The following is a 57,671-nucleotide window of genomic DNA, read 5'->3' on the forward strand; positions in this document are numbered from 1 at the left end:
CTACGAGTTACCGTTGCTAGCAAGGTTAAGTGATTAAGTCACGGATCCGTAGCGAAAGCGAGTCTGAATAGGGCGTTTTAGTTAGTAGTGGTAGACGCGAAACCGTGTGATCTACCCATGGGCAGGTTGAAGCTATAGTAACATATAGTGGAGGACCGAACCGGTTGACGTTGAAAAGTCTTCGGATGACCTGTGGGTAGGGGTGAAAGGCCAATCAAACTCGGAAATAGCTCGTACTCCCCGAAATGCATTTAGGTGCAGCGTTGATTTATAGTTTTATAGAGGTAGAGCTACTGATTGGATGCGGGGGCTTCACCGCCTACCAATTCCTGACAAACTCCGAATGCTATAAAATGTTAATCAGCAGTGAGGGCATGGGTGCTAAGGTCCATGTCCGAAAGGGAAAGAACCCAGACCATCAGCTAAGGTCCCAAAATATATGTTAAGTTGAAAAAACGAGGTTGAACTGCTTAGACAGCTAGGATGTTGGCTTGGAAGCAGCCATTCATTTAAAGAGTGCGTAACAGCTCACTAGTCGAGCGGTTCGGCATGGATAATAATCGGGCATAAACATATTACCGAAGCTATGGACTTGTAAAAGTGGTAGGGGAGCATTGTAGTGGCGTTGAAGGTGTTCTGTGAGGAATGCTGGAGTAGCTACAAAAGAAAATGTAGGCATAAGTAACGATAATGCGGGCGAGAAACCCGCACTCCGAAAGACTAAGGTTTCCTCAGCTATGCTAATCAGCTGAGGGTTAGTCGGGACCTAACGCGAACCCGAAAGGGGTAGTGGATGGACAACAGGTTAATATTCCTGTACCTGCTCTCATTAAAAGTGACGGAGGCGAAAAGTTAGTGCGCACAGACGGAATTGTGCGTTGAAGGGAGGGGTAACCCCCCGATAGTACACTAAGACTACGGTCGCGGTGATAATCTAGCAAATCGACTTCCAAGAAAAGCGAGAGAAGCAGCCCGTACCCTAAACCGACACAGGTAGTTGGGATGAGAATTCTAAGGAGCTCGAGAGATTCATGGCTAAGGAACTAGGCAAAATAGACCTGTAACTTCGGGAGAAAGGTCGCCACCCTTCGGGGTGGCCGCAGTGAAAAGGTCCAGGCGACTGTTTATCAAAAACACAGGGCTATGCTAAATTGAAAGATGACGTATATGGCCTGACACCTGCCCGGTGCTGGAAGGTTAAGTGGAGGGTTTAGCTTCGGCGAAGATCTCAAATGAAGCCCCAGTAAACGGCGGCCGTAACTATAACGGTCCTAAGGTAGCGAAATTCCTTGTCGGGTAAGTTCCGACCTGCACGAATGGTGCAACGATCTGGACACTGTCTCAGCCATGAGCTCGGTGAAATTGTAGTATCGGTGAAGATGCCGATTACCCGCTGTGGGACGAAAAGACCCCGTGCACCTTTACTATAGCTTAGTATTGGTTTTGGATAAGTAATGTGTAGGATAGGTGGGAGACTTTGAAGTGGCGTCGCTAGGCGTTGTGGAGTCATTGTTGAAATACCACCCTTTGCTTGTCTAGAGTCTAACCTTCAATGAAGGGACAGTGCTTGGTGGGTAGTTTGACTGGGGTGGTCGCCTCCAAAAGAGTAACGGAGGCTTCTAAAGGTACCCTCAGCACGCTTGGTAACCGTGCGTAGAGTGCAATGGCATAAGGGTGCTTGACTGAGAGACCTACAAGTCGATCAGGTTGGAAACAAGAGCATAGTGATCCGGTGGTTCCGTATGGAAGGGCCATCGCTCAAAGGATAAAAGGTACGCCGGGGATAACAGGCTGATCTCCCCCAAGAGCTCATATCGACGGGGGGGTTTGGCACCTCGATGTCGGCTCGTCACATCCTGGGGCTGGAGAAGGTCCCAAGGGTTGGGCTGTTCGCCCATTAAAGTGGCACGCGAGCTGGGTTCAGAACGTCGTGAGACAGTTCGGTCTCTATCTACAGTGGGCGTTAGAAATTTGAGTGGATCTGACTCTAGTACGAGAGGACCGAGTTGGACTAACCTCTGGTGTATCTGTTGTTCCGCCAGGAGCATTGCAGAGTAGCTACGTTGGGAAGGGATAAGCGCTGAAAGCATATAAGCGCGAAACCCACCACAAGATGAGATTTCTTTAAAGGGTCGTAGGAGATGACTACGTTGATAGGTCATAGGTGTAAAGGCAGTAATGTCATAGCCGAGTGATACTAATAACCCATAGGCTTATTGTACGCCTGTTTTTTATAAAGTTCAATACAGATTTTCATGAATCATTTTTTTAATATGTTATTTTATACGGTTAAGTAGTTAATACTACATACACCGAAAGATTTAAGGTGATTATAGCGATGGGGCTCACCTCTTACCATTCCGAACAGAGAAGTTAAGCCCATTTGCGCCGATGGTACTGCATTTGTGGGAGAGTAGGTCGTTGCCTTTTTAGAGAACCCTTCATATTTATTTATGAAGGGTTTTTTTGTGCCCCAAAATGAAATAAATTATTAGGTAAAAAGGATGAAGTAAATAGGCATAAGACATAAGGCAAAAGGAACTAGATGATGTAGACCATAAGTTAAAAGACAATAAAGGAAAATGAAATAGTTGGAAGGGATAAGTCAGAAGAGAAAAAGGATTAAGTCAATACGTTAGAATGTTATATTCAAATTTTAAAAACTATAAATATGATCTTTTACTCTTAAAGGATTTGCCATTGGGTATAGACTTCTTAATAAGTGTTGTTGAATCAGTTTATACTCAATACTGTTTATTTGTAGACGCTACTGTTTTCATTAATTATTAAGACCATTATAAAATGGTTACAATCTTATATTCAAATTAGAATTCCTTCAATCTGGATCTTAATATTTAAAGTAGGTACTAAACACTAAGTAAAGGCCAGAATGTAGAAGTGAAAAAGGATTAAGTCAAAACGTTAAAACGTTCTATTCAAAATTATAAAAACTAGAAATATGATCTTTTATTCTTAAAGGATGTGCCATTTAGTAGAGACTTCTTAATAATTGTTGTTGAATCAGACTACACTCAATATTGTTTATTTGTAGACGATACTGTTTTCATTCATTACTAAGACTATTATAAAATGGTTAGAATCTTATATTCAAATAACATAGCCTTCAAACTTAATTTTAATATTAAAAGTAGGTACTGAGCACTAAGTAAAGATCAAAATGTAGAAATGAAAGGGGGCAGAAGGATGAAGTAAATAGGCAAAAGACAATAAGGCCGATAGCAACTAGATGATGTAGACCATAAGTTAAAAGCTATTAATAAAGAGTAAATAACTAGAAAGCAAAAGTCAGTAGAGAAAAAGGGTAATTTAAAAAGGGATATTGGAAAGTATTCATACATCATCTTTTCCCTTAAAGAGAAAAATTCTACTTTGCTGACGCCTATAAACTGAGCTTTAAAGGCTTTTATATTTGCTTTAATATATTCAAACATTTATACTTCGATAGATAAAATAGTTAAGTAAAGATCTATAGTTAATTGTTATCGTATTTTCTATTGTGTTAAATGCCTTAAATCCAAATTGTTTAACATCTTTATACCAATGGGCTAGCTTTGTGTATGCTGCCTTTATTGATTTTGATGGATTTAAATTATTTCTAAGTCCTTGAACTAAGTTAAAAGTTAGTTTGATATCAGGATATTTGTTGAAGAGTATTGTGCTTCTCTGATATTAATTTTTGGCCCAATTAGAAGTAGCTTTGTAAAGTATATACCTGCGTCTAGATAGGAGTTGTTTTTGGTGTCTCCATTATCAAAGCGTTGTGGTTTATAAGCTTTGTTATTAAATCTAGCCAGTTTTATATTTTCGTTTTCTAGATTTACAGCATCCCACCTATGTTTGATTCTTATATTTTGTAGTGCGTCCAATGCTAATTTCTTTACATGAAATCGTTCTGTAACCTGTATGGTTTTTTTGGGAAATATTGTTTAACTATAGTATTCATTGCCTTAATCATGTCCAGAGTTATCTCTTTAACATTAGCTCTTTTCTTTGCTTATAATTTGACAAGTTGTTATATTATAGGTTCCTCTTTAGTTCCAGAAAAAATGGCGACGTTACTTCCTTTTTTATCTTTGGCTTTTTTGTTGGTAATGATGGTATAGAGTTCTCCTTTTGATAAAGCTGTCTCATCAAGAGATAAATGGCTTCCTATATTCTCAAGAGATATTAGATATTGTTTAGCATTTTTCTTATGATTCCATTCTTTAAGGTCACTTAGATAATCTTTATACAGACGTTGTAGTTTTTTGCCATCAACGCCATAAAAATGTTCTGTGCTTAGACAATTTTCATCTATATTATTGACTAATTCTTTAAAAAAAGCTGCGAACTCTGTTGTCATTCAAGTTCCCTGGGTTATTAAGTTCATCTCTCTGGACAACTTGTTTGGAGGTCTTATTTAACCATCTGCGACGCTTAACATTCAGGTAAAAGTGTTGCCGCGTACAGGGAAATATTGAATGGTTATTTTTTTTTATAAAAACAATGCACAATTGATGTGCGTTTACATTCTTCTTTAGGTGTTACATTCTGTTTTTCAAAGTAAAGATGCATAATTTCACCTTTTTTAGTGTGCTTTATAAGATCAAAATGGTTGTTTATAAATTTTGGAAGAATAAGTTTAAGTAGTTCTAGGTAATAGTAAAATGATTTTTTAGCAATAATCCGAAAACTATAGATAATTCACACACAATTTTTGTGATTGATTCTTATAAATTTAAAAGCAATTAAATTATTAGTCGATATTTAACAATCCACTATTCAAATTAGATTCCCTTCAAACGGGATTTTACCCTTAAAGTATGAGTTATTTTGTTGGGATCTTTTAATATTGTTGTTGAATATGGCTATGCTCAATACTGTTTATTTGAAGACGAGAATGTTTTATTCATTATTAATACGATTATGCAATGATTAGAATGTTATATTTAAATTATAAACCCTTCAAACCAGATCTTTAAATTAGACCATAAGTAATATGTGTTTTTCATAATTTCTAGTTACTTGTATTAGACTGCATTATATAGTAAAGAGTATTATGATTGGTAATAATTTTAGTTTTTATTTTGGAATTATTCTGTGATTAGACCTTTATATATTGAAATTATTTTAAGTAGGATATATGTTAGACCCAAATAAATAACAATCTTAGGAGTATTTCGAAATAAGGTTAATGGGATAAGTAAGATGGGACTATTATGTGGACATAAGTTAAAAGCTTTGAAAGAGAAGTGAATTAAAAGAAAGGAAAATTTGTGAGGAAACACTTGAAATTAAATCATAATAGCTCGAAAGATGATTATTTCCTTTTAAGTGTACTTTTTTTAGAATATTTTCAACTTCTTTTGGTACTGCTAATATATTATTTTGCAGGTATGGATTAAGGAGTCTTAATTTATATAATTAATTAAAAGGCCATGTTTTTCTGTCTAGATGATAAGTTTTATTTTCTAAGATCATTAATTTATAGGCTATAAAAATAAGAGTATAAACGCATTATTAGTATTTCTATACTTTTTTATGAGAACACTTTATAATGTCATTTAGACTAAAAAGGCAAATTCATAGGAATACAAATGTTGAACTTTAGTTTACAATAACATTACAGTGCTCGTTTTAATTTACGTGAATAAGTAGAGGATTGTCTTATGTATGTTATCTCGTCTTCTTACTTTTAAAAAGACTATCTAAAATTGTATTGATGCCTTTGAATATGAAAAATATTGCTAATAGACATAATATGATTCCTATTATTAATAACGGGATATAAAATTGTTTTTCTCTATTACTTAATACTAAGTGCAGTAATGTGGGGCCTGCAAACATTAAGAATAAAGAGATTCCAAGTTGTTTTAGGCCTTTTACTAATATGTCTTTGTCTGTCGATTTAGTTTTCATTATTATAATTAGTTATTACATTACGTACATTTTTATGTGTTTTAAGCAAGTCTTCTGCTTCTGAATAAGACACGTTTATTTCTGACATAATCATTTTTATACCGCGATCCACTAATTTGTCATTGCTTAATTGCATGTCCACCATCTTGTTTCCTTTTATTTTACCTAGTTGTATCATTGCAGTTGTAGATATCATGTTAAGTACAAGTTTTTGAGCTGTACCTGCTTTCATACGAGAACTACCGGTTACAAATTCTGGACCAACAATAACTTCGATTGGATATTTTGATACTTGACTTAATGGACTATTTTGGTTGGCTGTTATACATCCTGTTATTATGTTATTATCATTACATTTAGTTAGGGCTGATATGACATAAGGTGTGGTGCCTGATGCTGCAATACCTATCACTACATCTTTATCTGATATATTGTTTTGTTGTAAATCTTCCCAACCTTGTGCGGTAGAATCCTCAGCAAACTCAACAGCCTCTCTAATTGCTTTGTCTCCTCCGGCAATTAAACCTATTACTAAGTCATAAGATACGCCGAATGTTGGAGGACACTCCGATGCATCAACAACACCTAATCTTCCGCTTGTACCAGCCCCTATATAAAATAATCGTCCGCCTTCTTTTAGTTTTAATACAATTTGAGATACCAATACTTCTATTTGTGGTATTGCTTTTTGTACTGCATTTGGTACTGTTTGATCTTCTTTGTTTATATTTTCAAGCAAGTCTTTTATAGTCATTTTTTCTAAATGATTATATTTTGAATCTTGCTCTGTTGTTTTTATAAAATCCATATTTTGATTTAAGTTGTGTGTTGCGTTAGAGATTGAGGCATTTGTTGAAGCTCCTCGCAGAGAGCGACTGCCGAAAGCGCGACCCTTTGGGTAACGCCATAATTATTATTCGACAATATAAATAGTTTGATAAGCTTGTGATAGTCTAAAATATCCTAATGGGAAATTATCGGGATTTGTGATGTTAATACAGTTACCTCTTACGGTTGCTGGTTGAGTTTGAAATGGTCCACCGCCACCATCTGATGTTTGTTGTAATAATAAATCCATGAACTGATAAAACTGTTCTGATACACCGTAATTATTTATGACGACTTGATTACTTGATTCTAGATCTTCTTCTGAGTAGAATGCGAATATTTGATTTCCGTCTGTAAATTGGTCATCATAGACTTCTAGAACAGGTATTTCTGGTATGTCAGAGATAAATTCGTAAAAGTAATAGTTGTCTATATTAGCGGGATCTGTATAATAGGCTTTAAGTTCTATGTCTTCTCCAGAGAAACCACCCTCGTCATTCTGCTCGATATAATCTATGGGAGTAACGGAGGTTAATATTTCTGTTCCTATATACGTTTGGTTGTCATAAGTGATGGTTAGCGTATATTCTTGGTCGATTTGAGGAATAAAGGTGGTTGTTTTATAGACGCCTGTCGTATTATCTTCAATAAAATTGAACTGATTACCATTAGTATCTTCTACTATTACTATGGCATTGTTTGCTGGCGGTACTTCTGCATCAAAAAATGGGGCAGAAAGCGTTAATTTTATGTCTTGTTCTGATCCATTTGTCCCATCAAACCAGTTTAAAGAAGCTTCTATTACTAGTTTTGGTTGTGAAGTTGGTACTTTTAAATCTATTACGTCTTCACAATTATATAATGCGAAAGCGATTAGTATGTATAGTGCTTTTTTCATTTTAATTAAAATTTAAAATTGTAAGAGACTGATGGTATCAAACCAAAAATGGCTAGTCTTGTTGCTTCGTTAGTACCTGTCATTCTATTTTCTCCAAACGTTATGGAAGCTGCATTACGTCTATTATAGGCATTATAAACACTAAATACCCAATAGCTTTGCCATCCTTTTGTTTTATCAGGTTTTGGTGTATAGTTAGCAGAAAAGTCTAAACGGTGATAGGCTGGCAATCTATCCGCATTTCTATTACTGTAACTAGGTATGTTAACACCATTATATACATATTGTCCGTTGGGATAGGTTGTTGGTTGCCCTGTTTGGAATAAGAAATTTGCGCTAAAGTTCCATTTTTTATTCCAGTCATAACTACCAGTTAGAGATATGTCATGTGTTTTATCATAAGCAGTGTTGTACCAATTACCATTGTTTATACCTAACTCTGACGACGTGAAACCTGGTGTTCTCTGCTCTGATTTGGATAATGTGTAAGCCAACCAACCTTTGAAGCGTCCTTGATTTTTTCGGAATAAAATTTCTAAACCATAGGCTCTGGCTTCTCCGTTGAGTATAACTTGCTCTATAGCATCGTTTGCAATTAAGTCTGCACCATCTATATAGTCAATCCTATTTTGAATTTTTTTATAATAAGTTTCGACTTCTAAGCTATATTTATCCTCATTGATACTTTTAAAGTAACCTAAAGCGACTTGATCTAGTAATTGGGGTTTTACGTATTTGCCACTTGGTGTCCAAACATCAAGGGGTGTAGGCGAAGATGTATTGGATAGTAAATGTAAATATTGTGTCATACGATTATAACTAGCTTTTATTGAGGCATCATCGTTAAGTTGATAAGCTAAGGATGCTCTTGGTTCTAGATTTGCAAAACTTTCTATTATATGACTTCTGTTGTAAGTCTCCGAACCTGTTGGTGTTGCTTTTTGGTATATCTGAAAACTGTCATTAAACACCACTGCTTGATCATTTTGGTAGGTGTTTAGTTGGTCTTGTCCTAATCGTAAAAACGAACTTAATCGTAAGCCATAGCTTAAATTTAATTTATCGCTTATCTTATGTTCAGCATCAATGTACACGGAATTTTCAAAAGCATATTTATCTGTTAGTTTAAAAGAATTTATTCCAGAAGTTGGTGTTGAAGGTTCAATTTCGCCTGGATTGAATTTGTAGTACATGCTATTGATACCATATTGTAGTTTAAATCCATCGGCGACGTAATGCTTAAAATCGTATTTAAAGTTAAAATTTTGAATACCTGAATTCCAATCAAACTCTACAAAATTTAATTTTAGGCCATAATAGTAGTCGGAATATATTAAAGACATATTAGAGAACAGTTTGTCAGAAAATAAATGATTCCATCTAAAATTAACGACCGTATTACCATAAGTGTTTTCAAAACTATCGGCAATACTAAAAACATCACGACCAAAATAACCAGAGAGGTAGATACTGTTATTATCGTCTAGATCGTAACTTAATTTTGTGTTTAAGTCATAAAAGTAGGCTTTATTGTCAATATCAAATAAGGGTAAAAATAAGTGCGCATAGCTACTGCGCCCACCTAACAGAAAAGAACCTTTATCTTTTTTTATCGGACCTTCTGCTAAGAGTCGGCTTGCTATGATACCTATTCCTCCATTCATATGAAATTCCTTACTGTTTCCTTCTTTTTGATAAATATCTAAAACCGAAGATACGCGACCACCATAGCGCGCAGGAATACCTCCTTTGTATAACTTAATATCTTTTATCGCATCTGGATTAAAGACAGAAAAGAAACCAAAAAGGTGAGATGAGTTAAATACAGTTGCTTCATCTAGTAAAATTAAATTTTGATCCACAGCACCACCACGAACATTAAAGCCTGAAGACCCTTCTCCAGCATTAGTAACCCCTGGTAATAATGTAATGGCTTTTATAACATCTGCTTCTCCAAAGACTACTGGTATATCTTTTATGGTGGCAGAACTAAGTGCATTAACACTCATTTGAGGTTTTTTAATGTTTAGTTTTTCTATATTTTCAGTTATAATAATTTCATCTAAATTCTCAAAAGACTCTTCCAAACTAAAATTTTTGGAGGTATTCTTATCTAAAGTTATGGTTTCTATAACATCTGTAAATCCTAAATAAGAGACCGCTACTTTATAGGTGCCTTCAGGTAATGTGATAGAGTAGAAGCCATATTCGTTAGTGACTGCTCCCGTATTTAATTCGGGAATAATTACATTAACACTTATTAAAGTTTCGTTACTACTAGCTTCTGTTATTTTACCACTTAAAGTATATTTTTCTTGAGCAAAAGCTATAGAACAACTAAATAAAAGGAGTAATACTAAAGAGTTGGTGATTTGTTTCATTTCTTGATTTTGAATAGTAAAAATAAAGAAAAAGCTATTTAAATAGTAACTTTTTACAATAGGATTAAGTTATTATTTGTTTTCGGTATATTTAAAAAGAGACAAGGGATTAGATATTGAATGGGAATGGTTTAACAATCTGTAAAACTAATTAATTTGTCGGTCAGCGTTTAATATATTTTGAATTGTTTAAATAAAAAAAAGCTCCCTTTTGGGAGCTTTTTTTAGTATGAATTCGATAGTTTAGATACTTTTAAGCAAGTCATTAAACGATTGAATTGGTCTCATTGCTTTTACTGTTAATGTCTCATTTGGTTCGTAATAGCCTTCAATATCAACAGGTTCTCCTTGTATATCATTTAAAGCAGCAATAATAGTTTCTTCTTCTGCTTTAAAGGCTACAGCAACAGGCGTAAATTGTGCTTTTAATTCAGCATCTTTATCTTGTTTAGCTAAGGCTTCTGCCCAATACATTGCTAAATAAAAGTGGCTACCTCTATTATCAATTTCTCCTGCTTTTCTAGAAGGCCCTTTTTTATTTTCTAATAACTTTTCAGTAGCATCATCTAATGCATCACCTAAAATTTTAGCTTTTGGATTGTTATTTACTTGACTATAGTGATCTAGAGATACAGCAAGTGCTAAAAATTCTCCTAAACTATCCCAACGTAAATGGTTCTCTTGTAAAAATTGTTGCACATGTTTTGGAGCAGATCCACCAGCGCCAGTTTCGAATAAACCACCACCATTCATTAAAGGAACAATAGATAACATTTTTGCAGACGTTCCTAATTCTAAGATTGGGAATAAATCTGTTAAGTAATCACGTAATACATTTCCTGAAACAGAAATTGTATCCTCTCCAGCTTTAACACGTTTTAAAGTGAATTCGGTTGCTTTGATAGGAGACAAAATATGAATGTCTAAATCAGTTGTATCATAGTCTTTTAAATATAAGTTCACCTTTTTGATTAACTCGGCATCATGTGCTCTGTTTTTATCTAACCAAAATACAGCAGGAGTTTGAGATGCTCTTGCACGTGACACTGCTAATTTAACCCAGTCTTGGATTGGCGCATCTTTTGCTTGACACATTCTCCAGATATCTCCAGCTTCCACATTATGCTTAATTAATACTTTTCCGTTAGCATCAATCACTTCGACTTTTCCATCTGCAGCAATTTCAAATGTTTTATCATGTGATCCATACTCTTCCGCTTTTTGTGCCATCAAACCTACGTTAGGTACAGTTCCCATAGTTGTTGGGTCAAATGCGCCGTTTGCTTTACAAAAGTCAATTGTTGCACTGTATATTCCAGCATAACTACTATCTGGTATTACAGCTTTAGTATCTTGTAGTTTACCATCTGCATTCCACATTTTACCAGAAGTACGGATCATTGCTGGCATTGACGCATCAATAATCACATCACTAGGGACGTGTAAATTTGTAATCCCTTTTTCGCTATCAACCATAGCTAATTCTGGTCCATGATCTAGAGCAAATCTGATATCTTCTCTAATTTCGTCCCGTTTGTCTTCAGGTAATTCATTTAATTTACCTAATAAGTTTCCAAAACCATTGTTTACATCTACACCAATTTTTTTAAACGTTTTTCCATGTTTTTCAAATAAATCTTTGAAAAAGACACGAACGGCATGACCAAAAATTACTGGGTCACTAACTTTCATCATTGTAGCTTTCATATGTAAAGAAAACAAAACGTTTTTATCTAAAGCGTCTTCTACTTGTTCTTCTAGAAACTCAATTAATGCTTTTTTACTTAATACAGTACCATCAATAATTTCTCCTTTAAGTAAGTCTAAATTATCTTTTAAGATGGTTTTTTTCCCGTCTTTGGCAGTTAACTGTATTTTTATAGCTGTTGCTTCAGGTAAAGTTACCGATTTTTCGTTGTGTGCAAAATCACCATGTGTCATTGTTGATACATGAGTTTTAGAATCTTTAGACCAAGCTCCCATAGAATGTGGGTTTTTCTTAGCATAATTCTTAACTGCTTTAGGTGCACGTCTATCAGAATTTCCTTCACGCAGCACTGGATTTACAGCACTTCCTTTAATTTTATTGTAACGTTCCTTTGCATCCTTTTCTTTATCGTCAGTTGCTTCTTCTGGATAATTAGGAATTGCAAATCCTTTAGATTGTAATTCTTTTATTGCTGTTTTTAATTGTGGTACAGAAGCGCTAATATTTGGTAGTTTAATAATATTTGCTTCAGGTGTTTTCGCTAAGTCTCCTAAAAAGGCTAAATCGTCAGACACACGTTGGTCTTCCGTTAAGTAATCAGGGAAAGTTGCTAAAATTCTAGAGGCTAAAGAAATATCTTTAGTTTCTAATCCAATTCCTGATGAGGCTGTAAATGCTTGTACTATTGGTAAAAATGAACGCGTAGCTAATGCTGGCGCCTCATCTGTGATGGTATATATAATTTTTGGTGAATTTGACATAAATATAAATGTATTTTAGTTTAATTTTAAGCTCGGCTAAGATACAAAAAACAGTAGGGTTTTTAAAACGAAAACGTTTACTTAACAACTATGTTAACATAAAAAAAACAAAAGCACTATTTTTTAAGGAATTGATAAAAAATGAATCGTATTTTAAGAAATCACTATTTTATACTGATCTAGCAGGCCTTCAATTTGATCTTTTGAAAATTTAGCACCTTTAATTTTATTATTTTCTGGATGAATAGAGTAGTTGTAGGAAGTATTAAAATTGGTGTTTTCTAAATTTGTATGAAAGAAAACAGCATTTTTAAAGTCACAAGCTTCAAAAGTTGATTTAGAAAGGTTTGCCTCTGTAAATTCAGTTTTATCAAATTGACATTTAATAAAAATAGTACTGACTAGTTTTACTTTATAAAAGGAGGCATAATTTAATTGACAAGTATCAAAGGTTATAGAAAGTAATAATTGGTTACAGTCATTATATAACACACCTAGTAACTTACAGTTTTTAAAAGTGACGTCTTTAAATGTAGTGTTTTTAGTTTTGCTATTACTTAAATCAGAATCTATAAATTGGCATTCTAAAAAGGTAATAGCAGACAGGTAAACTGCATTAAAATTACAATTAATAAAAGAGCAGTTATCATATTCTCCTTTGGGAAGTTCTTTTTTAGAGAAGTCCTCATTTTTAAAAATCTTATCAGCAATAAAGGGGGGATGCATTCTCTTTTTTTTGTAAATCTAAAAAATATAATTTTGTTTTGTGACAATGAATAGTTATTTAAATAATATCAATTGTATGGCATTTATGTTTAGAGCTAAGGATTACGCACAAATAATAAAAGCCATAACATAATAGATTTAACTAGTGTTGTTATGGCTTTCTTGAATTAACACTTGTTGTCTTATTTAACTTTCATTAAATCAATCCAAAACTTACGTTTTACATTTTTTCAGAACAAACTACCGTTAAATCAATAGTACATTTGGGTGTAACTTTCAAAATGTGTTGACCTGTTACTAAATGTACTAAATAATTGTTTTATTTATCTTTTATTCTTTTAGCGTTTGTTTTTACAATAGCTACTCTCTTAAAAGATTGTTTTACTAAAATACATTTGCTTTCGCGCCTTTATTTTACTCAAAACGTTCTACTTTGTTAGTTCAATCCTGCAAGCATGATTTACTTTTTAAAGTATCATGGTCCTTAAGTACACACGACTACACGTGTACTTTTTAAAACCTCTAAAAACAATTTAACTAAATCAAATTCAACATTTAATTGAAACCAATATAACTGTTGTTATTAATTATTGTACTAAATTAAATATTAAATAGGAGTTGAGCAATAAAACAAACTGTTAGATATCAACTAGTTACGAACTGTGTTTATTAACAAAAGTTAATAACGTAAAAAAGCCTAACTTATATAAGTTAGGCTTTTTAATATGATTAAGGTTGAAGCGATTATTTTCTTCTAACTTCTTTAATTCTAGCTTTCTTACCAGTAAGACCTCTAAAGTAAAAGATTCTAGCACGACGTACTTTTCCTTTTTTGTTAACTTCAACTTTTTGTAATGCAGGTAAATTAACTGGGAAGATACGCTCTACACCAACTGTTCCTGACATTTTTCTAATTGTAAATGTTTCAGTAGATCCACTTCCTCTTCTTTGGATTACTACTCCTCTAAAAAACTGAGTACGTACTTTTTCTCCTTCTCTAATTTCATAGTACACAGTAATTGTGTCTCCTGCTGAAAATGCAGGGAAGTCCTTTGTTGTTACAAACTCGTCTTGAACAAATTTTATTAAAGATTCCATCTTTATTTTAATTTTAAATGATTGCTTCAGAACAACATTCGCGTATCTCGCCAGAGGTTAATCCGAAATTGGGTGCAAATATAGGTAAAAAGTAAAAATTATAAAGTAAAAATATTAAAAATTATAAAGCTTTTTTTGAAACGCTTAGGATCCATCTATTTCACATCTATTTAATAATACAAAAGAACTATTTAATCCTCTAGTAAATCAGGGCGTCTGTCTTTAGTACGTTGGTACGCTTGTTCTTCTCTCCATTTATCAATATTAGCAGCATGACCACTTAATAATATTTCCGGTACTTCTAGGCCTTTATAATTTCTTGGTTTAGTATAAATTGGTGGTGCCAATAAATTATCCTGAAAACTATCCGTTAAAGCTGAAGTTTCATTACCTAAAACGCCAGGTATTAATCGTATTACGGCATCGCAAAGAACAGCAGCTCCAAGTTCACCCCCAGATAATACATAGTCACCAATGGAGATTTCTTTTGTAATAAAAAGATCACGGACACGTTGGTCAACCCCTTTGTAATGTCCACATAGGATAATAATATTTTCTTTTAGTGAAATATGATTAGCAATACCCTGGTTAAGTGTCTTTCCATCGGGAGTCATGTAAATCACTTCATCGTAAGTTCTTTCTTCTTTTAATTTAGAGATGCATTTATCTATAGGTTCGATACTCATAACCATTCCTGCACCACCACCAAACTGTGTGTCATCAATAGATTTATAGTTGTCTGTAGTATAGTCTCTTAAATTATGAAAATGGACCTCTACCAAATTGGCTTCGATCGCACGTTTTAAAATAGACGCTTCAAAAGGACTTTTTAATAATTCTGGTAAAACAGTTATAATATCTATTCTCATGGTTTTGCTTTATAGTTTACAAAGATATAAGAAATGTTTGAGTTGAAGATTGCTTTTTTTTAGAAGCTTACTTACATGTTTTGTTTTTATTAAAACTGTAGTGCTTTGTTTTTAAATCCGTTAGTCAATTCATAATTAAATTAAATTAAATTAAAATATGATAGAAGTAAATGAAAGTCAGTTTATAGGATATTACCTTTTATAAAGGGATGAGGCTATGGTTTATAATTTTTGAATAATGGCTTGTGGTTAGTACTGATGATGTAAAAATTGGAATTGACTCCTTATAGTAAAGAACTGTTTTTTGTTTAATAACATAAAAATAAAGTTGATTAACTATTATTTGAGTATTTAGTCTGTTCATTTACTGAGTATTAATTTTTTTTTATACATTTAGGGCCGAACTAATATATAATTAACCCCATTAAATATGAAAAAAACTACTCAAAACCTATTTACAGTATTACTTCTTGTTGCTTTATTTTTTACATCGTGTAAATCAGAACAGGAAAGCATTAGCGAGAATTCTTACAAAACAAGAGATATGATTGTTAAAGCTAAATTAAGTAAAAACATTAAAGCTAAATTGCAATATCCTGATAGTTATGAATTTGTAGAACTTAAGGTGAAAGATTCTGTCTTGTACAGTGAAAATATTAGCTCTCGTTTAAATTATTACAAACAAATTATTGAGGCAGATAAAAAGAACTTAGAAAAACAAGAATTATATAAAAAAGAAGGTTCTTCTTTATATAAGGAAGATAAATTAAACGAATTACAGGCGTCAGTCTCTAAAAACGAAAAAATATTAGTAGAGATCGATAGAATAGCAACAGAACTAGGAGATACAGTAAATGAGACAGCTTACTGTACTTATAATTACCGATTCAAAAGTAAAAATACTTCTGGAAAATCTGGAGATTACAATTATATAGTACAAACAGGCCACAGTCCAGACTATAAAGTATTAATGATAGCTGAAAAAGAAAGTATGATTACTCCAAATCCAATCGATTTTCCTGGGTATAATGAAATGATAAAGTCATTTGAGTAAGCTTAGGTCTAAAAAAATAATTAATATTTATCTTTTTGTCGTTTAATTAATACTACAATAAACCGAATAGAAGATTTTAGAAATCAATTTTAATGATATCTAAAAATTCGAAAAAGAAATAATATTATTAAGGTCATATATAATGAAGAAGTTAAGTTCTTTATTATATATGACCTTTTTTTTTGACAAAGTGAAAACAAGATTGGTTTAGATACTAGTCTTTTTATTACTTTCGCAGCAATAAAAAACAGACTATGATTTCTATAGATAATTTAGCAGTAGAGTTTAGCGGTACCACTTTATTTAGTGATGTATCTTTTGTTATTAATGCAACAGATAAGATTGCTTTAATGGGGAAAAATGGAGCAGGTAAATCTACGATGATGAAAATTGTTGCTGCTAAACAGAGTCCCACCAGAGGTCATGTTAGAGCACCTAAGGATGCTGTAATTGCTTATTTACCACAACATTTATTAACTGAAGATGATTGTACTGTTTTTGAAGAAGCTGCTAAAGCTTTTAAGCATGTCTATGATATGCGTGACGAGATGGAGTCACTTAATAAAGCATTAGAAACTAGAACTGATTACGAAAGTGATGAGTATATGTCTATCATAGAAAAAGTGTCTGATTTAGGTGAAAAGTATTATGCTTTAGAGGATGTTAATTATGATGCAGAAGTAGAAAAGGCATTAAAAGGATTAGGGTTTAAACAAGAAGATTTTGCTAGATTAACTAACGAATTTTCGGGAGGATGGCGTATGCGAATTGAGTTAGCCAAAATACTATTACAAAAACCAGATTTAATATTATTGGATGAGCCTACTAACCACATAGATATTGAATCTGTGATCTGGTTGGAAGACTTTTTGGTGAATAAAGCAGATGCTGTAATGGTAATATCTCATGATAGAGCTTTTATTGATAATATTACTAATCGTACTATTGAAGTCACCATGGGACGTATTTACGATTATAAGGCTAATTATAGCCACTATTTGCAGTTAAGAGAAGATAGACGCGTTCATCAAGTGAAAGCCTATCAAGAACAGCAAAAATTTATTGCGGATAATCAGACCTTTATCGATCGTTTTAAAGGGACATATTCTAAAACTAATCAAGTAACCTCAAGAGAGCGTATGCTTGAAAAGTTACAGATTATTGAAATTGATGAAGTCGATAATTCGGCATTAAAACTTAGTTTTCCTCCAGCACCAAGATCGGGAGATTACCCAGTTGCTGTACAAGGTTTGACAAAAAAATATGATGACTTAGTCGTGTTTAGTGATGCAAATATGTCAATTAAAAGAGGGGAGAAGGTGAGTTTTGTTGGTCGAAATGGGGAAGGTAAGTCTACCATGATTAAAGCTATTTTAGGAGAGATAGAGTATGATGGACAATGTAGTTTGGGACATAATGTGCAAGTGGGCTACTTTGCACAAAATCAAGCAGCTTTATTAGATAACGATCTTACCGTTTTTCAAACAGTGGATGAAGTGGCTAAAGGAGATGTTAGGACAGGTGTTAAAAATATTTTAGGTCGTTTTATGTTTAAAGGCGATGATATTGATAAAAAAGTAGGTGTTTTATCTGGAGGAGAAAAAACAAGATTAGCCATGGTTAAATTATTATTAGAACCTGTTAATTTGTTAATATTGGATGAGCCTACAAATCACTTAGATTTAAAGTCTAAAGATGTCTTAAAAGAAGCGTTAAAAACCTTTGATGGTACGTTAATACTAGTGTCTCACGATCGAGATTTTTTACAAGGGTTGTCTGAAAAAGTATTCGAATTTAAAGACCAACGTGTTATTGAACATTTTGAAACTATTGATGCTTTTTTAGAACGTAATAGAATAAAAAGTATCGCAGATATTAATCTAATGAAATAAAATCCTAAAGGTTTAATCGGTCTTCAATAGATTCAACGGTTCGTTTTAAAAAACTAGGAGCTGTGAATCTGTAGCCAAAGTATAGACTGGCATAACTTTTATCAGTAACCACACTTTGTGTAAGTTTTTTGTTTACAGCGTTAGAGTCAAAGTTGAAACTAGCCCCTGCGCTAATGGTTTCGGAAGTATATCCAAATTGTAATGTCAAATCTAATGCACGTGTAACAAAGGTGTTTTTAGTGTAGGTTACATCATCTCGTTTTTCGGTTGTAAATCGAACGCCTATAGCCGGAGCAATGGAGGATGAGATAAACCAATGTTCTTTAAAAGCCCAGGTATAGTAATAAGCGGGTGCAATAGATATATCAAAGCTGTTTTCTGCAACTTTTTGATTGTCTATAATATTACTGAGTCTATTAAAACCATATTTTAGAGTAGGCACAAAACTACCAGCAGTTTCTCTCTGCCATTCATTGAGGTGGGTTAAATGTTTTAATGAAAAATTATCATTTAACACATATGACGTTGTACCCATCCAACTTGTTGTTTTTAATTTAGGAAATTGTGCCAATAATAGTGCATTGTTCTCTTGATAAAACCCTTGGACTTTTCTGTATTCAATACTTTGTATCCATTGTTTTATAAAGATATTTAGTTGGTAGTTTACAAATTTAGATTTAAAATTTGAATTTTGACTACTTGGAGAAAAACCAACTTTTAGTCCCAAGAATTTGTAATTAGCAGCAACTTCTAATCTATAGGTGTTATTGGCGTTTACTAAAACAGATTGTTCATCATTTTGAATAGAAAAAGATTCACTTTGTGTATTAATATTAGATTTTAGTAGTAATTTTTCTCTGAAGGAAAGTACAGAATTTTGACTATTAGCTAAGGTTATAAAAAATATTGAGAATAATAAAAGGGTGTATTTCATACTTAAAAAATCGAAATAAAGGTGTTGATACCTTCTGTAGCTGTTTCGGCGATGACAGTTAAATCTTTGGTGCTAGATATTGAGGGATTAGGGTCTATAAAATATTTAGGGACATTGTCAGGGACATAATGCATTAAACTGGCAGCAGGGTAGACTTGCAAGGATGTTCCAATAATTAATAATTTATCGGCAGTAGCACATATCTCTACAGCTTTATCTATTAAAGGAACAGCTTCCCCAAACCATACAATATGTGGTCTTAGTTGGTTTCCATTTTGATCAAGATCCCCAATAACAAGGTCTTTTTTCCAATCTAAAACATTATTTTCATTAGTGGTACTTCTAACTTTAAGTAGTTCGCCATGCAGATGCAACACATTTGTACTTCCTGCGCGTTCATGCAAATCATCAATGTTTTGAGTAATAATAGTGATTTTAAAATGTTTTTCTAAGTTCGCTAATTCTAAATGTGCTTTGTTTGGCTTAACTTTTAATAATTGTTGTCTACGTTGGTTATAAAAATCTAATACTAGTTCAGGATTAGCGGCAAAACCCTCTGGGGATGCTACTTCCATAACATTATGTCCTTCCCATAATCCATCTGCACCTCTAAAGGTTTTTATACCACTTTCGGCACTCATACCGGCGCCTGTAAGTACTACTAAATGTTTCATATTAATTTGCTGTCTTAAGTTTCCATGATTTGTATGCTTCTGATTTGACTAAGATATCTAGAATATTTTCGCCATAGGCATCATCTTCTTCAATATAATTTATTAGTGAGTCTCTTTCATAGCCTTCAGAAATTAAAGTATCTATAAACGCGGTCGCTTCAGTGTATTTTTTCATCATTACTAAAGTATTTAAATAACCAGCTTGTCCTTCAAAGAAATCAGGATAGTTTTGAACGATATAGTCATAGTTATTTAACGCAAAATCAAAGTTTTCATCCTGAAAAGCAACATTAGCTTTTAAATAATTTAAAAAATCGTCTTCTGTGTTTTCTTGTAGCTGATTAAGAAGTTGTATGGCTTCAAAATAGTTGCCTTTATATATAGCATAATCAATTCTATTTAAAACAATTGTAGGGTCTTCGGAATAAGTGTTTATTAATTCTTCTAAAGAGTTTAAATAGGTGTCGTCATCAAGATTACTAGCAATAATAGATTTGAAAATAAGGAAAAATTTTTCTTTGGAAATTTTTGACGTAATAGTATTTATCGTATTGTAAGATTTTTCAAAATCGCCTTCCCGTTTGTATCTTAACGCTTTAAATAAATCATTAACGCCTTCATTTTTAGAATTCTTTATAAGTCCTAATATTTTTTTTTGAGGTATTGCATACCCCATTAATCTTGCCATCGTTTCAGATAGATTTTCGCCAGAATAGTATATGTAAGCATCAGAAATTTGCATGTCCTGACCCTTTTTATGAATTCTATAATCATGATAATTCAGACCGCTTTCCGAAGAGTATAATCTAAATAGGATATAATAGGTTTCAAGATACTCATCATATCTATAATTTACAAAATCATAGTAAGCACCATTTTCTAGTTCTGTTATAATTTCTGCAGGAAATTTATTTAATCCTTGTTGTATGCCTTTAGCAAAAAGTTTTATATCGTCAAGATTTTGAGTAATAGAAGGATTTATGTCTAGAATACGTTTTACAAAAACATTAGTATAAAATTTTGAAATATAAACTTCAGGATCGCTTCTGTGTAATGAACTTTCAATTAAGCTTCCTAGCGCTACTACTTTTTCTGAGTTCGCATCATTATAAGCTATGGTATCCTTTGGATTAAACTTTATTCCATCTTGTGCTATCGCGGCTAAAGAGTATAATAAGTATAATGCTAAAGAGGGAAATAGTTTTTTTAGTGCCATCAGTTTTTTTAGTACTTTTGATATCAGATTATAAACTTAAGATTATTTCCCTTTAATAGCTTAATGCTTAGAAAAAAATAAGACATTTATTTGAAAAAAGTATAGACACAATCTTTTTAGTATATTTTTATTATTTACCAATTATTTTTAAGCATACTGATCGGAAGTAATTGGGTCAAGAGACTCTAGATTATTCAGCATAGAAAGTTTTGCTAATTTTAAATTTTTGAAATAGCAAATTTTATAAAACATTCAAACAAGACGATAATTATAACTTGATCTAGAATTTCAGGTTTTTTTATTTTTATAGCATGATAGACTTACAATTATTACAACATTTAGAAACATTTTTGACGGAACATAGATTGGAGCGTTTTAAAACGGTAATTAGTCAGCGTACTAAACATTTTACCGTTGCAACAGAGGATGTTTATCAATTACATAACACAAGTGCTGTCATGCGAACGTGCGATGTTTTTGGGTTGCAAGAACTAAATATCGTTGAAGAAGCCAACAGTAAAAGTATTGATCGCGAAATCGCAATGGGAGCGCAAAAGTGGGTAGATTTAAATAGGTACCAATCAGTAAAGGATTGTATCAAAGATTTGAAAGCTAAAGGCTATCAAATTGTGGCAACAACACCTCATACTGACGATTGTGATTTATACGATTTTGATGTGACTAAAAAGTCTTGTTTTTTCTTTGGTAGAGAAACAGAAGGATTATCTGACGAGGTTTTAAAACAAGCTGATAGTTTTTTAAAAATACCAATGGTTGGTTTTACCGAAAGTTTAAACATCTCTGTTAGTGCAGCTATAATATTACAACATGCCACTTCTAAGTTGAAGAAAACAGCTATTGATTGGCAATTGACTGAAACAGAAATACTAGAAAAAAGATTGGACTGGTGCAAAAAGACGATTAAAAGTTATGATGAAATTGCAGAGCGATTTTATAATAAACAAACATAATTTTGTTACTCGCTTTAAGCTAATCATGTAATTGAAAACTTAGAAAAAGGGAGATGAAACTTAAAATTAAGCATAAAAAAATCTCCAATTATATAATTGGAGATTTTTTGTTTTAAGTTATGTGTAATTATTATAATCTTTTTTTTCGACCTCTGTTTAGTACTTTATATTCTTCATAACATTCGCTAATAGCATCCAAAACTTGTAGGTCGTTTGCAGTACTAACAAATTCTAAAGAATAGTTGCATTGACTAACTATTTCATCTAAATCAACTTTATTTACGCCAAGTAAAGCAGTCAGTACTTCTCGGTCAAATCGGCCAGCTAAAGTATTTCGGATGTTGTCATCCTCTTTCATTTGCTTTAGTTTGCGTAACTCTTTTCCTTTTTTACTAAAGGTGTTATATAAGAAGTCTAAAGGGTTAAATGTAGATCCTAAAACCTTAGTGACAGCACTTGCTTGTCCTTTTCCAGCTTCATAACCATTAGATAATCCAGAGATACTATATCTGTAATTAGTATTAATTTTGACCTGTTTGATGTCTACTTCTAAATATCCCGTTAATTGAAGTCCAGTAACGACAACTTCTTCTAAAGCTAAAGCTAGTTCTGTAAGTGTAATTGTAGATTTTTCTATCCTGTCAACCCAGTCGTTAGTCACCTTTACTTTTATAGATTTAAAACCTAAATAGGAGAGGTGCAATGTGTCATTAGCTCTAGCACGTAATTCAAATTCACCTTTAGCATTAGTTGCAGTACCAATAACTTGATTCAAGTTAACAATATTTACATTTTCTAAAGGTTGATTGGAAGTGGCATCGATAATAATACCTTTAACTGTAGATTCTGATTTTGCTGTTATAGAGTCAGTGCTTTTTTTAGCAGTGGTGTTTTCTGTATTGTTCTGAGACATACCAACAGTGGTGCTCAAAGCAAGTAGAAAAATAAATAAATAATACTTCATGTAGAATAGTTCTGATATAAAAATAACAAAGAAAACGCTAAAAATGGCGTCTTCTTTGTTATTTGACTAAATATTAACAAAAAGGTTTAAGTTTTTGTTACTCTATTTTATGAAATTAATCTCTACGTCTAGATCTTGTCGGTCTTGAGTGAGAGGTTTTAAATTCAGATTTATCTCTGTCTCCACGTCCTCCATTGCTGTCAGAACTACCTTCATTACTTCTACGTCTGTCACTTCTGCTTCCAGAACTGTCATCACTTCTTCTAGAAGAACGTCTTTCTCCTCTTGGTTTATCATCACGACGTCTTCCGCCACCATTTCCACCTTCACGACGTCTTCCGCCACCACCGCCACCACGGTTTCTATCACGACCACCACCACGACTTCCGCCTCTGTCTTCTGTAACTTCTACATTAACAAAACGTCCGTTGTCTTTGTAATCTGTGAAAAATGCTAGGACTTTTTCTTGGTGTTCTTTTTCTGTATTAAAGAAAGAGAATGTTTCTTTAACATCTACTTTAAAGACATCATCACGACCTAAATCTAAAACTTCTTTTAAGAAATCTTTTAATTTCATCCAGTCATATCCGTCTTTTTCTCCAACATTAATAAAGAAACGCGCTGCGCTTCCAGAAGATTGAGGTCTTCCTTCACGACCACTATCACGACCAGAGTCTCCACCTGCAACATTTAAGTTTTTAGATTTTTGATAATAGTTAAAGAAACGAGTAAACTCTACAGAGAAGAATTTTTTAATAAGTTCTTCTTTTGAAGTGTCTTCAAATAAAGTATTGATATCTCCTAAATACTTATCAATCTCATGATTGATTTCTGTGTTATGTATCTTATTTGCTAAAGACATTAATTGTACTTCGCAAATAGCCATTCCGTTAGGAATTTCTTTTAATTCAAATTTCTTGTTGATAATACGCTCGATACTTTTTAATCGACGTACTTCACTTTTAGAAACAATTACCATAGATACACCTGTTTTACCAGCACGACCTGTTCTACCAGAACGGTGTGTATAAGTTTCTATCTCGTCACTTAATTGGTAATTAATAACGTGTGTAATATCATCTACATCAATACCACGTGCAGCAACATCTGTTGCTACAAGCATTTGGATTTGACGAGATCTAAATTGCTTCATTACAATATCACGTTGATTTTGAGATAAATCACCATGTAATGCACCAGCACTATAACCATCTTCAATTAAGTTTTCGGCTACTTTTTGTGTATCACGTTTTGTTCTACAAAATATAACTGAAAAGATATCAGGATTTGCATCTGCTAAACGTTTTAAAGCTTGGTAACGGTCACGAGCGTTAACCATGTAATATTCGTGAGACACGTTGCTTGTACTTTCATTTTTATGACCCACAGTAATTTCTTGTGGATTAGCCATAAATTTCTTAGCAATAGTTGCTACTTCTCTTGGCATTGTTGCAGAGAATAACCATGTGTTTTTATCTTCAGGTGTTCCAGATAAAATATCTGTAATATCCTCTTTAAAACCCATGTTTAACATCTCATCAGCTTCATCTAAAACAGCATACTGTATTTTAGTGATATCTACTAGACGTCTGTTAATCATATCTTTCATACGACCAGGAGTCGCCACAATAACTTGTGCGCCACGTTTTACCTCACGTGCTTGATCTGTAATGCTTGAACCACCATAAATAGCGACAACATTTAAACCTTTACAGTGCTTTCCGTAAGCTTTCATCTCATTTGCTATCTGTAAACAAAGTTCACGCGTTGGAGATAAAATTAAACCTTGAGTTGTACGACTATCGATGTCAATTTTCTGTAACATTGGAAAACCAAATGCTGCAGTTTTACCAGTTCCAGTTTGCGCTAACGCTACTAAATCTGTTTCTTCGTTTAATAATATTGGAATTGCTTTTGCTTGTACTTCTGATGGTTTTTCAAAACCTAAATCATTAATACCTTTTAATAGATCTTCGTTTAGACCTAAATCTTGGAATGTGCTCATTCTTTTTTGTTATGTATTTCAATGTCAATCTGTTTGGTGTTACAAATAGAAGCGCATTGAATATACTTAACCTTAACTTCTAATAACACATCCTCTCTCTGAGGAATAGAGAAACCCTCATGGGTTTTTCAAGTTGCAAAGGTACACTTTTATTTTGATATTCAATTTTTTAATTAATAAACTGGTAAAGGGTTGTAAAATAGACTGGTTAGACGCGTTTTTAAATAATATAAAGTATTTCGGTTTAATAACAAACAGTAATGAGAAGCGTAAGTATTTAGTAAAAAGTGCTGTGATTTTTATTTAAAGGCTGTTTAAAAAAGCAACTAATTGTTGTACCGCTTTTCCGCGATGACCAATACTATTTTTTTGTTCTAAATCCATTTGAGCAAATGTGTTATCAAAGCCTTTTGCTCTAAAAATAGGGTCGTAACCAAAGCCTTTATCACCTTGTTTTGTAGTTGTTATTTCACCTTTACAAATTCCCGTAAAAGTTGTAATTGTATTATTTAAATTTAAAGCGATTACGGTTTTGAACTGTGCCTCTCGGTTAGCTTTAGTTTTTAATTTCTCTAATAATAAATTCATATTATCACTATCATTACGTTGTGGTCCAGCATATCTAGCGCTAAAAACACCAGGCTCTCCATTTAGCGACTCTACCTCTAGACCTGTGTCATCAGCAAAGCAGTCGTAACCATAGTGTAGTTTTATGTATTCTGCTTTTTGTATCGCATTACCAGCTATGTTTGGTTGCGTTTCTGGTACATCTTCAAAACAACCAATATCTTTTAAGCTTAGTAGTTTTATATGAGTTGGTATTAAACTTTGGACTTCTTTGACTTTATTTGAATTGTTTGTAGCGAAAACGAGTTGCATGAGATTGTTTTTAGTGCAAATTAATAATAACTTATAATGTTTGTAACGAAACAGAAGTATTTATGTCTAATAAGTATGAAAAAACTAATCTTAATAAACGCAATCATTTGGGCTACTATTGTTTTGGTAGGTGCATACCTTTTTAAAGAGAACGAGAATTGGAAATACTTGTTTGGTACTATACTAGTCGCTTTTTCTATTGTAAATGGTCTAATGATCAATCAAATGAGAAAAGACAAAAAGGAATGTGCGGTATTTAAATAGTATAAAGTACCTTAGTAATTCTAAGTTTATTTTTAACAATTTAAGTACATTTGGAATAAATATTTAAATTAATAATTAATGGTTCGTTTTTTTATTATCACTTTCATTTTAGGCGCAATAACAATTGCAAATGCTCAAAAAACATATGATTACCCAGTTACGCCAAAAGATTCCATAATTGATGTTTATTTTAATGATAAAATTTCAGACCCTTATCAATGGATGGAAAATTCAGAGGATCTTAGATTACCTGATTGGTTAGCTGAGCAGACTAAAATATCAGATAGACATAAAAAACGATATACTAAATGGTGGATTCTTAGAAATCAAATATCAACAATGTATAATAGTGTTCGTGCTAAAGAGCTTTCATCTTACAGAGAAAAAGAGGATAGTTTAAAAAGTAAATATGAATTTGATTTTAAAAATGACAATTCCAGTAGAGCATCTGATTTAGTATATAAAGTAAGAGGTCAAAAAAACTACAGAAGATTAGTTAAGATTAAAGACTTTATGATAGATAAAGAGGATAATGTTGCTATAACAAATCGCTATTTAAATGAAGACGATAATTTAATAGCTGTCGAAATATCTCATAATGGAGGGGATTGGAGAGAAGTATTTTTTTTTAATTTATTGACGGGAGAGCAATTAATAGATAAATTATCTAATTTAAGAGCGAGTAGTAATATAATTTGGCAAGGGAGGGATGTTATATATGATTCTTATAATAAAGCGGAATCAGGAAGAGAACTTTTAGATAAGGCTAAAGGGCAAAAATTATATTACCATAAATTAGGACAAAATCAGTCGGAGGATAAATTATTATATCAAAATGGAGATACTTCAGGAACCAATAGTTTTTCTTATTTTAAGTTGAATGATAGGTTATTCTTTAAGCATTATTATACGGTAAAAGGTACTATTTATAGAGCATTATCTGTCGCTAATGTAAATTCTGAATCGTTTTATTTGACAAATTTTTTATTATATCCAAATTCGCCAGGACTTTATGTTAGCATAGAAGAACTTTTTGGTAATACAGTTATTTTAAATACAAACTGGGACGCTAGTAATGGCCGAGTTTTAGCGGCAGATATCACAGCGTTAAATAAAGTGTCAGAATTAGTAGGAGAGTATGATATTTTATTATCTAAGGTTAATAAATTGGGTAAAGATAAAATAGCTTGTATCTATACTGACAAAGGAAAAAATATTGCTTTAATTTTCAATACGACTGGAGAATTATTGCGTAAAATCAATTTTCCAGAAGGAAAACAATTAAATTATTTTTATGAAAGCGAAGACAGTGCAACACATACCGATTTTTGTGTGTCATCATTTTTTCATCCTAAGATATGGTATCAATTAACATTGTCAGATTTAACTTTTAAACCAATTCAAGTATTGTCAGTTCCTTACAAAGTCGAAACATTAGAAACTAGATATATTAACTACAAATCAAAAGATGGAACAGAAATACCTATGTATATTTCTTGTCTAAAAGACACTAAATTAGATGGTAGTAACCCAACGTTATTACGCGGTTATGGAGGTTATGGAACAACTATTGTTCCTAGTTTTGACGAGTCTTTAACCTTGTGGTTATTACATGGAGGTATTATTGCGGTGCCTAACGTTAGAGGCGGTGGAGCAAAAGGAAGTGATTGGGGATTAGCAGGACGTAGATTGAACAAACAAGTTGCGATTGATGATTTTATTGCTGCTGCAGAGTATCTTATATCTGAAAAATATACTAATACCAATAAGTTAGCTATTAATGGTGGGTCTCATGGTGGTTTGTTAGTTGGAGCGGCCTATACACAAAGACCAGAATTGTTTAAAGCAGCCATTGCTCAAGCGGGGGCTTTTGATATGTTGCGTTTTTCTGAATTTACAGTAGGTTCTGTAAGTACTAATATAAATGAGTTTGGTACTCCAAGCATTGAAGAAGATTATTTAAATCTTAAATCATATTCACCTTTGCATAATATTAAAGAAAACGTAAGTTATCCTAATCTAATGTTGATCACAGGTAAGAATGATGATAGAGTACCTCCGTTACATTCTTATAAGTTTTTAGCGACACTTCAAGAAAAAGGTAGTGATGAGTCGCTTTATAGTCTATTACTTATTGATGGGGCAGGGCATGGAGGTGCCTTAAATAATAAAGATTTTGAAAAACTAACGTTATATAAATACGCTTTTCTTTTTGATCAATTAGAGGTTAAGATTGACTAATTAATTATGTCGTTTAAGCTTACCTATGATGATACGGTTCGTTTCTTAAAATTGTAAAACCACGATATAATTGCTCAATAACAAATAAGCGTACCATTTGATGGGAAAAGGTCATTTTTGATAATGATATTTTTCCTTGTGCTTTGGCGTATACCTCAGGACTAAATCCGTAAGGTCCACCAATAACAAAAACAATTTGCTTGGCACCAGAGTTCATGTGTTTTTGTAAGTAACTAGAAAACCCCACACTGTCAAGCTGTTTACCATTTTCGTCAAGTAATATTAAAACATCTGTAGGTTTTAGCTTATTTAAAATAAGTTCGCCTTCTTTTTGTTTCTGCTGGTCTTCACTTAGGTTTTTTACTTTTTTTAAATCAGGAATGATATCTAAATCAAAACCAATATAGAAACCTAAACGTTTAATGTAATCGTCAATTAGCTGTTGTAATTGCTTATTGTCAGTTTTGCCTATGGCTAGAAGTTTTATAGTCATAGGCAAATTTACAATTTATGATATAAGATTCCTTAATATTTTCGTTTGAAAAATCAGAAATCAAAATCGTTATTCAAAAATGTATTCTTATTTTTACATCAAATAATATACAAATGATAAGTCAAGCGCAATTTGATACAGAGATAGAATTAATTATAACCAACGCTATTAGAGAAGATGTTGGAGATGGTGATCATAGTTCATTATCTTGTATTCCCGCATTAGCACAAGGTAAAGCTAAGTTGTTGGTTAAGGACGAAGGTATTATTGCAGGGGTAGAATTTGCTAAGCAGGTCTTTAGCTATGTAGATGCAGACCTAAAGGTAGAAACACTTATTGAAGATGGAAGCAGGGTTAAGTATGGCGATATCGTGTTTTACGTAACTGGAGCCTCTCAATCTATTTTAAAGGCGGAACGTCTAGTATTAAATGCTATGCAACGCATGAGTGCTATTGCAACAAAAACGAGACAGTTTGTAGATTTATTAGAAGGTACAGGAACAAAAGTTTTAGACACACGTAAAACAACACCAGGTATTAGAGCTATCGAAAAATGGGCAGTTAAAATTGGTGGTGGAGAAAACCATAGGTTTGCATTATATGATATGATAATGCTTAAGGATAATCATATTGATTTTGCGGGTGGCATTACAAAAGCTATCGAAAAAACAAAACGCTATTTAAAAGAGACTAATCGTGATCTAAAAATTATTGTTGAAGCTAGAGATTTAGATGAAATTAAAGAAATTTTGAAAACAGAGGGTGTTTACAGAATCTTAATAGATAATTTTAATTACGAAGACACTAAAACAGCTGTAAAACTTATTGGAGACCAGTGTTTAACAGAAAGTTCTGGAGGGATTAATGAAGAAACAATCAGGGCATATGCTTTGTGTGGTGTCGATTTTATTTCGTCTGGAGCATTAACACACTCCGTTTATAACATGGATTTAAGTTTAAAAGCAGTAGATTAACCCTTTTAATAATTTAGTAATCTAATTTAGCAAGCAATCCAATTTAATTAATGTCTCAAGTAATAGAAGAAAAGCTTAGTAAAATACCTGTAGTTAATCTTTTGGTTAAATTATTAGGTAGAGTAAAACTACCTGGTTTAGAAGGGTTGTCTTTATATGATTTATTGGAGTTATACGTTATAGGTATAGCAAAAGGCGCCTTAACAGCTCGTGCAAGTGCAATTGCATATAGCTTTTTTATGGCATTGTTTCCGTTTTTGTTATTTGTCATTATTTTTATACCACATATACCAATTGATGATTTTCAAACTGATTTTTTAGTTTTTTTAGAATCGATTTTACCACCAACAACATCAGATTTTTTCTCTGATAATATATTTAGTAATATTGGAGGCAATCAAAACGGTAGTTTATTGTCCTCTGTATTTTTACTGTCTATTTTTTTAATGGCCAATGGTATTAATGCTTTGTTTTCTGGTTTTGAAAACTCGTATCACCAACAGTTAACTCGTAGTGGGTTTAAGCAGTACTTATATGCTTTGGGGATTGCTTTAATATTGTCCTTTTTATTAATAGTTACAGTAGCTGTTTTAGGGTATTTTAACATCTATGTTATTGATAATCTATCAGATCATGGTTATATTGCACGACGTCAAGTTAATATTTGGAGTACTTTAGCGCAGTACGGTTTTTTTGTTATTATGGTGTATTTAGCTACTGCCGTATTGTATTATTTTGGGACAGCCGAAGGGCGGTCGTCTAAATTTTTCTCGGTAGGCGCATTATTTACAACCATCTTAATTTTATTAACCTCCTTTTTGTTCGGTATTTATATCGAGAATTTCGCACAATACAATGAGCTGTATGGTTCTATTGGTGCATTATTAATTTTATTATTTTATTTATGGCTTAACGCGAATATCCTATTGTTAGGATTCGAGTTAAACATGTCTTTAAAACAACTTAGAAAAACTTTTTAAAAATGAAAAAAATTAGCCTTATTGTAATTATTATGTTATTCAGTTTTTCTGCTGGAGCACAAGCTATTCTTGGACAATGGAAAACTGTAGATGATGAGACCGGTGCAAAAAAATCTATTGTAGAGATTTATAAAAAAGACGGAAAAGTCTTTGGTAAAATCATAGAGATTTTTGATGAGAAAAAACGTGCTAATCTTTGTGTAAAATGTGAAGGTGCCGATTATAATAAACCTGTATTAGGTTTAGACATCATAAAAGATATGGTTAAAGATGACGAGTACTTTAAAGAAGGTACTGTTGTTGACCCTCAAAATGGAAAGGTTTACGATTTACGATTAGGAGTAATGGAAGACGGAACACTTCAAGTTAGAGGTTATATCGGATTTTTCTATTCTACACAATACTGGGAAAGAGTAAAATAATCCAGTAAGTCAATAATCTACACAACAAATACAATTTGCATTATATAGATGTCATTCTCCCAATTCCTTTAGAAAACCGTTTTACGTATAGTATTACGGAAGCAGAAAGTGGTTTTCTAAAGATAGGGATGCGTGTGTCTATTCCTTTTGGTAAGACAAAAATTTATACAGGTATTGTTGCTGCTATCCATCAAACCAAACCTCTAATTTATGAGGCTAAAGAGATACATCAGATTTTAGATGATACGCCAATAGTAACACCCACACAGTTAAAATTATGGCAATGGATAGCAAAATATTATATGTGTACAGAAGGCGAGGTGATGCGCGCTGGATTACCAAATGCCTTTTTACTTGAAAGTGAAACCATTATTAGTAAAAATAATGCTTTAGAATTAGATATAAACGATTTAAAAGACGACGAGTATTTAATTTATGAAGCTTTACAGCATCAATCCTCACTTAAAATTCAAGATATTTCTAAAATTTTGGATAAGAAAAGTGTACTTCCCGTTGTAAAACGTTTAGTAGAAAAGGAAGCTATTATCTTAAATGAAGAAATCTACGATAAATATAAGCCAAAATATGTTAGATATGTTAAACTAACAGAAGCGTATAGTAGTCCAGAATCTTTAAATCAATTATTGGAAACGTTAAGTAGTAGAGCAAAAAAACAGCGGGATGTTGTTATGACTTTGTTTTCTATTGCTGCAAAGACTAAAAAACCAGTTAAAGTTTCGGATTTAGTGGCGGAAAGTAAAACGACCTCTTCAACAGTAAAAACATTAGTTGATAAAGGAATTCTAGAAGATTATCATATTCAAACGGATCGCGTAGTTTATGATGGAGAAGAAAATGAAGACTCTAAAGCTTTAAACGAATTTCAAACGGAAGCCTTACAACAGATACATTCCAATTTTGAAACCCAGAACGTAGTATTATTACATGGTATAACCTCTTCAGGTAAAACGGAAGTATATGTCAAGTTAATAGAAGACATAATAGCAAAGGGACAACAAGTACTGTATTTGCTTCCTGAAATTGCACTGACAACACAGTTAGTAACACGTTTACAAAATTATTTTGGAGAACAGGTCGCGGTGTTTCATAGTAAATACTCTGCGCATGAGCGTGTTGAGGTGTATAATCAAGTTTTAAATAATTCAGCGAAAGCAAAAATAGTGTTGGGAGCACGCTCATCTATCTTTTTACCTTTTACAGATTTAGGATTAATTATCGTGGATGAAGAGCATGAATCTTCTTTCAAACAATTTGATCCAGCACCGCGATATCATGCACGGGATGTTGCGGTTGTTTTAGCATCACTTTTTAAAGCCAAAACGTTATTAGGTAGTGCTACACCTAGTATTGAAAGTTATTTTAATGCGCAGGAAAATAAGTATGGCTTAGTCGAAATTAATAGACGTTATAATAATGTACAGCTTCCAGATATCGAGTTGGTAGATATCAAAGATAAGCAGAAGCGTAAAAAAATGAAAGGGCATTTTTCCGATCGATTAATCGAAGAAATGACAGAAGCTATTGCGGAGGGACACCAAGTCATTTTGTTTCAGAATAGAAGAGGGTATTCTCCGATTGTCGAGTGTAATACTTGTGGCCATTCGCCGCAATGTCCAAATTGTGATGTTAGTTTAACATACCATCAATATCGTAAACAATTACGCTGTCATTATTGTGGTTACAATAGTGCGATGCTAATCAAATGTCTAGCCTGTGGGACACCTGGTTTGGACTCAAAAGGTTTTGGTACAGAGCAGATAGAAAGTGAAGTTAAGCTTTTGTTTCCTGATCTTAAAGTGGGGCGTATGGATTTGGATACGACAAGAGGTAAGTTTGGTTACGAAAAAATAATTACCGCTTTTGAGCAACAAGAATTAGATGTATTAGTTGGTACGCAAATGTTAACCAAAGGCTTGGATTTTAGAAATGTCAAGTTGGTTGGTATCATGAATGCAGATAATATGCTAAACTTCCCTGATTTTAGAGCACACGAACGTAGTTTTCAATTGATGCTCCAAGTATCAGGTAGGGCAGGACGTACCAATAAACAAGGAAAAGTATTAATACAGACGTATAACCCTTTTCATAAAATATTGCAACAAGTCTCAACTAACGATTATGCTGGTATGTTTAAAGAGCAGTTGGAAGAGCGTTACAACTATAAATACCCACCATATTATAGGTTAATAAAAATCACGTTAAAACATCGTGATTATAATAAAGTAGATATGGCTGCGGATTGGTTAGCAAAAGCATTGACACAATTGTTTAAGCATAATGTGTTAGGTCCAGAATTTCCGCCAATATCTAGAATACGTAATCAGTATCATAAAAATATCTTGATAAAGATACCGCAAGGACAACCGTTAGGTAAAACAAAAGAAGCTATTAGAAAAGTAAATACTAGTTTTGGAGTTATTGGAGGTTTTAAAGGGGTGCGTGTTATTATTAATGTTGATAATTATTAAGCTTTAGATATCTGTTGGAGTTTGTAGAATTGTTATTCGGACTTTATTTTAAGATTCTTCTTTTTTAATAATAATATAGAGCATAAAAAAGTCCCACTTCAAAGAAGTAGGACTAAACTATTTATGGGGACTAAATAGGTGTTTTTATTAAATGCTATTTAAGGCATCTACTAATTGTGTTTTTTTGTTTCTACTTAAAGGGATTTCGTAAGCACCAACTTCTACATTTTTACTGTTAAATCTGTCAACTTTATCTAGGTTGACAATGTAAGATTTGTGGATTCTTAAAAACTTACCTTCTGGTAATTCGCTTTCAAAAGCTTTCATTGTTGATAACACAACAAGACTAGTATCTTCAGTTACTAATTTTACATAGTCACCAAGTGCTTCAATCCATTTGATATCTCTAATATAAACTTTACGTTTTTTAAGATTACTTTTTACAAAGATATGCTCTCCTTCTTCCTGGTTGTAATCTAGTTTTAATTTATGGTGTTCTACAGCTTTATCTACCGCTTGACTAAAACGTTCTCTTGTAATCGGTTTTTGTAAATAATCAGTAGCGTCGTAGTTAAATGCTTTAAAGGCGTATTCTGTTTTACCAGTTACAAAAACTATTTGTGGTTTATTATTAAGTACGTCTAATAGTTCGAAACCATTCAATACAGGCATTTCAATATCTAAAAATATAAGATCTACTTTGTGCGTGTTTAATCCATTTTTAGTCTCTAAAGCACTGCTATATTCAGCAATCAGGTTTAGATGATTATTGTTCTCTATTAATTTTACAATAGAAAGTCTTTGTATCGCTGAATCATCAACTACTACACAATTTAATATCATAGTCTTTGTTTATTATAGGTTAAGTTATCGACAATAGTACAAAAAATTCGGATAAAATCCAAAAAACATCGCTTAAACGTAAAAATTAACAGTTTTGGAGGCTGGTTTTTTAAGCTCGTTTTAAGTCTAAATTAATTTTAAAAAGTATTTGTTTCATTGAATAAAAAGAATTACTTTTGCACTCATTTTTAACACAATAAATTAGATTTTTATGAATCATTATGAAGCTGTTTTCATCTTAAATCCCGTTTTATCTGAAACACAGATAAAGGAAACAGTACAGAAATACGAAGAATTTCTTGTAACTAGAGGAGCTAAGATGATATCAAAAGAAGATTGGGGGCTAAAGAAATTAGCTTACCCTATCCAAAACAAGAAAAGTGGGTTTTATCATTTATTTGAATTTCAAGTAGATGGAGAACACATCAATCCTTTAGAAGTAGAGTTTAGACGTGATGAGCGTTTTATGCGTTACTTAACTGTAGCTATGGACAAACATGCAGTGTCATGGGCGGAACGTAGAAGAGTTAAACTAAAACAAAAAGCGTAATTATGTCAAGTATAGAGCAACAATCAAAAGGAAAAAAAGAAGGAGAAATTAGATATCTTACTCCTTTAAATATTGAAACTAACAAACAGAAAAAGTATTGTCGTTTCAAGAAATCTGGTATTAAGTACGTGGATTACAAAGATGCAGATTGGTTATTAGGATTTGTTAACGCACAAGGTAAAATTTTACCAAGACGTTTAACAGGTACATCATTAAAGTATCAAAGAAAAGTGTCTGTAGCCGTAAAAAGAGCACGTCACTTAGCTTTAATGCCATATGTAGCAGATTTATTAAAATAAAAATATCATAACAATGGAACTTATATTAAAACAAGACGTTGAGAATTTAGGATTTAAAGACGATGTTGTAACGGTTAAGAACGGTTATGGTAGAAATTTTTTAATCCCTACAGGAAATGCAGTTTTAGCAACAAAATCTGCTAAAAAAGTATTAGAAGAAACTTTAAAGCAACGTGCTTATAAAGAAGCTAAAGAAGTTGAAGAAGCTAATGTAGTAGCGGAAGCTATTAAAGCTTTAGAAATTAAAATAGCTGCTAAAGTTGGTCAAGGAGACAAATTATTTGGATCTGTAAACAACATTAATGTTGCTGAAGCATTAGCTAAAGCAGGTCATTCACTTGACAAAAAATATATCTCTGTAACAACAGTGAAGCGTTTAGGTAAGTATAACGCAGCTGTACGTTTACATAGATCTGTAAATGTAGATTTAGAATTTGAAGTTATTGCTCAGGCATAACTATAACGTATTGTTAACAATACGTTAATAAATTATATTTTTTAATTAAAGCCACTCTGTAAAGAGTGGCTTTTTTTGTTATATTTTTGTTAAATATTATGCATACATAATATCAAAACACAATCAACACAACAATACTACACAATGAAAAAAATTAATTTAACTTTTACTTTATTGTTTTTTACAGTACTGAGTTTTGCTCAGGTAACGACATCTAACATTAAAGGTCTTGTACAAGACGACACTAATGAACCACTACTGGGGGCCAACGTGTTAGCTGTACATGGACCAACAGGGACCAAGTATGGTGCTATTACAAATTTTGATGGACGTTATAACTTATTAAATCTTAGAGTTGGAGGGCCATATACAGTGACTATAACTTATGTAGGGTTTAAAGAACAAACATTTACTAATGTGTATTTAACATTGGGTAAAACAACAAATTTAGATGTTGTGATGAACAGTAGTGCCGAATCTTTAGATGAGGTTGTAATTACAGGATCAGCCTCTGGTACTTTTGGTAGTGACAGAACAGGTGCAGAAACTAGTGTTGGAAGGCGTGAATTAACAACGTTACCTACTATTTCTAGATCTGCAGCAGATTTTACAAGGTTGGAGCCATCGGCTTCAGGAAACTCCTTTGGAGGTAGAAACGATCAGTTTAATAACTTTAGTTTAGATGGTGCCGTTTTTAATAATCCATTTGGATTAGATGCAGCAACTCCAGGAGGTCAAACCGATTCTCAACCAATTTCATTAGATGCTATCGAGCAGATTCAAGTATCGTTAGCACCGTATGACGTGACATTATCTGGTTTTACAGGGGCAGCAGTTAATGCAGTAACAAAAAGTGGAACTAACGAATTTCATGGTACTGTTTACGGTTTTACTAGAAACGAAGACATGACCGGTGGACAGATAAAAGGCGAAGATGTTTTTCAAGCCGACTTAGAGCAAAACCAATATGGTGTTAGTATAGGTGGACCAATTGTAAAAAATAAATTATTTTTCTTTGCTAATTTTGAAAAGGACGAACGTTCTGATCTTGGTACCAATGGTTTTGCACCTAATACCGGAAGTGGCGCAATTAACGAAACGCGTGTTTTAGAATCTGATTTATTAATCGTTCAAAATGCATTATTAGATTTAGGGTATGATCCAGGGCGTTATAAAGGGTTTAATTATGATTCAAATTCGACTAAAGGAATCTTTAAATTAGATTGGAATATTAATGACAATAACCGTTTAGCTGTTATTTATAATTTTTTAAATGCATCTAAAGAAAAACCTGCACACCCATCTGCTTTAGGTTTTAGAGGACCAAGTACAAACACATTGCAATTTGAAAATACAGGTTACGAGATTAATAATAATATCAAGTCTGTTCAAGTGGAACTTAACTCGACATTATCAAGTAGTGTAAGTAATAAGTTTCAAATGGGGTATACCCATTTTGACGATTACAGAAATGCTTTATCTACACCTGCACCAACAATAACCATCACAAATGGTGGGTCTAACTATATTATAGCAGGTCATGAGCCTTTTTCAATTAATAATACATTGGATCAAAAGGTCTTTCAATTTTCAAATAATTTAAACTATGTAGAAGGTGATCATACATATACTATTGGTTTCTCTTATGAGAAATTTCAGTTTGATAACTCTTTTAACTTGGGTGCTTACGGAGCGCAAGGTGTCTTTTTTCCAACGACAACAATGGCTGATTTTCAAAACTTTGCAGATTCAGGGCAATTACAAACCTTATTTGATGAGGCTGCTGCAGCAAATGCAAGCTTAGCAGGAAATGGAGCTGGCGTTGCAGGTGGTTGGGCTTTAGCCGAAACTAATGTTGGGCAATTAGCTTTTTATGTACAAGATGAATGGAATGTTACAGAAAACTTTAAATTAACATATGGTGTTAGATTTGATAAGCCACTATTCTTTGATTCTTCTACAAAAGCACAAGATGTTATTGATAGAGCATGTTGTTATGCACCAGGAATCGAATATGTAAATCCAAATACAGGAGAAGGTGTCTTTTTAGATAACACTAAAATGCCATCAAACAAAGTCTTAATCTCACCAAGAGTTGGGTTTAATTACGATGTAAAAGGAGATAATAGTTTTCAAGTACGTGGAGGAACAGGTTTATTTACGGGTCGTTTACCATTTGTATGGTTAGGTAACCAAATAGCTAATCCAGAAGTGTTCTTTTATCAAGTAGTAGATCCAGACTTTAAATTTCCACAAGTATGGAGAACAAATATTGGAGCAGATTATAGATTTGAGAACGGTATAGTTGCAACAGGGGATATCTCTTATACAAAAGATATTAATGGAGCACATGTGCAAAATTGGGGATTACGTGATCCTTCAGGAACATTAAATGCACCAGGAGATACAAGACCAATTTATACTTCAGGTGATGTTATAAACAATGCTTATGTATTTACAAACTCAAACAAAGGTCGTGTTTGGAACTTCACTGCTAAAGCTCAAAAAACGTTTGATAATGGGTTATATACAACTGTAGCTTACAACTACTTGAATTCTAAAGATGTTAACTCCATTGAAGCAGAAATTACAGGAGATGCTTTTAATTTTAATCCAGTAGTTGGTAATGCAAATAATGATGTATTATCACATTCTAAGTATGGGGACACACACCGTTTTATTGGTGTTGCTAGTAAAAAATTCACTTATGGTAAAGACAAGTGGGCGACTACAATATCTACATTCTTTGAGTATGCACAAGGTGGACGTTTTAACTATACTTATGGTGGAGATTTAAACGGAGACGGTTCTAACTTAAACGATTTACTTTACGTGCCAACTCAGGGAGAATTACAAGACATGCAGTTCTCAGGAGCAGGACAAGCGGAGGCTTTTGAATCTTTTATCCAACAAGATGATTATTTAAGTAATCGTCGTGGAGACTATGTAGAGCGTTATGGGGCATTAGCACCTTGGAGAGGACGTTGGGATCTTAAAATATTACAAGACTATAAGTTTAATGTAGGAGGTGATAAAACCAATACAATACAATTAAGTTTAGATGTTTTAAATGTAGGAAACTTATTAAATAGCGATTGGGGACTTGTACAACAACCAAGTTCAGTACAGCCATTAGGTGTAGATGTTGACGCTTCTGGCGTACCAACATATACTTATACTGGAGCTACAGAAACGTTTACTTACAACACAAGCTTATTATCAAGATGGCAAGCCCAATTTGGAGTTAGATACATTTTCTAGTCCATACGTCATAGATATTTTTTAAATTTGCGCTCCCTAAAAGGAGCGCATTTTTTTTTAAACTTATTTTTTTTGGATAAACATTTTTTAATTAATTTTTTATTAAACCGCTTTCGCGGAAATCAAGCCATGAAACATTTATATTTAGTACTACTTTTAATAGGCTTTGTGTCTTGCAAGAAGCAACCGTCTAAAGCTCCAGATACAACAGAAACAGAAATCGTAACAGAAAAACAATCGGCCTTAATTGAAGCTTTTAAATACACCCCAGAGCAAGAGGTGATAATAAGTGTACATAGAGGTGGGAAAGGCTTAAAACATTATCCTGAAAATTGTTTAGAGACCTTAAAATATATTAACGATAGTATTCCTGCTATTTATGAAATTGATATTGCACAAACTAGAGACAATGTTTTAGTCTTGATGCATGATAATACATTAGAACGTACGTCAACAGGAACAGATAAATTAAATAAATACACATATGAAGAGCTTCAAGCTTTTAATCTTGAAGATGATTATGGTAATGAAACCTCATTTAAAATACCCGCGTTAAAGGACGTGTTGCTTTGGGCTAAAAAGAATGATGTAATACTAACTTTAGATAAGAAAAGAAGTGTGTCTTTTGAGGCCATCGTCGCATTGGTAAAACAAGTAGAAGCAGAGGATGTTTCTATAATTATTACGTATGACATGAAGCAAGCAACCGAAGCGTACAAATTAGCGCCAAACTTATTGTTGTCGGTGTCTGCTAGAAATCAAAAAGAATTAGATTGGCTATTGCACTCAAGCATACCAACTCAAAATATGTTGGCGTTTACAGGCACAAAATTAGCGCCAGTTGAATTTTATAAAACGGTCCAATCTCATGGTATTAAAACAATGCTTGGGACTTTAGGAAACTTAGATAAACAAGCCGAAGCAAAAGGAGAACTACCATACACTATTTGGAAAGATAAAGGGATAGATCTTTTTGCAACAGATAGACCTTTTGAAGTGGCTAAAGCATTAAACATTAAGAAATAGAGAAGATGAAGTATTCTAGACTAACAAAAGAACAATTTGAAGAATTACATAAAGAGTTTATAAACTTTTTAGCAACACAGACTATTACAGCAGACGAGTGGACTAATTTGAAAGCTAATAAACCAGAATTGGCAGAAGTAGAATTGGATATCTTTAGTGATTTAATTTGGGAAGGTGTTTTAAATCAGACAAAATATTTAGAGCATATTTCACCTAAAGACATTCATTTGTTTGCTTTAAATGAGGACCACATGCATTTAATAGGTATTAAAGTAAAAGCAGAGCAAGACTTAACCACTTCTGAAGGTTTTAATTGGTTGCGTGAAAACTTAATGCATGATGATGTCGAGTTTGTACAAGCCAAAAAAGAGTACACAGAAGATAAAAACTTAGATAAGTTTACACTTATAGAGCAGGGGGCAAATATCACAAAAGGACAGTTGTATAATTATATGTCTAAACTTATTAATTAACAGATTTCTATAGCGGCAGGAATGCTGTAGTGTATTATTAGAGCTACGCATTGCGTCCCTTGATTTCAAAGTAAAAAGCATTGTCAAGAGCGGCTTTAAAGATCAAATTTTATTTTAAAAGCATACAAAGACAACAGTATTATATATTTTTGTTAGGCCTACACTAGTGGGTGTCTATTATAAAACGATAAGTAATCATTAAAAATAGTTCTGCTTTAGCAGAAAATATTATGGCACAAAAACCAAGCATACCAAAAGGAACAAGAGATTTTAATCCAGAACAAGTCGCAAAGCGTAACTATATTTTTAGTACTATCAAGTCTAAATTTGAACGTTTTGGGTTTCAACCTATAGAAACACCAAGTTTTGAAAATTCTGAGACCTTAATGGGAAAGTATGGGGAAGAAGGTGATCGCTTGATTTTTAAGATTTTGAATAGTGGTGATTATTTATCAAAAGTAAACGATGAGTTATATTCAGAAAAGAATTCAAATAAAGTAACAGCTAAAATCTCAGAAAAAGCATTACGCTACGATTTGACTGTACCATTTGCAAGATATGTCGTGCAACATCAAAATGACATAGAGTTTCCTTTTAAGCGTTATCAAATGCAACCCGTATGGCGTGCAGACAGACCTCAAAAAGGCCGTTTTAGAGAGTTTTACCAATGTGATGCAGATGTTGTAGGAAGTGATAGTTTATGGCAGGAGGTCGAGTTTGTGCAATTGTACGACGAGGTGTTTACGGCTTTAAAACTAGAGGGCGCAACGATTAAAATTAATAATCGTAAAATATTATCTGGTATTGCTGAGGTTATTGGAGCAAGTGATAAGCTAATTGATTTTACTGTAGCGTTAGATAAATTAGATAAAATAGGAGAAGAGAAGGTCAAAGAAGAAATGCTTGGTAAAGGTATTTCTGAAGAAGGGATTGCTAAATTACAACCGCTTTTTACTTTAACAGGAGATTTTGGTACGCAAATAGAGCGCTTAAAATCTATCTTGTCAACGTCTGAAGAAGGACAAAAAGGGATTGAAGAATTAGATTTTATTAATACCGCAATTTCTACTTTAGGCTTAAAATCTGCTAAGTTGCAATTAGACGTTACCTTGGCAAGAGGCTTAAATTATTATACAGGTGCTATTTTTGAAGTGTCAGCACCAGAAGGTGTTGCTATGGGATCCATAGGTGGAGGTGGTCGATATGATGATTTAACAGGTATCTTTGGACTTAAAAATGTTAGTGGTGTCGGAATTAGCTTCGGTTTAGATCGTATTTATTTAGTATTGGAAGAGCTAGGCTTGTTTCCTGAAACGATTACAAAATCGACAGAAGTTTTATGTATCAACTTCGGAGATACTGAAGCCTTATTCTGTTTGAAAGCTGTAAAAGCATTAAGAGAAGCAGGAATAAATGCCGAATTATATCCTGATAAGATTACAAACGGTAAGCACATGAAGAAACAAATGAATTATGCTAACAAGCGTAATATCCCATATGTTGTTTTAGTTGGAGAAGAAGAATTGAAGACTAATCAATTCACTTTAAAAAATATGATTTCCGGAGCACAGGATACAATGGACCTAGAGACTATGATTTCCAAGTTGAAATAGCCAATTTTATTCATACAAGACAAAAAAAAGCCGAAACGTTAGTTTCGGCTTTTTTTTGTAAATCTTATTTTCTATCAAAAAAGCTGTCGTGTGTAATTAGTGTTTTAGTCTGATTATTGAGGTGTAGACGTTTCGTTTTGTAAATAATAATACATGGTTCAAATAAAAGAAAAAGACTTTTAAAATAGTGTTTTTAATATAGTCTTCTGACCTGTAGTGTATTGTGTCGATGGTGGAAGTCAGATTTAAGCAAAAAAAAAGACTTACAATTGTAAGTCTTTTTTAGTAGCGAGAACGGGGCACGATCCCGTGACCTCTGGGTTATGAATCCAACGCTCTAACCAACTGAGCTACCTCGCCATAATTTTGAGATTGCAAATATATAAACAATATTATAGTTGACAAACATTATTGCAAATAAAAATTTTTATTTAATTTTTTTTCTAAACTTATTAATTAATGTATATATTGAACATTATAAAAATAACAAGATTAGAATTAAATGGAAGATAAAATTAAGTACGAAATGGAGTTTGTTGTTCACGCGTCTCCATCATTACTATACCAATATATTTCTACGCCTTCAGGGTTATCAGAATGGTTTGCAGATAATGTAAATTCTAGAGGAGAGTTGTTCAAGTTTATCTGGGACGGTTCTGAAGAACAAGCTAAATTACTCACTAAAAAATCTGGAGAACGTATCAAATTTAAATGGTTGGTAGATGAAGAGGCTCCATATTTTTTTGAAATTAAGATACAAGTAGACGAGATCACTAAAGATGTGTCCATAATTATTACTGATTTTGCTGAAGAAGATGAGGTAGAGGAAGCTAAAATGCTTTGGACTAATCAAATTTCCGATTTAAAACAAGTCATAGGTTCTGCTTAAAAATAAATACATTTAAAGTATATTTGTCCCATTGAAAAATGGGACTTTTTTTATGATAAATTTTAACGGTAAACTTCAAGAAAATAATATAGTAATTTCTAATAATAATCGTGGTTATTCTTACGGGGATGGGCTTTTTGAAACTATAAAAGCAGTACATGGTAAGCTATTGTTTTTTGAAGATCATTATTTTAGGTTAATGGCTTCGATGCGAATTTTACGCATGGAAATACCAATGAACTTTACAATGGAGTATATTGAGGAGCAGATAAAGCAAACCATAGATGCTAATAACCTAGCAGAGCAATCAGCACGCGTTAAAATACAAATTGATAGAGTAGAAGGTGGTTTATATTTACCGGAGTCTAATGATGTTAATTTTATGATTAGCGTTAAGGCTATTGATGCAGATTTTTATCTTTTAAATGAAGCTAAATACGAAGTAGATTTATATAAAGACCATTATTTATCGCCCAGCTTAATAACCACGCTTAAAACTAATAATAAAATAGTAAATGTTATTGGAAGTATTTATGCTAAAGAAAACAGATTAGATAGCTGCTTGCTTATTAACACAAACAAAAGTGTTGTTGAAGCCTTAAGTGGAAATTTGTTTTTAGTAAAAGGAAACACTATTAAAACGCCTCCTTTAACGGATGGGTGTTTAAAAGGTGTTTTAAGAAAGCAATTAATGGAAATCATTAAGTTAATCCCGGAATATACCTTAGAAGAAACATCAATCTCTCCTTTTGAGCTTCAAAAAGCAGACGAGTTATTTACAACCAATGTTATAAAAGGAATACAGCCTATAACTAAGTATAGAAAAAAAGAATTTAAAAATGAAGTCTCTAAAAAACTATTACAAAAATTGAATGTAAAAGTAAGATTAGGCTAGTTATAACTAGGGTTTTCTGGTGCATTAGACCAAATAGAATAATCACCACCAAGCTCTACCATTTTATCTTTCCAGAAACTTTCATAGCTTTTTTCTATGATGTCTTGTTTGTAGGTGTTTTTTGTAACAACCCAGGCGTTAGATTTTAATTCAGTTTCTAATTGGTTACTATCCCAACCAGAATAACCTAAAAAGAATTTAATATCTTTTGCTGTTATTTTTTGTTCTGCAATAAGATTGGCAACAACACTAAAATCACCACCCCAAAATATCCCTAAAGAAATTTCGACGCTATTGGGTATTAAATCAGGGCGCTTATGTATAAAATAAAGGTTGTCCTGTTCAACAGGTCCGCCATTATAGACTTTAAAAGACGCGTCTAATTCTGGTATTAGGTCACTAATATTGTACTTTAAGGGCTTGTTTAATATAAAACCAATAGCACCCTCTTTATTATAATCTGTTAAAAGTACTATTGATCTATTAAAAGACATATCTCCTATAATGGAAGGCTCAGCAATTAATAAGTCACCTTTTTTTGGTTTGGTTGTAGTCATTTTTAAAAGGATTTGTTTTTTAAATGTAGTATTAATTTTGTTAAAAAACAATAATATATGCTATATATAATAAAAAAAGCCTCCATTACTGAAGGCTTTTTTGAAATATGTTAAACAAATACTAGTTAACAGCATTTGCTAAATCAGAACCAGCTTTAAACTTAACAACGTTTTTAGCTTTGATCTGAATAGTTTTTCCAGTTTGTGGATTTCTTCCGTCTCTAGCAGCTCTTTTAGATACTGACCAAGAACCAAAACCTACTAAAGAAACTCTATCACCTTTTTGTAAAGCTCCTTCGATTTCGATTAACGCACATTCTAAAGCTTTCTTTGAAGCTGCTTTAGTAATTCCTGCGTGTTCTGCCATAGCATCGATTAAATCTGTTTTGTTCATAATTTTAATTTTTATTATTAATAAATAGTTGATTAACAGTTTTTGTTAAATCCTTTTACAAATTTATACGGATTATGCTACTATGCAAGTAATAGCAAGGGAAATGCGTTGATTTGTTAATAACTTTTGGCATTTGTTAATAAAGAGGACTCTTTTTTAGTGTTTTATAACAATATCAATGATAATAAGGGTTTAGCGGAGTTTTGCATCTTCATCAAAACGATAACCGTTTAAAAGTGATTTAACATCCATGTTGCGTTTTCCTGGTAGTTTTAAATCTAATATTTTTATAAAACCCTCTTTTACAGCAACCTTAAGTGTTGATTTGTCACTAATAATTGTTCCATTTTCCAAGCTGTGTGATTCGATTTCTTTTTCAGCTTTGTAAATTTTGATATCTAAGACGTCGTTATTATTAACTAATTCGCACCAAGCAGCTGGATACGGGCTTAAACCTCTGATTTTGTTATAGATATCATCCATCGTGTTAGAAAAATCTATTTTGCAGTTGTCTCTGTCCAATTTATAAGCTGTTCTAATGATAGCATCTTCAGGCTGAGGTGTTGTTTTAACAGTTCCTGTTTCAATACGTTTAATAGTGTCTATAACTAGGTCACTTCCTATAGTCATTAACTTGTCATGTAAACTTCCAGCATTTTCGGAAGGATCTATAGCAATGTCTTGTTGTAAAATCATTTCACCAGTATCAATTCTTTCATCAATAAAAAAAGTAGAGACACCTGTTTTAGTTTCACCATTAATAATAGCCCAGTTAATTGGAGCAGCACCACGGTAGTTAGGTAATAAAGACGCATGAAGATTAAAAGTACCATGTTTAGGCATGTCCCAAACTAATTTAGGTAACATTCTAAAAGCGACAATAATTTGAAGGTCTGCTTCTAGTGCTTTTAATTCTTCTAAAAAAGCAGGATTTTTTAAATTGGTAGGCTGTAGTATGTGTAATCCTTTTTCTTTGGCAAATACTTTGACTGCGGATTCGTTTAATTTACGTCCGCGACCGGCAGGTTTATCAGGGGCAGTAATAACGCCAACAACAGTATAGTTATGGTCTAGAATAGTTTTTAGGGTCGTTACAGCAAAATCTGGCGTTCCCATAAATACAATCTTTATAGCTTTATTCATATGTGTTTTAATTTGTAGCTATTGGTATTTGTGATCACGATTATGTCATCTTCCAATAGGGTTTTTAAGGTGTTATTAATGTCAATTTCTGTAAACGGTAATAATTTGAATAGGTCTTTAGAGTTTTTTGCACCAAACTCCAAAGTTTCAATTATTTTATTTTTTACGGTTTTATAATCTGTTTTAGGTTTTGCTTTCGCGGAAACACAAACACTACAAATTCCACAGACATTGACGTCTTTTTCTCCAAAGTAGGTTAGTAATTGTATGCTTTTGCAAATTTGATCATTATTAACGTAATCTAATACAGCTTTAACTTGTTTTTGTTTTAATGTATTTTGTTGTTCTATAATTGAAGCAATACGATTTATTGTTTTTTCGTCTTCACGAGGTTCAATAAAGGTAATTTGGGCATCTGTTTTATTTGACACAAGAGAGATAATCTCGTCTTTTTCTAATTGTTCTAAAATGGAGATTAATCTAAATTCTTTTACAGATGCTTTATCAGAAATTAAAGTACTGTTTATTTTTGTGCTGTGTTCAAAAATCCCACCGTAGGTTCTTAAGACCGATTTTATTACGATTTCAAAATCCTTATGAGATTCTAAGTATTTGAATAGCGCATGGCTAGAAACTAAAAATTGTACCTCAATACGTTTATTAAACTGTTTACTAAGCGTGATAATACTAGTGTTATCTAATATGTTTAATGAGTTGTAGGTTGTAACCGAATTAAATTTATACGTTTTACAAAAATCGTTAAAATTAAAATCAAAGGTTTGATAAGCTCCTTCGCCGTAAGAGACTTGAAAATAACTACATAGTTTTCTGTACACTATTTTGACATAGTCTACCGTTGGTAAAACTTTTAAAAACTGATTATGTAATGCATTATCGTCATTTTTGTTTTTTAAAATAACAGCATAGGCTTTATTCTCATCACGTCCAGCACGACCTGCTTCTTGAAAGTAACTTTCGATACTATCCGGTAAGTTAATATGTATGACCGTTTTTACATCAGATTTGTCAATACCCATTCCAAAAGCATTGGTCGCTACCATAACTTGCTTTTTGTTGTTTATCCAATCGTTTAGATGGTCATCTTTAATCTTATTGTTTAATCCACCGTGATAATAGGTGCTAGTAATATTTTTTTGTTCTAAATATTGTGTGATTTCAAGTGTCAACCGTCTGTTTCTAACATAAATAATAGAGGGTTGTGGGTTCTTTTTTAAAATAGCTTCTAATCTAAAGTATTTATCCTCTTCAGTAAAGACCATATATGCGATATTAGGTCTGTAAAAGGACTGCTTAAAAACCTTAGGGCTAATAAAATCAAGTTCCGTTATAATATCCTGAACAACTTCCGGCGTTGCACTAGCAGTTAATGCAATGACATTAACCGTTGGATGTAATTGACGTAAGATATTTATGTTTTTATAAGCTGGTCTAAAGTCGTTTCCCCATTGACTAATACAATGGGCTTCATCCACCGCAATAAGGTTAACATTCATTTGTCTAATACGATCTTGTACTAACTCTTGTTGCAACCGTTCTGGCGACAGGTATAAAAATTTATAATTTCCGTAAATACAATTGTCTAAAAGGGTGTCAATTTCTCTATTTGGGATACCACTTGTTAAGGCCAATGCTTTTATTCCTTTATTTTGAAGCGCATTAACTTGATCTTTCATTAATGCAACTAATGGTGATATAACAATGCAAATACCTTCTTTAGCTAAAGCAGGTATTTGAAAACAGACACTTTTACCACCACCAGTTGGTAGTAAGGCAAACGTATCTTCGTTATCAATCACCGCATTTATAATCTCTTCTTGTAGAGGTCTAAACGCTGTAAATTTCCAATAACGTTCTAATATGTTTATGGGGTGCGTCATTATAAGGCTTTAACCACATCTAATATATGTTGCGCTCTAGTTTCAATACTACCAAAAGGAACATCTTGCAAGTTATAATCGTATTTCTCGTAACTTTTTAATAGATTCTGATGTATTATTTTAGCTTGTTCAAAGCTTTCATAACGGACGGCATCACTTTTATAAATTTCCTGCCAAGGGGCTAAAATAAAGACGTAATCGTAAGTGTTGTCTATACAGGATTTAGTAAATTTTTCAGGATAGTCTTCCTTAGCATAGTCCATATATGCCACAACGTCAGGTACACCTCTGTCCAAAAACACAAACTCGCTACTACTGTTAACAGCGTCTACGTATTGTTGTTCCCTTCCTTTTAATAATAGTTCACTAAATAATAAAGGTTCAGTTAAAAACATTTGTTCAATCCCTTTTTCTCTTGCTTCAAGCGTGACTTGACGGGATATTTCTTCGTAACAGGTGTAGCCTCGTTTTGTTAATTCGTCAATAATTGCTGACTTTCCTGTACTTGGGCCTCCGGTAATAACTATTTTTTTTGCTTTCAAATGAAATTAATTTATGTGTAAAAATCCGAAATTTATTCATTAAAAAAAAATATAAACAAAATGGTATATTTGTTGTTTATCAAATAGGCATGAATAAGACACCAAATCCAGAAGAATTTTACGCAAAATTAAAAGAACAATTATTGGACACATCCACGTGGCCCAGTGAATATTTATATAAATTTATTATAGTATCTGAATTAGAAAAAATAGCAGAAGTTGAAGCTATTTTTGATAATATGGGAGCTGTCATTAGAACAAAAGAGTCTAGTAATGGTAAATATACAAGTGTATCTATTAAAGTTATAATGAATAATCCGGATCATGTTGTAGAAAAATATTTAGAAGTTACAGAAAAAGTAGAAGGCGTGATTAGTCTTTAATTTTTTTTTGTATTTTGCACAAGCATTAGAAACTTCGATGCAACACTTATAAATTCTACACTTTTTTTATTTTGATAGACGACATAGAGTACAACACAGAGCGTGAGCATTTAATTATTCCTGAGTATGGACGCCATATTCAAAAAATGATTAATTACGCAAAAACAAGAGAGACCAAAGAGGAGCGTAATAAATTAGCGAAATCTATTATAGCAGTAATGGGTAATATGCAACCACATTTGCGTGATGTTGCCGATTTCCAACACAAGCTTTGGGATCAGCTATTTATAATGGCTAATTTTGAGCTTGATGCGGACTCACCTTATGGCGTACCTTCGGAAGAAGAATTGTCAGAACGTCCAGCACCTTTAGAATACCCACAAAACTTCCCCAAATATCGTTTTTATGGTAATAACATAAAGACAATGATTGATGTTGCTAATACATGGGAAGATGGAGATATGAAGGAAGCGCTGACGTATACCATTGCAAATCATATGAAAAAGTGTTTTTTAAATTGGAATAAGGACACGGTGGAAGACAGCGTGATTTTTATTCATTTATTTGAATTATCTGATGGTAAAATAAACCTAAAAGGTAGTGAAGAAGCACTGACCGATTCTGGACGCTTAATGAAAGCTTCAAGTGGTAAAAAATATTCTACCACTTCTAGTCACAAAAAAGTGCCAAATCACAAAAAAAATAATACTCTAAACCGAAACCGAAAAAGATACTAATACTATTTATGGGAACATTTAAAATTGAAGGAGGTCACCAACTTAAAGGAGACATACAACCTCAGGGCGCAAAAAACGAAGCATTACAAATATTATGTGCAGTTTTATTAACGCCAGAAAAAGTAACCATAAATAATATTCCTGATATTATTGATATTAATAAGTTGATATCGCTTTTAGGAAATTTAGGTGTTAAGGTTGAAAAGTTAAAAGAGGAATCATACGCTTTTCAGGCAGACGAGATTAACTTAGAGTACATGCAAACTGCCGACTTTAAAAAAGAGGGTAGTGGACTTAGAGGATCTATTATGATGGTCGGACCTTTATTAGCGCGTTTTGGTAAAGGGTACATCCCAAAACCAGGAGGAGATAAAATTGGACGTCGTCGTTTAGATACACACTTTGAAGGCTTTATCAAATTAGGGGCTAAGTTTAGATATAACCGTGAAGATTATTTTTATGGTGTAGAAGCGGATAAGCTTGTCGGTACAGATATGCTTTTAGATGAAGCGTCTGTAACGGGTACTGCTAATATTGTAATGGCTGCTGTTATGGCAGAAGGAACAACAACAATATATAACGCCGCTTGCGAACCTTATTTACAGCAATTATGTAAGATGCTGAATAGAATGGGGGCAAAAATTACCGGTGTTGGATCTAATCTACTAACTATTGAAGGTGTTGATAGTTTAGGAGGGACGGAACACACGATGCTACCTGATATGATTGAAATTGGTAGTTGGATTGGTTTGGCTGCTATGACAAAAAGTGAATTAACAATTAAAAACGTAAGCTGGGATGATTTAGGTCAAATACCAGATGTGTTTAGAAAAATAGGAATCACTGTCGAAAGAAAAGGTGATGATATTTATATTCCTGCACATAAAGACGGTTACGAAATTCAAAATTATATTGATGGTTCTATTTTAACCATTGCAGATGCACCTTGGCCTGGTTTTACTCCAGATCTATTAAGTATTGTCCTAGTCGTGGCAACACAAGCAAAAGGAGAAGTACTAGTACATCAAAAAATGTTTGAGAGTCGTTTGTTTTTTGTAGATAAGCTTATTGATATGGGAGCAAAAATTATATTATGCGATCCACACAGAGCAACAGTTATGGGGCATGATTTTAAGTCTCAGTTAAAAGCGACAACTATGGTATCACCAGATATTAGAGCAGGGATCTCTTTATTAATCGCTGCATTATCGGCAAAAGGAACATCAACAATTCATAATATTGAACAAATAGATAGAGGTTATCAAAAAATTGTAGAACGTTTACAAGCTATTGGTGCTAAGATTGAACGTATAGAAGGAAACTAAAAATAAAATAATTGTGTAAAAAAGCTTCAGTGAAAACTGAAGCTTTTTTTGTTTATAGAATTAAGTTCATTTTATAGGTTACTTGAACTTTGTATTGTATACATTAGAGGAGAAATAAATTATCGAAAAACATTCAATTTAGGTTTGTGTGTTAGAGTAATGATTTTAAAATTTATCTTAATTAATAAAATAATAAGTATGAAAAGAGTTTTGTTGTCAATTTGTTTACTATTTATTGTTGTCACGAGTTGTAGTGATGATGACATTAATACCTCTAATGTTGAGGAGTTACCTAATTCGGAGGTGGAAGGTGATTATGTATCCCCTATAGGGATTCCTAATGCTTGGATTTCTCCAGATATTGAGAGTCCAGAGCGACCTAGTGAATGGGAGACAGAACTAACAGGTTATTATTTTGTAGAGTATTCTGTTGGCTCTGATACAGATAATACCTACGGTACGCCAAGTATGCCACGTAAAACAATTCCTTTTCCTGTTCCGGCAGGATCCTATGTTGTGGTTAAAGGGAATTACAATTATGTGCAAAATGATATTAAACTTAGGGGAGAAGGTACTGGAGAGGCATGGGTTGCAGGTGTTAGTGGTGCTACTTGGATTGTTGGTGATACAGATGATAGAGCCGAAATTACAGGTAACAAACTACTAGTTTCAGGAAGTTATGTGTATTTGGAAAATTTTTATTTTCACTCTAGTGGTCGTGTGCAACTAGGATCTTATGTCGCAGGATCTCCAGTCGATCATATATTAATTAGAAATAGTGAAATGAAAGGTGAGGTTGATGTTGCTGGTGGTGTTTTGATAAATACTGTTGGTTTAGTTGACGCACCTGCAAAGGATATAATTATTTATAACAATAAAGCACATAGAATTGGACCACTTGATTCAGAAGTTGATATTGACGCACGTGGTTGTTCTATTCAAAGTTATACAAGTAATATGTGGGTGATAGATAATGAATTTAGTGACTCGTCTGCAGGGCTTCAAGTTGAAGCAGGTTCTATAGATCGTCAAGCAACTACGCATCATATCTATATAGGACGTAATCATGTCCATAATATTGCGCAGGCGGGTATAGGTATAAAATATGCTTTAGATATTATTATTAGTGAGAATAATATTCATGATATTATTGATACACCTTGGTCACCATCTAAAGGCATTGGTTTCCAATATGCTCCTGATCGTGTTTGGATTCTTTTTAATCAAATTTCAAATGTATATACAGGTGTTCGTGGCGGAAGTGATAATGGAGGTGCGGGATCTATTGGTCAAAGTGTTTTTATTATCGGTAATTTAATCAAAGATGTAACTATAACTGGTACTGCCTATAATGGAGCAACAGAAGGTTTGGGTATTGAAATAAATAATGGTGCTACACCAAGATATATTATTAATAACACGATTGTAGATAGTGATATTGCAATTGGAAATGGATACTATAATTCTACCATGATTATGGAAAATAACGTTATTTCTAATACTAGAGACTTTGATATTATGCTTGAGGACAGTTATCAGACTGGAACGTTATCGACACTTAGAAATAACCACTTTGATGCGGAAGCTAAAATTAGATGGAGTAATGGCGTTACACATAATCTTGAGAGCTTTCAAGTCGCTTTTAGTAAAGGAGAAGGTTGTATTAGTGCTGCACCTTTGTTTGAGGATACTAGTTCAGATGATTTTTCATTACAATCGACTAGTTCGGCTGTTGGTAGTGGTTTATCCGCAATTGATTTAACAGTTGATGTATATGCTCTTTTTGAGACTTTATATGATCTAGATATAAGAGTTGATATAAATCAAGTTGCTAGACCTGATACAGGGGTTTGGAATATGGGAGCTTATGAGAATTAAAGAATAAGGGAACACTAATAAAAAAGGGGGCTCTACTATAAGGAGCCCTTTTTATTTTGTTGTTATATTAGTTAACATAGAGGTCTTATATGAAGTCTTGTGTGTACTAATAGCTTTACTGTAATCGTTTTGTTTTTAAAACATTAATAGTCGGTGTTTAAAAGTGTGAAGGATAATACGTCATTACCGGTAATACGATTAGTTTAATAGCTTCTATATTTCCAAATAATATTATCAGAATAAGCAGCACTACATTTAGGATTCTTCTTAATAGCTTGCATCACTATTAATTGAGTAATGTCGTCTGTTTCTACAAATTTTTCTTTGTAATATTGCAAGACGTATTTTTGTTAAAACAACCAAAATGAATTTATTTTTATCCCAAGTAATACCCGTTAATTATACCTATGGTTTTTTAGCGCTAACCCTATTATTAACTTTCTTTATTGCGAAACGATTAGGAAAAACAGGTTGTATAGGCTTTGGATATGTCGCTTTGATTGTTGGTGCAATTAATCTGTTTACAGTATTGGTTTTCTTTTTAATATCGACCGCTATTAAAGATCTTTATGCCATTCCGTTTGGGATAAACTATACAGCAGAAGTTATTGATTCTGTTTCAAAATCAACAGAAGATGGTACAATGTATTCTCCGATAGTTGCTTTTACAACGCAATCAGGAGCTGCAGTCACTGAAGAACTAAGTTTCTCTTCTGGAAGCTTGCAAAATAGTTATTATATAAACTATAATGAAGACACAGGAAAACTCATTCCGCTTGGGTTTATTTTGGCTTTAAAACTTGCAGCAGCCATACTTTTTGGAGTGATTTTTATATTCTCATTTACGGGTATTATTCTTTATGCAGGAGGAATAAATATGAGTGGTTATTTAGAAGTTGTAAAAGTGGTTGGTCTTAAGTTTTTTCTTCCGCTTATAATGATTGGTTTTGACGCATTGCTTATTTATGCACTGTTTTACGGAAATGAAATGCCTATTTTTATTTTAGGGATTCTTGTGTTTTTTATTTTTATGCTGACATTAGGGATTTGGGGTTATATTAAAGCGGGTATTTGGAAGTAAATTGATGGAGTGAATTTATAGATTCGTTTCTTTACAGTGCGGTTTAATTAATATTCAATAGTGTTGTCGGTAATATATTTTTAATCGCTTTCAACGCTTAAAAATCAACATTCGAGTAAGTACTTCGCAAGTCAAATCACGTCATATTTCGATATAAAGTTGTAATTAAAAGAGTCACTATTTGTTGATTTTGAGTGTATTTCATAATCAATGCTAAAAATTTAATCCCAAAAAAAAATCTCGAGAAATAAGCTCTTTAGATTTTTTTGACTACTACAAAAATATTGTTTTTGGTGCGTTACATATTGTATACGCCAACGTTTATATCTAATGTTGTCCAGTTATAAAAACATCGTATTTAGCTGTTAAATATACTTTCACTTTGGTAACGTCATCTGTATAGATTCTGAATTAATATACCGTATAGCTTTCTTCTATAATTGTATCTGACGAAAGATGATTAAATCTTTGTAAATCTGTGTGGTTATTGTCTAAAAAATTAGTTAGGTGAGTTACTATATCTTGTTGTAAAATACCAGTAGCTGCAGTTTTATTTTCTTCAATAGTTTTTTCTTTAGAACCTCCAAAAAGCTGACTAAATTTTGAAGTAGGCACTATTTTGGATGACATAAATTCTAACACCAGTTTAATTGCTTCTGGTTGTACAGATGTACTAGGGTAAAGGTGTGGATGAATATGAATAATATATTCCTTTTTGTTGTTTTTAAATGTAACCGAAAAATTCCAAGAGTTGTCATCAACTATATCAGAGTCGTTTTGGTTTGCATCTGTAGCTTTAGTTAATAGGTTAAACCAATTAATGCTTTTGTATAGTTCCATTACTTCTAAGCTAGAAGAAACGGTAGTATCTATTTTCTTTTCTCCAGACGAAAAGTTTTCAAAACAAATTATATATTTTCCCATTGTGTTTGCGAGGTTTAAGAAGCTAATGTAGTAAAAAAACACTGGGATTTTAATACTTCGGCTTCTTGTTTATATTCATTTGTATTAGCACGCGATATTTCTAAAAAAAAAACTGTATCTAAAAGTTAAGCCTAAAAATAGGATTCAATTAAGTGTAGAAACTGGACAAGCTTATGCTTGGAGTAGAACCAGAATGGGAGGCTGGGCAGTAGCTCAAAGTCCTACTTAAAGACTACTATCACAACTTCAAGGCTTAAACGAAAAGGGTATAAACCTTTGTTAGATTATATTAATAATACGCAAACTTCAATTTGGTGAACGGCCGTATACGTTCCTGAGTGCTATTGCTGGTAGCAATAGATACGAAAGGGCTAACGTAGTTGCTTATGTACGGTGGTGTGAGAGGCGCACTCCGACTATTTTAGTCGGAGCCGTCTACTCGATTATCAACTGGCTTTTATATTTTATGTTCATATCCGATTTCGTTTAAATCAGATTTCAATTGTTCAAAAGCATCTAATTCTGGATTTAATTCGAGAACTAATTCTTTTGTTATTATTGCTCCTTTATAAATCTTTTCTACAAGTTCCAATTTGAGTTCTTTTTCCTCAAAATTTTCCTCGTAATATTCTTCCGCCCAATTTTTGTAAGTCAAAGGTTTTCCATCTAATAATTGTAGTAAATCATTAGAGCCATCTTTGTATTCGTCTTTTGGTAAATCGACTTTCCCTATTTTCCAATTATTATCTGATTCAGTTTGCCAAATACAAAAAGTTGTTCCAATACTTTTCACAGGTTCTCCGAATATAAAGTCATTAAATACTTTTGGTAAATTATCCACAACTCCTTTTGGAATTATTTGAGTTAATTCCATTTTGGTTTCTTTTTTTGAACCAAATAGTTTTTCTACAAAAGATTTTTTTTCCTCAACTGGAATGTTTTTCCAACCATTCATTTCGCTTTCGTGAGCAAATCCGTTAATACAAGTTCCGTTTTTGCTAAAAACCATTAACATTTGGTCTCCTTGTCCATTTCTCATTTCACAAAACTCTTCTGTTTCACTCCAATCTTTTTGGTAAGAATAATATCTGTATTCCCATTCAGGACAAATAATTGCTTCCAAAGCAGAAATGGATTTGCAAATCTTTTGTAATTCACTCGGATTTGGCAGAAGATTTAGGTTTTCAGACGAAAGTTTGTTCATTAGCAGGATTTTTATTCAGCTTGTTGGTAACGGTTTTGTGTATGATTAGTTGTGTGTGTAAGCACCTAATTTAGTAAATAAAAACTGAATAGAAAATCCGCGAGGACTTTCGTAAGTAGGCAAAAGCCAACAATAAATTATATACGGCTTAAGTTTACAATTCATTAAATTTATACATAAATCAGAAAGCACAAAAGAGAGGCATAAGGTTATTATACACTCAGAGACTTTAGATCTCGTCAACATTGAAAATCCCCTCTCTTTTTCTACCCAGATTTCGTACAGTTCTGTGAGGCTTTTAGACCTCGATTTTAAGTCGTTGAAACTCGCGTAGTATGTCCTTTCAAAAAACACTTTGTTATGAATAAAGATATAAAATATTTTGGACTTGACATCAGTCATTTAGTATTTGATGTTACAGATTCCGAAGGGAATTATTACCAGTTTAAAAATAATATTTCAGGCTTTAAAAAGTATGTAAAGCTGTTAGATATTAATAGTCATTCTGTAATGGAGCCTACAGGTTATTACCATTATCAGTTGGCTTATTATTTATTTGAAAATGGTCATAAAGTATCAGTAGAAAATCCATTGTCAGTTAAACGTTTTATCCAGATGAGGCTGTCTAAAATCAAGACAGACAAAAGTGACTCTAAACTAATTTGTGACTATGCGCAACATGTAGAATTAACGTTATGGAAGGGTAGCTCTAAGGAAGTGCAAGAGTGTCTTCAAATCACCAGAACCCTTACGGTGTATACAAAGCAATGCACAATGTTAAAAAACAAACTACATGGTGAAGCCGTTTTGGGAGAACCAAGTAAAGCTGTTGTAAGATCATTAAAGCGTAGTTTAAAACACACTGAAAAAGAGCTAGAAAACTTAGAAGCACGTTTATTGCATTTGGTAAAAGAGACGCATAAAGATTTATTTACGCGTATAAAAACGATACCAGGAATTGGTAGAAAAACAGCTATTATGCTCATCGTTTTAACAGGTGGATTTGAACGTTTTTCTAGCGCAAGTGAACTGTGTAGTTATGCTGGATTAACTCCCGTGATTAGGCAAAGTGGTAGTAGTGTAAAAGGGCGACCACGAATTAGTAAAATGGGCAATCAAAAACTTAGAAATTTATTGTTTATGTGTAGTTTTAGCGCTTGTAAATACAACAAAGCATGTAAAGCAATTTATGAGCGATTAGTGGCCAAAGGAAAAAGTAAAAAATTAGCCTTAATAGCGGTTTGTAATAAGCTATTAAAACAGGCATTTGCTATTGCTAAATCAGGGTTAATATTTGATAAAGAATATAAAAGTACGTTAGTGAAAAATTAATGACATTTTACTTGTTTTTTAACACAGTACTTTGTTATGTGCTGGCTTTTCCTAATTCCAAATCTTCATTAACTACTTTTATTACTGTTCCAAAACCTATAATGCGAGAACCTTCTCTAAAGTCGAATACTGTTCCTTTTTCGAGTTTATTTGTTAAAAAGTCAGTTGATGCAACATTAATTTCCGCAACAACTGTTTCTCCAGGCATAGCAAAATTACGTCTTATAAATCTTTGACTTCCTGATGTTTGTAAATCTGAAAAGTCAAATTTAATAGTTGGCCTATATCCGGAATGTACATTTGTAGTTCTTCCACCTTCTTCCGTTG

Annotated in this window: 52 protein-coding genes, 1 tRNA gene, 2 rRNA genes and 1 pseudogene (2 of these 56 cut by a window edge); 27 read left to right on the top strand and 29 right to left on the bottom strand. The window is 32.8% G+C overall.

The annotated features are described in order from the left end of the window. Both H0I26_RS09370 and rrf read left to right on the top strand, forming a co-directional pair. Positions 1–2,221: ribosomal RNA gene (locus H0I26_RS09370) — 23S ribosomal RNA — on the top strand; it begins 600 nt to the left of the window's first position. A gap of 101 nt (positions 2,222–2,322) precedes the next feature. Beyond that, positions 2,323–2,430, top strand: a 5S ribosomal RNA gene (gene rrf / locus H0I26_RS09375). A 1,014-nt stretch (positions 2,431–3,444) separates the two neighbouring features. Here rrf and H0I26_RS19725 read toward each other — a convergent pair. From H0I26_RS19725 to trmD, 11 genes are all read right to left on the bottom strand, one after another. After that, complete coding sequence (locus H0I26_RS19725; protein ID WP_317618232.1) at positions 3,445–3,675, bottom strand: transposase; 231 nt, start codon at positions 3,673–3,675, stop codon at positions 3,445–3,447. Then, a complete protein-coding gene (locus H0I26_RS19730; RefSeq protein ID WP_256935313.1) occupies positions 3,642–3,887 on the bottom strand; it encodes a hypothetical protein in 246 nt (81 codons plus the stop codon). The genes H0I26_RS19725 and H0I26_RS19730 overlap by 34 nt, the downstream gene beginning before the upstream one ends. 146 nt (positions 3,888–4,033) lie before the next feature. Next, positions 4,034–4,363: a hypothetical protein gene (locus H0I26_RS19735; protein WP_256935315.1), complete on the bottom strand. Its 330-nt coding sequence runs from the start codon at positions 4,361–4,363 to the stop codon at positions 4,034–4,036. Between the two features lie 1,313 nt (positions 4,364–5,676). Then, positions 5,677–5,919 carry a DUF6095 family protein gene (locus tag H0I26_RS09385; protein WP_101018046.1) on the bottom strand — a complete coding sequence of 81 codons (243 nt, stop codon included), beginning with the start codon at positions 5,917–5,919 and terminating at the stop codon, positions 5,677–5,679. Further along, positions 5,909–6,760 carry an N-acetylmuramic acid 6-phosphate etherase gene (murQ, locus tag H0I26_RS09390; protein ID WP_256935334.1) on the bottom strand — a complete coding sequence of 284 codons (852 nt, stop codon included), beginning with the start codon at positions 6,758–6,760 and terminating at the stop codon, positions 5,909–5,911. The genes H0I26_RS09385 and murQ overlap by 11 nt, the downstream gene beginning before the upstream one ends. A 72-nt stretch (positions 6,761–6,832) precedes the next feature. Then, positions 6,833–7,645, bottom strand: a complete 813-nt coding sequence (locus H0I26_RS09395; RefSeq protein ID WP_218701968.1) for a DUF4249 domain-containing protein — start codon at positions 7,643–7,645, stop codon at positions 6,833–6,835. Between the two features lie 5 nt (positions 7,646–7,650). Further along, positions 7,651–10,026, bottom strand: a complete 2,376-nt coding sequence (locus H0I26_RS09400) for a TonB-dependent receptor (RefSeq protein ID WP_218701969.1) — start codon at positions 10,024–10,026, stop codon at positions 7,651–7,653. Positions 10,027–10,269: 243 nt separating this feature from the next. Beyond that, on the bottom strand, positions 10,270–12,495 hold the full coding sequence (locus tag H0I26_RS09405) for an NADP-dependent isocitrate dehydrogenase (RefSeq protein WP_218701970.1): 2,226 nt from the start codon (positions 12,493–12,495) through the stop codon (positions 10,270–10,272). Between the two features lie 153 nt (positions 12,496–12,648). Then, the gene (locus tag H0I26_RS09410; protein WP_218701971.1) at positions 12,649–13,221 is read right to left on the bottom strand and encodes a pentapeptide repeat-containing protein; all 573 of its coding nucleotides are present in this window, start codon (positions 13,219–13,221) and stop codon (positions 12,649–12,651) included. Positions 13,222–13,965: 744 nt separating this feature from the next. Then, complete coding sequence (rplS, locus tag H0I26_RS09415; protein WP_101018052.1) at positions 13,966–14,319, bottom strand: 50S ribosomal protein L19; 354 nt, start codon at positions 14,317–14,319, stop codon at positions 13,966–13,968. 191 nt (positions 14,320–14,510) lie between these two features. Next, positions 14,511–15,188 carry a tRNA (guanosine(37)-N1)-methyltransferase TrmD gene (gene trmD, locus H0I26_RS09420; protein ID WP_218701972.1) on the bottom strand — a complete coding sequence of 226 codons (678 nt, stop codon included), beginning with the start codon at positions 15,186–15,188 and terminating at the stop codon, positions 14,511–14,513. Positions 15,189–15,618: 430 nt separating this feature from the next. Between trmD and H0I26_RS09425 the strand changes: the two genes are divergently transcribed. Both H0I26_RS09425 and H0I26_RS09430 read left to right on the top strand, forming a co-directional pair. Next, positions 15,619–16,242: a hypothetical protein gene (locus tag H0I26_RS09425; protein WP_218701973.1), complete on the top strand. Its 624-nt coding sequence runs from the start codon at positions 15,619–15,621 to the stop codon at positions 16,240–16,242. 254 nt (positions 16,243–16,496) lie between these two features. Continuing rightward, positions 16,497–18,134, top strand: a complete 1,638-nt coding sequence (locus tag H0I26_RS09430) for an ABC-F family ATP-binding cassette domain-containing protein (protein ID WP_218701974.1) — start codon at positions 16,497–16,499, stop codon at positions 18,132–18,134. A gap of 4 nt (positions 18,135–18,138) precedes the next feature. Here the strand turns inward: H0I26_RS09430 and H0I26_RS09435 are convergent, their stop codons facing one another. From H0I26_RS09435 to H0I26_RS09445, 3 genes are read right to left on the bottom strand one after another with little or no spacing between them, the layout of a single operon-like run. Beyond that, positions 18,139–19,068, bottom strand: coding sequence for a DUF4421 family protein (locus H0I26_RS09435; protein ID WP_218701975.1), 930 nt, complete (start codon positions 19,066–19,068; stop codon positions 18,139–18,141). A 2-nt stretch (positions 19,069–19,070) separates the two neighbouring features. Beyond that, on the bottom strand, positions 19,071–19,742 hold the full coding sequence (locus H0I26_RS09440; protein WP_218701976.1) for an SIR2 family NAD-dependent protein deacylase: 672 nt from the start codon (positions 19,740–19,742) through the stop codon (positions 19,071–19,073). 1 nt (position 19,743) lies between these two features. Then, entirely contained in the window at positions 19,744–20,958 is a 1,215-nt protein-coding gene (locus tag H0I26_RS09445) for a tetratricopeptide repeat protein (protein WP_218701977.1), read from the bottom strand. Positions 20,959–21,269: 311 nt separating this feature from the next. Between H0I26_RS09445 and H0I26_RS09450 the strand changes: the two genes are divergently transcribed. Beyond that, positions 21,270–21,929, top strand: a complete 660-nt coding sequence (locus H0I26_RS09450) for a TrmH family RNA methyltransferase (RefSeq protein ID WP_218701978.1) — start codon at positions 21,270–21,272, stop codon at positions 21,927–21,929. A 130-nt stretch (positions 21,930–22,059) separates the two neighbouring features. Here H0I26_RS09450 and H0I26_RS09455 read toward each other — a convergent pair whose 3' ends face one another. The 3 genes from H0I26_RS09455 to H0I26_RS09465 all read right to left on the bottom strand — a co-directional run bounded on the left by H0I26_RS09455 (position 22,060) and on the right by H0I26_RS09465 (position 25,777). Beyond that, positions 22,060–22,893, bottom strand: a complete 834-nt coding sequence (locus H0I26_RS09455) for a carboxypeptidase-like regulatory domain-containing protein (protein WP_218701979.1) — start codon at positions 22,891–22,893, stop codon at positions 22,060–22,062. A gap of 115 nt (positions 22,894–23,008) precedes the next feature. Next, positions 23,009–24,898, bottom strand: a complete 1,890-nt coding sequence (locus H0I26_RS09460) for a DEAD/DEAH box helicase (protein WP_218701980.1) — start codon at positions 24,896–24,898, stop codon at positions 23,009–23,011. 303 nt (positions 24,899–25,201) lie between these two features. Further along, positions 25,202–25,777 carry a non-canonical purine NTP diphosphatase gene (locus H0I26_RS09465; RefSeq protein WP_218701981.1) on the bottom strand — a complete coding sequence of 192 codons (576 nt, stop codon included), beginning with the start codon at positions 25,775–25,777 and terminating at the stop codon, positions 25,202–25,204. 75 nt (positions 25,778–25,852) lie between these two features. Between H0I26_RS09465 and H0I26_RS09470 the strand changes: the two genes are divergently transcribed. Continuing rightward, a complete protein-coding gene (locus H0I26_RS09470) occupies positions 25,853–26,041 on the top strand; it encodes a hypothetical protein (RefSeq protein WP_218701982.1) in 189 nt (62 codons plus the stop codon). Positions 26,042–26,119: 78 nt separating this feature from the next. Beyond that, a complete protein-coding gene (locus H0I26_RS09475; protein WP_218701983.1) occupies positions 26,120–28,282 on the top strand; it encodes a prolyl oligopeptidase family serine peptidase in 2,163 nt (720 codons plus the stop codon). Between the two features lie 19 nt (positions 28,283–28,301). On the opposite strand, the gene rlmH is transcribed toward H0I26_RS09475, so the two are convergent. After that, a complete protein-coding gene (rlmH, locus tag H0I26_RS09480; protein ID WP_218701984.1) occupies positions 28,302–28,775 on the bottom strand; it encodes a 23S rRNA (pseudouridine(1915)-N(3))-methyltransferase RlmH in 474 nt (157 codons plus the stop codon). Between the two features lie 113 nt (positions 28,776–28,888). Between rlmH and nadC the strand changes: the two genes are divergently transcribed. The 4 genes from nadC to priA are packed head-to-tail and all read left to right on the top strand — an operon-like array spanning position 28,889 to position 33,640. Continuing rightward, positions 28,889–29,749, top strand: a complete 861-nt coding sequence (gene nadC / locus H0I26_RS09485) for a carboxylating nicotinate-nucleotide diphosphorylase (protein ID WP_218701985.1) — start codon at positions 28,889–28,891, stop codon at positions 29,747–29,749. Between the two features lie 50 nt (positions 29,750–29,799). Then, entirely contained in the window at positions 29,800–30,729 is a 930-nt protein-coding gene (locus H0I26_RS09490; RefSeq protein ID WP_101018067.1) for a YihY/virulence factor BrkB family protein, read from the top strand. 2 nt (positions 30,730–30,731) lie between these two features. After that, positions 30,732–31,151, top strand: coding sequence for a DUF2147 domain-containing protein (locus H0I26_RS09495; RefSeq protein WP_218701986.1), 420 nt, complete (start codon positions 30,732–30,734; stop codon positions 31,149–31,151). A 35-nt stretch (positions 31,152–31,186) separates the two neighbouring features. Then, positions 31,187–33,640: a primosomal protein N' gene (gene priA / locus H0I26_RS09500; protein WP_218701987.1), complete on the top strand. Its 2,454-nt coding sequence runs from the start codon at positions 31,187–31,189 to the stop codon at positions 33,638–33,640. Between the two features lie 147 nt (positions 33,641–33,787). Here the strand turns inward: priA and H0I26_RS09505 are convergent, their stop codons facing one another. Further along, entirely contained in the window at positions 33,788–34,483 is a 696-nt protein-coding gene (locus tag H0I26_RS09505) for a LytR/AlgR family response regulator transcription factor (protein WP_101018070.1), read from the bottom strand. A 211-nt stretch (positions 34,484–34,694) separates the two neighbouring features. On the opposite strand from H0I26_RS09505, the gene rpsF reads away from it, so the two are divergent. The 7 genes from rpsF (at position 34,695) to hisS (ending at position 42,162) form a co-directional block, all read left to right on the top strand. After that, entirely contained in the window at positions 34,695–35,033 is a 339-nt protein-coding gene (gene rpsF / locus H0I26_RS09510; RefSeq protein ID WP_101018071.1) for a 30S ribosomal protein S6, read from the top strand. Between the two features lie 2 nt (positions 35,034–35,035). After that, positions 35,036–35,332, top strand: a complete 297-nt coding sequence (gene rpsR / locus H0I26_RS09515; protein WP_101018072.1) for a 30S ribosomal protein S18 — start codon at positions 35,036–35,038, stop codon at positions 35,330–35,332. A 13-nt stretch (positions 35,333–35,345) separates the two neighbouring features. Then, entirely contained in the window at positions 35,346–35,789 is a 444-nt protein-coding gene (gene rplI, locus H0I26_RS09520; RefSeq protein WP_101018073.1) for a 50S ribosomal protein L9, read from the top strand. A gap of 144 nt (positions 35,790–35,933) precedes the next feature. Then, a complete protein-coding gene (locus tag H0I26_RS09525) occupies positions 35,934–39,050 on the top strand; it encodes a carboxypeptidase regulatory-like domain-containing protein (RefSeq protein ID WP_218701988.1) in 3,117 nt (1,038 codons plus the stop codon). 129 nt (positions 39,051–39,179) lie between these two features. Continuing rightward, positions 39,180–40,076: a glycerophosphodiester phosphodiesterase family protein gene (locus tag H0I26_RS09530; protein ID WP_218701989.1), complete on the top strand. Its 897-nt coding sequence runs from the start codon at positions 39,180–39,182 to the stop codon at positions 40,074–40,076. Between the two features lie 5 nt (positions 40,077–40,081). Further along, on the top strand, positions 40,082–40,549 hold the full coding sequence (locus H0I26_RS09535; protein WP_101018075.1) for a DUF6495 family protein: 468 nt from the start codon (positions 40,082–40,084) through the stop codon (positions 40,547–40,549). Between the two features lie 230 nt (positions 40,550–40,779). After that, entirely contained in the window at positions 40,780–42,162 is a 1,383-nt protein-coding gene (hisS, locus tag H0I26_RS09540; protein WP_101018076.1) for a histidine--tRNA ligase, read from the top strand. Between the two features lie 286 nt (positions 42,163–42,448). On the opposite strand, the gene H0I26_RS09545 is transcribed toward hisS, so the two are convergent. Beyond that, positions 42,449–42,522, bottom strand: a tRNA-Met gene (locus H0I26_RS09545). 142 nt (positions 42,523–42,664) lie between these two features. Between H0I26_RS09545 and H0I26_RS09550 the strand changes: the two genes are divergently transcribed. Beyond that, entirely contained in the window at positions 42,665–43,051 is a 387-nt protein-coding gene (locus H0I26_RS09550) for an START-like domain-containing protein (protein WP_101018077.1), read from the top strand. A 52-nt stretch (positions 43,052–43,103) separates the two neighbouring features. Further along, positions 43,104–43,946: an aminotransferase class IV gene (locus H0I26_RS09555; protein WP_218701990.1), complete on the top strand. Its 843-nt coding sequence runs from the start codon at positions 43,104–43,106 to the stop codon at positions 43,944–43,946. Here the strand turns inward: H0I26_RS09555 and H0I26_RS09560 are convergent. The 5 genes from H0I26_RS09560 to H0I26_RS09580 form a co-directional block, all read right to left on the bottom strand. After that, entirely contained in the window at positions 43,943–44,503 is a 561-nt protein-coding gene (locus H0I26_RS09560) for a YqgE/AlgH family protein (protein ID WP_218701991.1), read from the bottom strand. The genes H0I26_RS09555 and H0I26_RS09560 overlap by 4 nt on opposite strands. 121 nt (positions 44,504–44,624) lie before the next feature. Then, a complete protein-coding gene (locus H0I26_RS09565; protein ID WP_101018079.1) occupies positions 44,625–44,897 on the bottom strand; it encodes an HU family DNA-binding protein in 273 nt (90 codons plus the stop codon). Positions 44,898–45,089: 192 nt separating this feature from the next. Next, complete coding sequence (gene fmt, locus H0I26_RS09570) at positions 45,090–46,040, bottom strand: methionyl-tRNA formyltransferase (protein WP_218701992.1); 951 nt, start codon at positions 46,038–46,040, stop codon at positions 45,090–45,092. Then, positions 46,037–47,938 (bottom strand): ATP-dependent DNA helicase RecQ, encoded by a 1,902-nt coding sequence (locus H0I26_RS09575; protein WP_218701993.1) that lies wholly within the window; start codon positions 47,936–47,938, stop codon positions 46,037–46,039. Before H0I26_RS09575 ends, fmt begins: the two co-directional genes overlap by 4 nt. Then, positions 47,938–48,480 carry an AAA family ATPase gene (locus tag H0I26_RS09580; RefSeq protein ID WP_101018082.1) on the bottom strand — a complete coding sequence of 181 codons (543 nt, stop codon included), beginning with the start codon at positions 48,478–48,480 and terminating at the stop codon, positions 47,938–47,940. The genes H0I26_RS09575 and H0I26_RS09580 overlap by 1 nt, the downstream gene beginning before the upstream one ends. A gap of 89 nt (positions 48,481–48,569) precedes the next feature. On the opposite strand from H0I26_RS09580, the gene H0I26_RS09585 reads away from it, so the two are divergent. The 4 genes from H0I26_RS09585 to H0I26_RS09600 all read left to right on the top strand — a co-directional run bounded on the left by H0I26_RS09585 (position 48,570) and on the right by H0I26_RS09600 (position 52,803). Beyond that, positions 48,570–48,863 carry a DUF493 family protein gene (locus H0I26_RS09585; RefSeq protein WP_218701994.1) on the top strand — a complete coding sequence of 98 codons (294 nt, stop codon included), beginning with the start codon at positions 48,570–48,572 and terminating at the stop codon, positions 48,861–48,863. A 71-nt stretch (positions 48,864–48,934) separates the two neighbouring features. Continuing rightward, positions 48,935–49,600 (top strand): DUF4290 domain-containing protein, encoded by a 666-nt coding sequence (locus tag H0I26_RS09590; RefSeq protein WP_101018083.1) that lies wholly within the window; start codon positions 48,935–48,937, stop codon positions 49,598–49,600. An 8-nt stretch (positions 49,601–49,608) separates the two neighbouring features. Next, positions 49,609–50,925, top strand: coding sequence for a UDP-N-acetylglucosamine 1-carboxyvinyltransferase (gene murA, locus H0I26_RS09595; RefSeq protein ID WP_101018084.1), 1,317 nt, complete (start codon positions 49,609–49,611; stop codon positions 50,923–50,925). Between the two features lie 198 nt (positions 50,926–51,123). Further along, positions 51,124–52,803 carry a right-handed parallel beta-helix repeat-containing protein gene (locus H0I26_RS09600; protein WP_218701995.1) on the top strand — a complete coding sequence of 560 codons (1,680 nt, stop codon included), beginning with the start codon at positions 51,124–51,126 and terminating at the stop codon, positions 52,801–52,803. Between the two features lie 203 nt (positions 52,804–53,006). Here the strand turns inward: H0I26_RS09600 and H0I26_RS19740 are convergent, their stop codons facing one another. Continuing rightward, on the bottom strand, positions 53,007–53,141 hold the full coding sequence (locus H0I26_RS19740) for a hypothetical protein (RefSeq protein WP_256935318.1): 135 nt from the start codon (positions 53,139–53,141) through the stop codon (positions 53,007–53,009). A gap of 26 nt (positions 53,142–53,167) precedes the next feature. Here H0I26_RS19740 and H0I26_RS09605 point away from each other — a divergent pair, with 26 nt between their 5' ends. Further along, complete coding sequence (locus H0I26_RS09605) at positions 53,168–53,884, top strand: hypothetical protein (RefSeq protein ID WP_218701996.1); 717 nt, start codon at positions 53,168–53,170, stop codon at positions 53,882–53,884. Between the two features lie 411 nt (positions 53,885–54,295). Here the strand turns inward: H0I26_RS09605 and H0I26_RS09610 are convergent, their stop codons facing one another. Then, a complete protein-coding gene (locus H0I26_RS09610; RefSeq protein ID WP_218701997.1) occupies positions 54,296–54,808 on the bottom strand; it encodes a hypothetical protein in 513 nt (170 codons plus the stop codon). Positions 54,809–54,935: 127 nt separating this feature from the next. On the opposite strand from H0I26_RS09610, the pseudogene H0I26_RS19925 reads away from it, so the two are divergent. Next, positions 54,936–55,126, top strand: a pseudogene (locus H0I26_RS19925) (group II intron reverse transcriptase/maturase); the annotation flags it as partial. Between the two features lie 139 nt (positions 55,127–55,265). Here H0I26_RS19925 and H0I26_RS09615 read toward each other — a convergent pair. Further along, positions 55,266–56,012 carry a hypothetical protein gene (locus tag H0I26_RS09615; RefSeq protein WP_218697835.1) on the bottom strand — a complete coding sequence of 249 codons (747 nt, stop codon included), beginning with the start codon at positions 56,010–56,012 and terminating at the stop codon, positions 55,266–55,268. 360 nt (positions 56,013–56,372) lie between these two features. Here H0I26_RS09615 and H0I26_RS09620 point away from each other — a divergent pair, with 360 nt between their 5' ends. Continuing rightward, positions 56,373–57,344: an IS110 family transposase gene (locus H0I26_RS09620; RefSeq protein ID WP_218697837.1), complete on the top strand. Its 972-nt coding sequence runs from the start codon at positions 56,373–56,375 to the stop codon at positions 57,342–57,344. Between the two features lie 34 nt (positions 57,345–57,378). Here the strand turns inward: H0I26_RS09620 and H0I26_RS09625 are convergent, their stop codons facing one another. Further along, positions 57,379–57,671, bottom strand: partial view of a hypothetical protein gene (locus tag H0I26_RS09625; RefSeq protein ID WP_218697838.1) — the 3' portion only. The gene runs 679 nt beyond the window's last position; the window shows 293 of its 972 coding nt (coding positions 680–972); the start codon falls outside the window, past its right edge; the stop codon is at positions 57,379–57,381.

Origin of the sequence: Olleya sp. HaHaR_3_96, assembly GCF_019278545.1 — a bacterium.
Lineage (GTDB): Bacteria > Bacteroidota > Bacteroidia > Flavobacteriales > Flavobacteriaceae > Olleya.

What these genes read in the sequence shown, in the direction of transcription:
- H0I26_RS19735 (WP_256935315.1), bottom strand. Translation starts at nt 4,363, where the DNA reads ATGACAACAGAGTTCGCAGCTTTTTTTAAAGAATTAGTCAATAATATA.
- H0I26_RS09385 (WP_101018046.1), bottom strand. Translation starts at nt 5,919, where the DNA reads ATGAAAACTAAATCGACAGACAAAGACATATTAGTAAAAGGCCTAAAA.
- H0I26_RS09395 (WP_218701968.1), bottom strand. Translation starts at nt 7,645, where the DNA reads ATGAAAAAAGCACTATACATACTAATCGCTTTCGCATTATATAATTGT.
- H0I26_RS09400 (WP_218701969.1), bottom strand. Translation starts at nt 10,026, where the DNA reads ATGAAACAAATCACCAACTCTTTAGTATTACTCCTTTTATTTAGTTGT.
- H0I26_RS09405 (WP_218701970.1), bottom strand. Translation starts at nt 12,495, where the DNA reads ATGTCAAATTCACCAAAAATTATATATACCATCACAGATGAGGCGCCA.
- H0I26_RS09410 (WP_218701971.1), bottom strand. Translation starts at nt 13,221, where the DNA reads ATGCATCCCCCCTTTATTGCTGATAAGATTTTTAAAAATGAGGACTTC.
- rplS (WP_101018052.1), bottom strand. Translation starts at nt 14,319, where the DNA reads ATGGAATCTTTAATAAAATTTGTTCAAGACGAGTTTGTAACAACAAAG.
- trmD (WP_218701972.1), bottom strand. Translation starts at nt 15,188, where the DNA reads ATGAGAATAGATATTATAACTGTTTTACCAGAATTATTAAAAAGTCCT.
- H0I26_RS09425 (WP_218701973.1), top strand. Translation starts at nt 15,619, where the DNA reads ATGAAAAAAACTACTCAAAACCTATTTACAGTATTACTTCTTGTTGCT.
- H0I26_RS09430 (WP_218701974.1), top strand. Translation starts at nt 16,497, where the DNA reads ATGATTTCTATAGATAATTTAGCAGTAGAGTTTAGCGGTACCACTTTA.
- H0I26_RS09435 (WP_218701975.1), bottom strand. Translation starts at nt 19,068, where the DNA reads ATGAAATACACCCTTTTATTATTCTCAATATTTTTTATAACCTTAGCT.
- H0I26_RS09440 (WP_218701976.1), bottom strand. Translation starts at nt 19,742, where the DNA reads ATGAAACATTTAGTAGTACTTACAGGCGCCGGTATGAGTGCCGAAAGT.
- H0I26_RS09445 (WP_218701977.1), bottom strand. Translation starts at nt 20,958, where the DNA reads ATGGCACTAAAAAAACTATTTCCCTCTTTAGCATTATACTTATTATAC.
- H0I26_RS09450 (WP_218701978.1), top strand. Translation starts at nt 21,270, where the DNA reads ATGATAGACTTACAATTATTACAACATTTAGAAACATTTTTGACGGAA.
- H0I26_RS09455 (WP_218701979.1), bottom strand. Translation starts at nt 22,893, where the DNA reads ATGAAGTATTATTTATTTATTTTTCTACTTGCTTTGAGCACCACTGTT.
- H0I26_RS09460 (WP_218701980.1), bottom strand. Translation starts at nt 24,898, where the DNA reads ATGAGCACATTCCAAGATTTAGGTCTAAACGAAGATCTATTAAAAGGT.
- H0I26_RS09465 (WP_218701981.1), bottom strand. Translation starts at nt 25,777, where the DNA reads ATGCAACTCGTTTTCGCTACAAACAATTCAAATAAAGTCAAAGAAGTC.
- H0I26_RS09470 (WP_218701982.1), top strand. Translation starts at nt 25,853, where the DNA reads ATGAAAAAACTAATCTTAATAAACGCAATCATTTGGGCTACTATTGTT.
- H0I26_RS09475 (WP_218701983.1), top strand. Translation starts at nt 26,120, where the DNA reads ATGGTTCGTTTTTTTATTATCACTTTCATTTTAGGCGCAATAACAATT.
- rlmH (WP_218701984.1), bottom strand. Translation starts at nt 28,775, where the DNA reads ATGACTATAAAACTTCTAGCCATAGGCAAAACTGACAATAAGCAATTA.
- nadC (WP_218701985.1), top strand. Translation starts at nt 28,889, where the DNA reads ATGATAAGTCAAGCGCAATTTGATACAGAGATAGAATTAATTATAACC.
- H0I26_RS09490 (WP_101018067.1), top strand. Translation starts at nt 29,800, where the DNA reads ATGTCTCAAGTAATAGAAGAAAAGCTTAGTAAAATACCTGTAGTTAAT.
- H0I26_RS09495 (WP_218701986.1), top strand. Translation starts at nt 30,732, where the DNA reads ATGAAAAAAATTAGCCTTATTGTAATTATTATGTTATTCAGTTTTTCT.
- H0I26_RS09505 (WP_101018070.1), bottom strand. Translation starts at nt 34,483, where the DNA reads ATGATATTAAATTGTGTAGTAGTTGATGATTCAGCGATACAAAGACTT.
- rpsF (WP_101018071.1), top strand. Translation starts at nt 34,695, where the DNA reads ATGAATCATTATGAAGCTGTTTTCATCTTAAATCCCGTTTTATCTGAA.
- rpsR (WP_101018072.1), top strand. Translation starts at nt 35,036, where the DNA reads ATGTCAAGTATAGAGCAACAATCAAAAGGAAAAAAAGAAGGAGAAATT.
- rplI (WP_101018073.1), top strand. Translation starts at nt 35,346, where the DNA reads ATGGAACTTATATTAAAACAAGACGTTGAGAATTTAGGATTTAAAGAC.
- H0I26_RS09525 (WP_218701988.1), top strand. Translation starts at nt 35,934, where the DNA reads ATGAAAAAAATTAATTTAACTTTTACTTTATTGTTTTTTACAGTACTG.
- H0I26_RS09530 (WP_218701989.1), top strand. Translation starts at nt 39,180, where the DNA reads ATGAAACATTTATATTTAGTACTACTTTTAATAGGCTTTGTGTCTTGC.
- H0I26_RS09535 (WP_101018075.1), top strand. Translation starts at nt 40,082, where the DNA reads ATGAAGTATTCTAGACTAACAAAAGAACAATTTGAAGAATTACATAAA.
- hisS (WP_101018076.1), top strand. Translation starts at nt 40,780, where the DNA reads ATGGCACAAAAACCAAGCATACCAAAAGGAACAAGAGATTTTAATCCA.
- H0I26_RS09550 (WP_101018077.1), top strand. Translation starts at nt 42,665, where the DNA reads ATGGAAGATAAAATTAAGTACGAAATGGAGTTTGTTGTTCACGCGTCT.
- H0I26_RS09555 (WP_218701990.1), top strand. Translation starts at nt 43,104, where the DNA reads ATGATAAATTTTAACGGTAAACTTCAAGAAAATAATATAGTAATTTCT.
- H0I26_RS09560 (WP_218701991.1), bottom strand. Translation starts at nt 44,503, where the DNA reads ATGACTACAACCAAACCAAAAAAAGGTGACTTATTAATTGCTGAGCCT.
- H0I26_RS09565 (WP_101018079.1), bottom strand. Translation starts at nt 44,897, where the DNA reads ATGAACAAAACAGATTTAATCGATGCTATGGCAGAACACGCAGGAATT.
- fmt (WP_218701992.1), bottom strand. Translation starts at nt 46,040, where the DNA reads ATGAATAAAGCTATAAAGATTGTATTTATGGGAACGCCAGATTTTGCT.
- H0I26_RS09575 (WP_218701993.1), bottom strand. Translation starts at nt 47,938, where the DNA reads ATGACGCACCCCATAAACATATTAGAACGTTATTGGAAATTTACAGCG.
- H0I26_RS09585 (WP_218701994.1), top strand. Translation starts at nt 48,570, where the DNA reads ATGAATAAGACACCAAATCCAGAAGAATTTTACGCAAAATTAAAAGAA.
- murA (WP_101018084.1), top strand. Translation starts at nt 49,609, where the DNA reads ATGGGAACATTTAAAATTGAAGGAGGTCACCAACTTAAAGGAGACATA.
- H0I26_RS09600 (WP_218701995.1), top strand. Translation starts at nt 51,124, where the DNA reads ATGAAAAGAGTTTTGTTGTCAATTTGTTTACTATTTATTGTTGTCACG.
- H0I26_RS09605 (WP_218701996.1), top strand. Translation starts at nt 53,168, where the DNA reads ATGAATTTATTTTTATCCCAAGTAATACCCGTTAATTATACCTATGGT.
- H0I26_RS09610 (WP_218701997.1), bottom strand. Translation starts at nt 54,808, where the DNA reads ATGGGAAAATATATAATTTGTTTTGAAAACTTTTCGTCTGGAGAAAAG.
- H0I26_RS09615 (WP_218697835.1), bottom strand. Translation starts at nt 56,012, where the DNA reads ATGAACAAACTTTCGTCTGAAAACCTAAATCTTCTGCCAAATCCGAGT.
- H0I26_RS09620 (WP_218697837.1), top strand. Translation starts at nt 56,373, where the DNA reads ATGAATAAAGATATAAAATATTTTGGACTTGACATCAGTCATTTAGTA.